The organism is Streptomyces sp. NPDC057950, from assembly GCF_042887295.1.
In the GTDB taxonomy this organism is placed as follows: Bacteria; Actinomycetota; Actinomycetes; order Streptomycetales; family Streptomycetaceae; genus Streptomyces; species Streptomyces kaempferi.
Window position 1 is genome coordinate 114,401 of the sequence record NZ_JBHVPP010000023.1, and the last position, 57,671, is coordinate 172,071.

Annotated in this window: 50 protein-coding genes (2 of these 50 running past the window's edge); 36 read left to right on the forward strand and 14 right to left on the reverse strand. The window is 71.9% G+C overall.

Annotated features, from left to right (window positions below; genetic code table 11):
- Both ACFVTC_RS32945 and ACFVTC_RS32950 read right to left on the reverse strand, forming a co-directional pair.
- Positions 1-250 carry the 5' portion of a hypothetical protein gene (locus ACFVTC_RS32945; RefSeq protein ID WP_390132118.1) on the reverse strand. It extends 926 nt beyond the left edge of the window, so the window shows 250 of its 1,176 coding nt (coding positions 1-250); the start codon lies at positions 248-250; its stop codon lies off the left edge, out of view.
- A gap of 211 nt (positions 251-461) precedes the next feature.
- Entirely contained in the window at positions 462-1,415 is a 954-nt protein-coding gene (locus ACFVTC_RS32950) for a 5'-nucleotidase (protein WP_390132184.1), read from the reverse strand.
- A 370-nt stretch (positions 1,416-1,785) separates the two neighbouring features.
- Here ACFVTC_RS32950 and ACFVTC_RS32955 point away from each other — a divergent pair, with 370 nt between their 5' ends.
- The 7 genes from ACFVTC_RS32955 (at position 1,786) to sigJ (ending at position 6,469) form a co-directional block, all read left to right on the forward strand.
- On the forward strand, positions 1,786-2,166 hold the full coding sequence (locus tag ACFVTC_RS32955; protein ID WP_390132119.1) for an LPXTG cell wall anchor domain-containing protein: 381 nt from the start codon (positions 1,786-1,788) through the stop codon (positions 2,164-2,166).
- Positions 2,163-2,789: a class F sortase gene (locus ACFVTC_RS32960; protein WP_390132120.1), complete on the forward strand. Its 627-nt coding sequence runs from the start codon at positions 2,163-2,165 to the stop codon at positions 2,787-2,789. The genes ACFVTC_RS32955 and ACFVTC_RS32960 overlap by 4 nt, the downstream gene beginning before the upstream one ends.
- Before the next feature lie 291 nt (positions 2,790-3,080).
- Positions 3,081-3,572 (forward strand): RNA polymerase sigma factor, encoded by a 492-nt coding sequence (locus ACFVTC_RS32965; protein ID WP_168530459.1) that lies wholly within the window; start codon positions 3,081-3,083, stop codon positions 3,570-3,572.
- Positions 3,556-4,077, forward strand: coding sequence for a hypothetical protein (locus ACFVTC_RS32970; RefSeq protein WP_390132121.1), 522 nt, complete (start codon positions 3,556-3,558; stop codon positions 4,075-4,077). The genes ACFVTC_RS32965 and ACFVTC_RS32970 overlap by 17 nt, the downstream gene beginning before the upstream one ends.
- A 95-nt stretch (positions 4,078-4,172) precedes the next feature.
- On the forward strand, positions 4,173-4,646 hold the full coding sequence (locus tag ACFVTC_RS32975; RefSeq protein WP_390132122.1) for a hypothetical protein: 474 nt from the start codon (positions 4,173-4,175) through the stop codon (positions 4,644-4,646).
- A 61-nt stretch (positions 4,647-4,707) separates the two neighbouring features.
- On the forward strand, positions 4,708-5,472 hold the full coding sequence (locus tag ACFVTC_RS32980) for an SDR family oxidoreductase (protein ID WP_390132123.1): 765 nt from the start codon (positions 4,708-4,710) through the stop codon (positions 5,470-5,472).
- A gap of 61 nt (positions 5,473-5,533) precedes the next feature.
- Positions 5,534-6,469, forward strand: a complete 936-nt coding sequence (gene sigJ / locus ACFVTC_RS32985; protein ID WP_390132186.1) for an RNA polymerase sigma factor SigJ — start codon at positions 5,534-5,536, stop codon at positions 6,467-6,469.
- A 24-nt stretch (positions 6,470-6,493) separates the two neighbouring features.
- Here the strand turns inward: sigJ and ACFVTC_RS32990 are convergent, their stop codons facing one another.
- Together ACFVTC_RS32990 and ACFVTC_RS32995 are read right to left on the reverse strand one after the other, a co-directional pair.
- A complete protein-coding gene (locus tag ACFVTC_RS32990; protein WP_390132124.1) occupies positions 6,494-7,192 on the reverse strand; it encodes a glycerophosphodiester phosphodiesterase in 699 nt (232 codons plus the stop codon).
- A 124-nt stretch (positions 7,193-7,316) separates the two neighbouring features.
- Positions 7,317-8,366: an adenosine deaminase gene (locus ACFVTC_RS32995; protein WP_390132125.1), complete on the reverse strand. Its 1,050-nt coding sequence runs from the start codon at positions 8,364-8,366 to the stop codon at positions 7,317-7,319.
- Positions 8,367-9,181: 815 nt separating this feature from the next.
- Here ACFVTC_RS32995 and ACFVTC_RS33000 point away from each other — a divergent pair.
- Positions 9,182-9,481 carry a DUF4190 domain-containing protein gene (locus tag ACFVTC_RS33000; RefSeq protein WP_390132126.1) on the forward strand — a complete coding sequence of 100 codons (300 nt, stop codon included), beginning with the start codon at positions 9,182-9,184 and terminating at the stop codon, positions 9,479-9,481.
- A gap of 46 nt (positions 9,482-9,527) precedes the next feature.
- On the opposite strand, the gene ACFVTC_RS33005 is transcribed toward ACFVTC_RS33000, so the two are convergent.
- Entirely contained in the window at positions 9,528-10,091 is a 564-nt protein-coding gene (locus ACFVTC_RS33005) for an NADAR family protein (protein ID WP_390132127.1), read from the reverse strand.
- Between the two features lie 207 nt (positions 10,092-10,298).
- Between ACFVTC_RS33005 and ACFVTC_RS33010 the strand changes: the two genes are divergently transcribed.
- From ACFVTC_RS33010 to ACFVTC_RS33045, 8 genes are all read left to right on the forward strand, one after another.
- Positions 10,299-11,819 (forward strand): gamma-aminobutyraldehyde dehydrogenase, encoded by a 1,521-nt coding sequence (locus ACFVTC_RS33010; protein ID WP_390132128.1) that lies wholly within the window; start codon positions 10,299-10,301, stop codon positions 11,817-11,819.
- 53 nt (positions 11,820-11,872) lie between these two features.
- Positions 11,873-13,120 (forward strand): PotD/PotF family extracellular solute-binding protein, encoded by a 1,248-nt coding sequence (locus ACFVTC_RS33015; protein WP_390132129.1) that lies wholly within the window; start codon positions 11,873-11,875, stop codon positions 13,118-13,120.
- Positions 13,117-14,280: an ABC transporter ATP-binding protein gene (locus ACFVTC_RS33020; RefSeq protein ID WP_390132130.1), complete on the forward strand. Its 1,164-nt coding sequence runs from the start codon at positions 13,117-13,119 to the stop codon at positions 14,278-14,280. The genes ACFVTC_RS33015 and ACFVTC_RS33020 overlap by 4 nt, the downstream gene beginning before the upstream one ends.
- Complete coding sequence (locus ACFVTC_RS33025; RefSeq protein WP_390132132.1) at positions 14,280-15,203, forward strand: ABC transporter permease; 924 nt, start codon at positions 14,280-14,282, stop codon at positions 15,201-15,203. Before ACFVTC_RS33020 ends, ACFVTC_RS33025 begins: the two co-directional genes overlap by 1 nt.
- On the forward strand, positions 15,204-16,004 hold the full coding sequence (locus tag ACFVTC_RS33030) for an ABC transporter permease (protein ID WP_390132133.1): 801 nt from the start codon (positions 15,204-15,206) through the stop codon (positions 16,002-16,004). It abuts the gene before it with no gap.
- Positions 16,005-16,033: 29 nt separating this feature from the next.
- Complete coding sequence (locus ACFVTC_RS33035; protein ID WP_390132134.1) at positions 16,034-17,452, forward strand: NAD(P)/FAD-dependent oxidoreductase; 1,419 nt, start codon at positions 16,034-16,036, stop codon at positions 17,450-17,452.
- A gap of 199 nt (positions 17,453-17,651) precedes the next feature.
- Positions 17,652-18,107, forward strand: coding sequence for a hypothetical protein (locus tag ACFVTC_RS33040; RefSeq protein WP_390132135.1), 456 nt, complete (start codon positions 17,652-17,654; stop codon positions 18,105-18,107).
- Between the two features lie 126 nt (positions 18,108-18,233).
- A complete protein-coding gene (locus ACFVTC_RS33045) occupies positions 18,234-20,063 on the forward strand; it encodes a chitinase (protein ID WP_390132136.1) in 1,830 nt (609 codons plus the stop codon).
- Here the strand turns inward: ACFVTC_RS33045 and ACFVTC_RS33050 are convergent.
- Entirely contained in the window at positions 20,002-20,895 is an 894-nt protein-coding gene (locus ACFVTC_RS33050) for a phosphatase PAP2 family protein (protein ID WP_390132137.1), read from the reverse strand. The two genes, ACFVTC_RS33045 and ACFVTC_RS33050, sit on opposite strands and share 62 nt — an antisense overlap.
- Positions 20,896-21,065: 170 nt before the next feature.
- On the reverse strand, positions 21,066-22,400 hold the full coding sequence (gabT, locus tag ACFVTC_RS33055; RefSeq protein ID WP_390132138.1) for a 4-aminobutyrate--2-oxoglutarate transaminase: 1,335 nt from the start codon (positions 22,398-22,400) through the stop codon (positions 21,066-21,068).
- 316 nt (positions 22,401-22,716) lie between these two features.
- On the opposite strand from gabT, the gene ACFVTC_RS33060 reads away from it, so the two are divergent.
- The 3 genes from ACFVTC_RS33060 to ACFVTC_RS33070 all read left to right on the forward strand — a co-directional run bounded on the left by ACFVTC_RS33060 (position 22,717) and on the right by ACFVTC_RS33070 (position 28,847).
- Positions 22,717-25,137 (forward strand): ATP/GTP-binding protein, encoded by a 2,421-nt coding sequence (locus tag ACFVTC_RS33060; protein WP_390132140.1) that lies wholly within the window; start codon positions 22,717-22,719, stop codon positions 25,135-25,137.
- A 176-nt stretch (positions 25,138-25,313) separates the two neighbouring features.
- Positions 25,314-26,972, forward strand: a complete 1,659-nt coding sequence (locus ACFVTC_RS33065; RefSeq protein WP_390132142.1) for a PucR family transcriptional regulator — start codon at positions 25,314-25,316, stop codon at positions 26,970-26,972.
- 429 nt (positions 26,973-27,401) lie between these two features.
- Positions 27,402-28,847 (forward strand): aldehyde dehydrogenase family protein, encoded by a 1,446-nt coding sequence (locus ACFVTC_RS33070; RefSeq protein ID WP_390132143.1) that lies wholly within the window; start codon positions 27,402-27,404, stop codon positions 28,845-28,847.
- A gap of 104 nt (positions 28,848-28,951) precedes the next feature.
- Here ACFVTC_RS33070 and ACFVTC_RS33075 read toward each other — a convergent pair whose 3' ends face one another.
- On the reverse strand, positions 28,952-29,125 hold the full coding sequence (locus ACFVTC_RS33075; RefSeq protein ID WP_168530472.1) for a hypothetical protein: 174 nt from the start codon (positions 29,123-29,125) through the stop codon (positions 28,952-28,954).
- 223 nt (positions 29,126-29,348) lie between these two features.
- On the opposite strand from ACFVTC_RS33075, the gene ACFVTC_RS33080 reads away from it, so the two are divergent.
- The gene (locus ACFVTC_RS33080) at positions 29,349-29,828 is read left to right on the forward strand and encodes a general stress protein (protein ID WP_168530474.1); all 480 of its coding nucleotides are present in this window, start codon (positions 29,349-29,351) and stop codon (positions 29,826-29,828) included.
- A gap of 162 nt (positions 29,829-29,990) precedes the next feature.
- Here the strand turns inward: ACFVTC_RS33080 and ACFVTC_RS33085 are convergent, their stop codons facing one another.
- Both ACFVTC_RS33085 and ACFVTC_RS33090 read right to left on the reverse strand, forming a co-directional pair.
- Complete coding sequence (locus ACFVTC_RS33085) at positions 29,991-30,473, reverse strand: hypothetical protein (protein ID WP_390132144.1); 483 nt, start codon at positions 30,471-30,473, stop codon at positions 29,991-29,993.
- A gap of 170 nt (positions 30,474-30,643) precedes the next feature.
- The gene (locus ACFVTC_RS33090) at positions 30,644-31,657 is read right to left on the reverse strand and encodes a LacI family DNA-binding transcriptional regulator (protein WP_390132145.1); all 1,014 of its coding nucleotides are present in this window, start codon (positions 31,655-31,657) and stop codon (positions 30,644-30,646) included.
- Between the two features lie 466 nt (positions 31,658-32,123).
- Between ACFVTC_RS33090 and ACFVTC_RS33095 the strand changes: the two genes are divergently transcribed.
- Positions 32,124-34,064, forward strand: a complete 1,941-nt coding sequence (locus ACFVTC_RS33095) for an acyl-CoA dehydrogenase family protein (RefSeq protein ID WP_390132146.1) — start codon at positions 32,124-32,126, stop codon at positions 34,062-34,064.
- Positions 34,065-34,167: 103 nt separating this feature from the next.
- Here ACFVTC_RS33095 and ACFVTC_RS33100 read toward each other — a convergent pair whose 3' ends face one another.
- Entirely contained in the window at positions 34,168-34,620 is a 453-nt protein-coding gene (locus ACFVTC_RS33100; protein ID WP_168530477.1) for a lamin tail domain-containing protein, read from the reverse strand.
- A gap of 189 nt (positions 34,621-34,809) precedes the next feature.
- On the opposite strand from ACFVTC_RS33100, the gene dxr reads away from it, so the two are divergent.
- The 6 genes from dxr to ACFVTC_RS33130 all read left to right on the forward strand — a co-directional run bounded on the left by dxr (position 34,810) and on the right by ACFVTC_RS33130 (position 42,595).
- Positions 34,810-36,066, forward strand: a complete 1,257-nt coding sequence (dxr, locus tag ACFVTC_RS33105; RefSeq protein WP_390132147.1) for a 1-deoxy-D-xylulose-5-phosphate reductoisomerase — start codon at positions 34,810-34,812, stop codon at positions 36,064-36,066.
- Positions 36,063-37,367, forward strand: a complete 1,305-nt coding sequence (locus ACFVTC_RS33110; RefSeq protein ID WP_390132148.1) for a M50 family metallopeptidase — start codon at positions 36,063-36,065, stop codon at positions 37,365-37,367. Before dxr ends, ACFVTC_RS33110 begins: the two co-directional genes overlap by 4 nt.
- Positions 37,368-37,805: 438 nt before the next feature.
- Positions 37,806-38,963 (forward strand): flavodoxin-dependent (E)-4-hydroxy-3-methylbut-2-enyl-diphosphate synthase, encoded by a 1,158-nt coding sequence (ispG, locus tag ACFVTC_RS33115; RefSeq protein WP_168530480.1) that lies wholly within the window; start codon positions 37,806-37,808, stop codon positions 38,961-38,963.
- A gap of 350 nt (positions 38,964-39,313) precedes the next feature.
- A complete protein-coding gene (locus tag ACFVTC_RS33120; protein WP_390132149.1) occupies positions 39,314-40,162 on the forward strand; it encodes a GNAT family N-acetyltransferase in 849 nt (282 codons plus the stop codon).
- 79 nt (positions 40,163-40,241) lie between these two features.
- Positions 40,242-40,811, forward strand: a complete 570-nt coding sequence (locus ACFVTC_RS33125) for a GNAT family N-acetyltransferase (protein WP_390132150.1) — start codon at positions 40,242-40,244, stop codon at positions 40,809-40,811.
- 92 nt (positions 40,812-40,903) lie between these two features.
- Entirely contained in the window at positions 40,904-42,595 is a 1,692-nt protein-coding gene (locus tag ACFVTC_RS33130; RefSeq protein WP_329290819.1) for a proline--tRNA ligase, read from the forward strand.
- 333 nt (positions 42,596-42,928) lie between these two features.
- Here ACFVTC_RS33130 and ACFVTC_RS33135 read toward each other — a convergent pair whose 3' ends face one another.
- The 3 genes from ACFVTC_RS33135 to ACFVTC_RS33145 form a co-directional block, all read right to left on the reverse strand.
- The gene (locus ACFVTC_RS33135) at positions 42,929-43,876 is read right to left on the reverse strand and encodes an aminoglycoside phosphotransferase family protein (RefSeq protein WP_390132151.1); all 948 of its coding nucleotides are present in this window, start codon (positions 43,874-43,876) and stop codon (positions 42,929-42,931) included.
- 40 nt (positions 43,877-43,916) lie between these two features.
- The gene (locus tag ACFVTC_RS33140; RefSeq protein WP_390132187.1) at positions 43,917-44,348 is read right to left on the reverse strand and encodes a ferritin-like domain-containing protein; all 432 of its coding nucleotides are present in this window, start codon (positions 44,346-44,348) and stop codon (positions 43,917-43,919) included.
- A gap of 104 nt (positions 44,349-44,452) precedes the next feature.
- Positions 44,453-45,082, reverse strand: a complete 630-nt coding sequence (locus ACFVTC_RS33145; protein ID WP_390132152.1) for a hypothetical protein — start codon at positions 45,080-45,082, stop codon at positions 44,453-44,455.
- 243 nt (positions 45,083-45,325) lie between these two features.
- On the opposite strand from ACFVTC_RS33145, the gene rimP reads away from it, so the two are divergent.
- The 9 genes from rimP to ACFVTC_RS33190 form a co-directional block, all read left to right on the forward strand.
- Complete coding sequence (rimP, locus tag ACFVTC_RS33150; RefSeq protein WP_390132153.1) at positions 45,326-45,868, forward strand: ribosome maturation factor RimP; 543 nt, start codon at positions 45,326-45,328, stop codon at positions 45,866-45,868.
- A gap of 2 nt (positions 45,869-45,870) precedes the next feature.
- Positions 45,871-46,917 (forward strand): transcription termination factor NusA, encoded by a 1,047-nt coding sequence (gene nusA / locus ACFVTC_RS33155; RefSeq protein WP_168530487.1) that lies wholly within the window; start codon positions 45,871-45,873, stop codon positions 46,915-46,917.
- Positions 46,918-47,019: 102 nt separating this feature from the next.
- A complete protein-coding gene (locus ACFVTC_RS33160) occupies positions 47,020-47,298 on the forward strand; it encodes a YlxR family protein (protein ID WP_168530488.1) in 279 nt (92 codons plus the stop codon).
- 147 nt (positions 47,299-47,445) lie between these two features.
- Positions 47,446-50,601 (forward strand): translation initiation factor IF-2, encoded by a 3,156-nt coding sequence (infB, locus tag ACFVTC_RS33165; RefSeq protein WP_390132154.1) that lies wholly within the window; start codon positions 47,446-47,448, stop codon positions 50,599-50,601.
- Positions 50,602-50,888: 287 nt separating this feature from the next.
- Entirely contained in the window at positions 50,889-51,182 is a 294-nt protein-coding gene (locus ACFVTC_RS33170) for a DUF503 domain-containing protein (protein WP_153288273.1), read from the forward strand.
- A 33-nt stretch (positions 51,183-51,215) separates the two neighbouring features.
- Positions 51,216-51,665 (forward strand): 30S ribosome-binding factor RbfA, encoded by a 450-nt coding sequence (rbfA, locus tag ACFVTC_RS33175; RefSeq protein ID WP_329290832.1) that lies wholly within the window; start codon positions 51,216-51,218, stop codon positions 51,663-51,665.
- Entirely contained in the window at positions 51,662-52,567 is a 906-nt protein-coding gene (gene truB / locus ACFVTC_RS33180; protein ID WP_390132155.1) for a tRNA pseudouridine(55) synthase TruB, read from the forward strand. Before rbfA ends, truB begins: the two co-directional genes overlap by 4 nt.
- A 344-nt stretch (positions 52,568-52,911) precedes the next feature.
- Entirely contained in the window at positions 52,912-57,267 is a 4,356-nt protein-coding gene (locus ACFVTC_RS33185; RefSeq protein ID WP_390132156.1) for a trypsin-like peptidase domain-containing protein, read from the forward strand.
- A 133-nt stretch (positions 57,268-57,400) separates the two neighbouring features.
- Positions 57,401-57,671: the start of a bifunctional riboflavin kinase/FAD synthetase gene (locus ACFVTC_RS33190; RefSeq protein WP_390132157.1), read on the forward strand. Its footprint extends 683 nt past the window's final position; 271 of the gene's 954 nt are visible here — the first part of the coding sequence; its start codon is at positions 57,401-57,403; its stop codon lies beyond the right edge, outside the window.

Genomic DNA, 57,671 nt, shown 5'->3' on the forward strand with positions numbered 1-57,671 from the left:
AGTGGGTCAGCACCCACAGTTCGAGCGTGACCAGGACCAGCGCCACCATGGCCAGGACCCGCGACTCGAACGGCAGGCCGGTCAGCCCGGACCGGTGGTGCTCCCACAACGAGGGGTTCGACAACTGCGTCAGCACGACGACGCCGAGGATCAGGCCCAGTGGCAGGGACTGCTGCCACGAAGCCCGATAGCGAACCCGGTCGACCATTCCCGACAATTCCGCTCCGCCGCCGCGGGCTTCCTCATTCACAGCTGTTCCACCCCTGCCGCATGAACAACGCGGGGCATCATGCCTGGGCAGGGAGTGTTCACGCAATGGTTCTCGACGGGCCCGGCCCGACAGGGCAACGGGAGGCCGGGGCGAGAACATGACCTTTGCCCGTAGCACCCGCGACGCCGCTCCCGCTCAGGCCGTCCGCTCGGGAGCGCGTCCGCCCGGTGCCGGGATCCGGGCGCACGCCCTATCCGGACGTCTCGGTGCTCTGCCCCTGGTTGACGACTCCGAAGGGAATGTGGACGCTCGGGGTCGTCTGGGAAGTTCCTTTGAGGTGGATCTCCTGGTCGTCGAAGAAGATATGGGGCCTCAGCACATCCATGATCGAACTCTTGTCGATGCCGCCGAGGAAGAAGGCGTCGTTGACCGTCACTCCCCATTTGTTCAGACTCAGCACGGCGCGCTCATGTGCCGGCGCGTTGCGTGCCGTGACGATGGAGACATGAACGCGGATCGTGTAGTCCTCGTTCTCCCGGCGGCGTTCCTGCTCTCTTCGCTGCAACTTGTTGATCTCGCGCAGGAAATCTCTCAGCGGGCCCGCGTCGTGAGGGGTCGCCACGTTCATGGTCTCGTGAGCGCGGAAACTCTCTATGCCGTCCTGCCGGAAGACGCGCTCCGATTCATCGCCGGCGAGGACGCCGTCGAAGTCGAAGGCGATCCGCAGGTCCCCGTCCTCCGGATCGTCGGCGACGGCGGAGCCGAGGACCCGGCCCGCGGGCAGCCCCGCGGCCACGGCCTCCCTGACGTCGTTCTCGTCCGCGGACAGGAACAACGACATGTGCAGAGCGCGTACGAACTTGTACGGCGCCCGGCCCTGCATGAATATGGCGCGGGTTATCGGCAGATCGTGCGTCTTTATGGACCGCATGACCCGAAGCCCTGTGTCGGGGTCGTTGCGGGACAGGATGATCACTTCGACCAGAGGGTCGTCCGCCGGGTTCAAGTCGTTCAGCGACAGGATGCGGCGAATGAACGAGAAGGCGACACCGGGTCGGAGGGTGTTGTCGAGATGGGCTCGCTGATAGATGCGATAACCTTCCTCGCCTTCCTTCCGGAACACCCCGTCGGACTCCGCGAGGTCGAAGAGCGCGCTCGAGGCTATTCCTATGACCAGCCGGTTTTCGAGGCTATAGGGGGGCATGGCGAATTCCCTTGCGTGCCGGAAGAATGCGCGGGGACGTTCTGTTGTGCTCATCGCGTCTGGCGGCCTGTCGTGCTCCCGGACCAGGCGCACCGGCACGGCAACCGAATCCCATGGCCACCCCTTTCCCGGAGCACAGTGTGGCACCGGTGGACGCTCCGGCGGCAGGTGCGGTGGGCCACGCCCCCCGGTCCGGGCGGTCTCGCCTCGACCGCGGCGCCGAGGCCGGACGCGGTCCGTCCGCACCCCGGCCCTCGGTGGCTTTGCCCGTTCTTTACAACCCGGTCCGTCGCTGTCTCGTCTCTCCGCTCGATCCACAACGCAGCCCCCCGGGTGACCGGGCGGGCGGTCCGAGGAAAGAGAGCGATTCATGCGCCGAACAGTCCTGAGCGCCGTGGCCCTCGCGTGCCTGGCCGTGCCGGTGAGCACGGTGTCCGCGTCCGCCGACGGGTCGAGCCCCAGCGCGCGCCCGAGCACCCGTCCCAGCGCCACCGCCGCCCCGGCCCCCAGCGCCGAACCCAGCCGCGCGACGGGCGGCAGCACGCGGGCTCCGAGTCCCGTACCGAGCCGCGCGTCGACCCCGGGCCAGGTCGCCGTCGTACCGAACGGCGCACCCGACACCGGTGTGGCGCCGGCGTCCACGGGGTCCGGATCGCAGAGCACGCTGATCGGCTCGGGCGCCGCCGCGGTGCTCGTCGGCGGAGGCGCGGCGGTCCTCCTCGTACGCCGTCGGCGGGCGACCGGGGCATGACCTCACCCTCCAGGCGCGCCTTCGCCACCGCGGCGCTGGCCTCGCTGCTCGTGAGCTGCGGCGGCCGGCCGGCGGACCGGACCACGACGACCCCGCACCGGGGAACCACGCGACCGCCCACGCCACCGCCTTCGCGGCACTCCGCGAACGCGGCGCGTGCCCTGCGGCGTTCGGTCCCGGTCAGGTTGCGGATCCCGGCCATCGAGGTCGACACCCCGCTCATCCGGCTGGGGCTGACCCCGGGCGGCGGTGTGCAGGTGCCCCCGGTCACGGCGCACGACCGGGCGGGCTGGTACCAGTTCTCGCCGACGCCGGGTCAGACCGGTCCGTCGGTGATCCTCGGTCATGTCACGGTCGGCGCCTACGGGGACGGGGTCTTCCGTCACCTCGCCCGGCTGCGCCGGGACGACCGTGTCGAGGCGCGCCTGGAGAACGGCACGACGGCGGTGTTCACGGTCGACTCCGTACGCACGGTGGCCAAGGCGGAGTTCCCGGCGGACGCGGTCTACGGTGACGTGGACCGTCCGGAGTTGCGGCTCATCACCTGCGGTGGCCCGCGCACCGGTGACGGATACCTCGACAACGTGATCGTCTTCGCGACGCTGAGCTCCGTGGGTCACTGACCCGGGGGCCCGGGGCCCGCCACGACCTGACGGAACCACCGGCCACCTGACGGAACCACCGGCGACCTGATGGAACCACCGGCGACCTGATGGAACCACCGGCGACCTGATGGAACCACCGGAACCACCGGCCACCTGTCGGGACCGGCCGTCACCGCCACGGCGGCCGTCACCGCCACGGCGGCCGAGGACACCGCCCCCGCCCCTCCGCCGCCAGGATCCCGGGCCGCTGGACCGTACTCCTACGGCCCGGGATCCTTCCCCACGAGTGACCCACGACCATGGAGAGCGTTGAAACGGTCCCGCGAGAAGGCCGCGTCCGAGCTGTTCGCCGCCCTCTATCCGCGCCTCGCCGGCTGGTGCCGCCGTCTCGTCGACGACGACGAGACGGCTCACGAGATCGCCTCGGAGGCGTTCACCCGGCTCTGGGCCCGCTGGACGTCCGTGGCGGAACCCCGCGGATTCCTCTACGTCACCGCGGCCAACCTCGTCCGGGACCACTGGCGCAAGCTCGAACGCGAACGCAGGGCCGTGCACCGCGCCACCGTGGAGGCCGCCGCGCGCCCACCGGTCGAACAGGCCGATCCCTCGGTACGCCTGCTCGTGCAGTCGCTGCCCGAACGACTGCGCGTCCCGATCCTGCTGCACTACTACGCTGACATGCCGATCCGAGAGGTGTCCGTGCTGACCGGGCGCAAGGAGGGAACCATCAAGGCCGATCTCCACGCGGCCCGAGAACTGCTCCGCGCCCATCTGAGGAGAAGCCTTGATCACACGCCCTGATGACGGTCCGGACTCCGAACCCGACGACCCCCTCGCGGTCATCCTGCGTCCCTCGTCCGACTACCTCGGCCCGCCCGCCGGCCGGTACGAGGCGATCCGCCGCGGAGCGGCCCGCCGCAGACTGCTGCGCGCCGCGGCCGGGGCCGGTCTGACCTGTGCCGCCGCCGCCCTCGTCGCGCTGCCCCTCCGCATGACGGCCCCCGACGCGCCCGTGTCCCCGATCGTCCCACTCGCCCCGCCGCCCGCGAGCAGTCCGGCGCCCCGGAGCACTCCGTCGGTCGCGCCCGACGTGTCGGCGCGGCCGAGCTCCGCTCCGCCCCGCCCCAGCGGGAGGACCCGGACCCGCGTCCCCAGCGCCCAGACCGGCCGGGCCACAGGCGGCCGCGCGCCGTCCACGACACCGCGCCCGACCCTCTCCTCGCCGTCAGCCATACCGACGCCGGGCTCCGACCGGATCGTGACCACCGAGGGCGGCATCCGGCGCGGGGCTCCGACCGGATCGTGACCACCGAGGGCGGCATCCGGCGGTAGGCCCACGGCCGCCCGTCCGGATCTCGCCGGCACGCCTCACATCGGCGGCCGCTGTCTCGTCATAGGGGCATGAACACGAGAATCCGGTACGCCGGGCTCGGCTTCCTCGCCGTGACCGGGCTGTACACAGGCGTCTGGGCCTACTTCTCCCCGAAGGGCTGGTACGCGAACTTTCCCGGCTTCGGGCTGAGCTGGCTGCCTCAGCTGGGCCCCTACAACGAACACCTCGCCAAGGACACCGGGGCCATGTTCCTCGCGCTGGCCGTGCTGACGGCCGTCACCCTGCGCCAGGCGCGCGACGACCGGCTCGTCCGGACGACGGGCGCGGTGTGGCTGGTCTTCGGCGCCCTGCACTTCGGCTATCACGTACAGCATCTCGACATGTACGGGACCCGCGACCAGGTGCTCAACGTCGTGACCCTCTCCGCGCTGCTGCTCGTGTCGGCCCTGCTGGTGCTGCCGGTCGCGCCGGTACGACGGGACGGCCCACCGACCGTACGACGGGACGGCCAACCGACCGTCCGAGGGGACGGCCCACGGTGACCCGGGGCGGCGCACGAGGACGTGGACGCGGAGGACCATGGGGACAGGTGGGAGGCAGGGCATGCGCGTAGCGGTGGCAGGCGGGACGGGGCTGGTCGGACGGTACGTGGTCGAGGAATTGGCCGCGGCGGGGCAGGAGCCGGTGGTGCTGGCCAGGTCGCGGGGCGTGGACCTCGTGACGGGCGCCGGACTCGACGCGGCCGTCGCGGGCGCGGACGCGGTCGTCGACGTGAGCAACGTGACCACCATGAGCGGGCGGAAGGCCGTCTCGTTCTTCGACAGCGTCGGCCGCAACCTCCTGGACGCCGGTGAGCGGGCCGGTGTACGGCACCACGTCGTGCTGTCGATCGTCGGCGCCGACCGGGTCGGCCTCGGCTACTACCAGGGCAAGCTGCGTCAGGAGGACGTGGTGAGGAACGGGCGGACCCCGTGGACGGTGCTGCGCGCCACCCAGTTCCACGAGTTCGCGGAGCAGACCCTCGACCGCGTCCCGAAGCCGTTCGCGGTGGTGCCCCGGATGCGGACGCAGCCGGTCGCGGCCCGTGAGGTGGCCCAGCACCTCGTGCGGCTCGTGACGGCACCGGCGCGGGGAATGGCCCCCGAGCTCGCCGGGCCGCGGGTCGAGGACCTCGTCGACATGGTGGGCCGGCTGCTGCGGGCCACGCGCCGGCGCCGGCTGGCGCTGCCGGTGGGGATGCCCGGCGCCACGGGCGCCGCCATGACGGGCGACGGTCTGCTCCCGGCCGGCCCCGGGCCCCGGGGCACCCGGACCTTCGACGCGTGGCTCGCCTCGTACGTCGCCCAGCACGTCGCCCAGGAAGGCTGACGACACCGTGTCCACACCACCTGGACCCGAGCGGGACCCCGACCCCACCGTCGGCTCCCTGATGGCCGAACGCCGGCGGCTGCTCAACCTCGGCTATCGCATGCTCGGTTCCGTGCAGGACGCCGAGGACGTCGTGCAGGAGACGTACGCCCGCTGGTACGCCCAGTCCGAGGAGGCGCAGCGGGAGATCGGTACACCGCTGGCGTGGCTGACGCGGGTCGCCTCCCGGATCTGCCTCGACCATCTCGCCTCGGCGCGGGTCCGCCGGGAGCGCTACACCGGGGAGTGGCTGCCCGAGCCCCTGCGGGACGGCACCGTGTGGACCAGCGCGGGGCGGGCGGGCGAGGACGATCCGGCCGACCGGATCGCTCTCGACGAATCGGTCGGCATGGGGGTGCTCGTGGTCCTGGACACGGTCACGCCCGCGGAACGCGTCGCCTTCGTCCTGCACGACGTCTTCGGCCTGCCGTTCACCGAGATCGCCGGGACGATGGGCCGAACCCCCGCGGCCTGCCGCCAGTTGGCCGCCTCGGCGCGCAGACGTCTCGCCCACCGGCGGTCCGGCGGTCGGCCGTCGCACGAACACCGGCAGGTCGTCTCCGCGTTCCGCGCGGCGTGCGAGACCGGTGACCTCGATGCCCTCGTCGCCCTCCTCGACCCCGCGGTCGAGTCGCGCAGCGACGGAGGCGGCAAGGTGCGCGCGGCCCTGCGCCCGGTCGTCGGCCGCGACAAGGTGGCGCGCCTCTTCCTCGGCCTCATGCGCAAGGAGCCCGGGATGGAGCTCGTCGAGGAGGACGTGAACGGCCTTCCCGGCGTGACGGTCCGCATCGCCGGCACCACCGTCGCCGTCGTGGCCGCCGACGTGCGCGACGGACAAATCACCGATCTGTGGCTGGTGATCAACCCGGACAAGCTGCACGCGTGGACCGATGCCGATGCCGATGCCGATGCCGATGGTGGCGGTGGCCGTGGCGGTGGGGGCGACGTACAGGCCTGAGCCGGTGCGGGGGCCGACGGCGGCTCAGCGCCGGTCGGCCCGGCCCTCGCGCAGCGCGCACAGGGTGTCGACGCGGTTCGTGGTGATCGAGTCGACGCCGATGCCGAGCAGCCGTCGCAGGGAGCGCCGGGTGTCCGGGGTCCACACCGAAAGCAGCCGGCCGTCGTGGTGGACCCGGGCGGCGAGGTCCCGGTCGACCAGTGTGAAGCGGTAGTTGAGCCAGCGCGGCCGTACGGCGTCGAGCAGGGCCGGGCGCGGCGGCGCGAGCGTCGTCCAGGTCAGCGCGATCTCCGCGGCGGGGTCGGCGGCGCGCACCGCCAGCATGGCCGGGGCGCCCGCGCAGTAGTACACCCGCTCCTCGGCGCCGCACGAGCGGACGACGTCGACGATCCGGCGCACGGCCCCGGCGTCGGGGCCGCCCGGCAGGTCGACCATGATCCGGCTGTCGCCGGTCGCCGCGAGGGCCGCCTCGAGTGTCGGCACCCCGCCGTCGGTGAGGCCGTGCGCCTCGTCCGCGGAGAGCGCCCGAAGCGGCCGGTCCACGTCCCACAGCCGCTTCAGCGTCTCGTCGTGCAGCAGCACGGGGACACCGTCGCGGGTGAGTCGTACGTCGATCTCCACCGCGTCCGCGCCCCGGTGGAGCGCGGAACGCAGTGAGTCGATCGTGTTCTCACGGACGCGATAGGGGTCGCCGCGATGGGCGACGGCGGTCACGGTGCGCATGGGCCCATTGTGCAATGAGCCCGTGACGTGGTGGGCCAGATCGTGCGACGGGTCCGACCGTGAAGTGGGTCCGACCGTGAAGTGGGCCCGTGGGTCCTCGACGGGTGTGTGGTGGGTCTGCGGGTCAGGGCGCGAGCCACGTCGAGGCGTAGGTGTCGATCTCCTCGGCGAGCCTGCTCTTCCCCGCCGGGTCGAGGAAGGACGCCTCCACGGCGTTCTTGGCGAGCGCGGCGAGACCGAGTTCGTCGAGGTCGAGGAGGCGCGCGGCGACCGCGTACTCGTTGTTGAGGTCGGTGCCGAACATCGGCGGGTCGTCGGAGTTGATGGTGACGAGGACCCCGGCCCTGGTGAACTCCTTGATGGGGTGCTCGTCGAGCGTGCGGACCGCGCGGGTGGCGATGTTGGAGGTCGGGCAGACCTCCAGGGCGATGCGGTGCTCGGCGAGGTGCGCGAGCAGCTTCGGGTCACGGGCGGAGCTGGTGCCGTGACCGATGCGCTCGGCGCGCAGGTCGTTGAGCGCGTCCCACACGGTTTCCGGCCCGGTCGTCTCACCGGCGTGCGGAACCGACCGCAGGCCGGCGGCGACGGCCCGGTCGAAGTACGGCTTGAACTGCGGCCGCGGTACGCCGATCTCGGGCCCGCCGAGGCCGAAGGAGACGAGCCCCTCGGGCCGCACCCGGTCCTCGGTCGCGAGCCGCACCGTCTCCTCGGCCGCCTCCAGGCCCGCTTCGCCGGGAATGTCGAAGCACCAGCGCAGAACGACCCCGAACTCGGCCTCGGCGGCCTTGCGGGCGTCCTCGATCGCCTCCATGAAGGCGAGTTCGTCGATGCCGCGGCGGGTGGAGGAGTAAGGAGTGATGGTCAGTTCGGCGTAGCGGACCTGCTGCCGGGCCATGTCCCGCGCGACCTCGTAGGTCAGCAGCCGGACGTCCTCGGGGGTGCGCACGAGGTCGACGACGGACAGGTACACCTCGATGAAGTGCGCGAAGTCCGTGAACGTGAAGTAGTCCGCGAGCGCCTCCGGGTCGGTCGGCACCCGGGAGTCGGGGTGACGGGCGGCGAGGGCGGAGACGATGCGCGGCGAGGCGGATCCGACGTGGTGCACATGCAGTTCGGCCTTGGGCAGTCCGGCGATGAAGGCGTGCAGATCGCGGGCGTCGCGGTGATCGGTCAAGGGGTCCCTCCCCGGGAACGGCGTCCCCGGAGCGGGGTCGGGGGACGCGGGTGATCGGCTGATCGATGACTCGGGGATCATCGTAGGCGGCGGCCCGCGCGGTGTGGGGCCGGGCCCGTAGCATGACGGAACGCACGACAGAGGGGGACCCATGTCCGACGAGGCGCAGGCGCCACAGGCCCCGCGGGACGCCGCCGGGACGCCGTGGGCGTCCCCGGACCACGGGGCCACGCCGCCTCGGCCGGCCGACGCGGCACCGGCCGCGGACCCCGAGGACGCGATACCCGCGGCGGGCGTCGCACCCGCTTTCCCCTCCGGGCCCCCGGTCCCGGCGTACGACGGCACGAAGGCCCCCCGCCCCGGCCGGGCCGCCCCGGCCGACCGGCCCCCCGCGGACGCGGCCCCCGCCGCCCTCGCGCAGGAGCCGAACCCCTGGGCCCCGCCCGCGGACCCGGCCCCGTCCCGCTTCGGCGGCGCTCCCGCGCACCCCGCGTCGCCCTCGGTGCACGAGCAGCCGACGATGGTCTCGTACCCCGGCGCGGCCGGCCCTCCCGCCGCGCCCTGGGACAACCCCTTCGCGCCTCCTGCCGGCCATACCCCGTACCCGCGCGCGAGCGCCGGGGAGCCGGTTCCGCCACCGCCCATCGGTCCCGAGGGCCCCGGCCAGGCCCCGTACGGCTACGGCTACGGCTACTCACCGTACGGTCCGCCCGGCGCCGGTCACCAGGGCGCTCCCGGCTACCCCGGTGTCCCCGGATATCCCGGCGCGACCGGCTACGGCTGGCCGGCGATGCCCCTCCCCCCCCAGCAACGGCATGGGCACCGCGGGGCTGGTGGTCGGCATCATCTCGGCCGTGGTGTTCTGCCTCTGGCCGGTGGCCTTCGTGCTCGGCGTCCTCGGTGTGATCTTCGGTGTGGTGGGCCGCCGCAGGGCCCGCCGGGGCGAGGCGACGAATCCGGGGCAGGCCCTGGCCGGGATCATCTGCGGAGCGGTCGGCATCGCCCTGAGCATCGGGATGATCGTGGTCTTCTTCTTCCTCCCGGACGACGGTGGCGACGACTCCCCGTTCACCGGCGACGACGGGTACTCCACCTCGCTCGTCGTGCCACGCTGAACCGGACTGCCGCGTCCGTCCCTGCCCAGCGGGTGGGCGGCGCCCGTCAGCCGCCCGTCCCCGCGAGCCGCTCGCGCGCCGCCATCAAGGCGAAGCCCAGCAGGTTCGGTCCCCGCCAGCGCTCGGGATCCGACGCGCGTTCGTCGTCCGCCGCGAGCCCGATGCCCCACACGCGGTCCATGGGGCTGGCCTCCACCAGCACCCGCTCACCCGTGCCCAGCAGGAACGCGCGCAGATCGGGATGCGCGGCGAACTTGTGGACGCTGCCCTCGACCACGACGGCGAACCGCTCGCGCTCCCACACGGAGTCGTCGAAGTCCCGCACGAGCCGGCCCGCCTTCTTGGCGAGGGCCGGGTTCGGCGCCTCCAGCGCGCGCCGCTCGGCCGCCGTGTCCCCGAAAAGCCGGGCCTTGCCCGCCATCATCCAGTGCTCGGCGGTCGCGTAGGAGACACCGTCGACCACGAACGGTGACGGCCACCACTGGCTCAGGCAGCCCGTGCCCATCCGGCCGTCCCGCCGCGGCCGGTGCCCCCAGAAGTGCAGGTACTTGACGCGTGTCCCCGAGTCGACCGCGCTGACCAGCGCTTCCCAAGAATCGATCTTCCCCATGCACGCGAGTCTGGCATCCACCACTGACACTCCGTCCTCCCTTTTCCGTGGGGACTCGACACCTGGTCGACAGATTCCGTCGCGTAACCAAAAGGCAACAACGGAATCACTTGTTGGAGTCCCTTTGCTCTGTCAGGATCGGCACTCAAATCGAGCTGGAGCCACGCCGACCCCGCGGCAAGGGGGCGGACGGCGGAGGAGAGCGACATGCACAATCCGGGCCATCGCTTCCAGGCGCAGGACCGTTTCGCCGACGGCGCGCAGTACATCGCGGGCCGGCCGGCCAAGGGCACCTCCGGTCGCACGCACGCGGTCGTAGACCCCGCCACCGGCGACGAGGTCTACACGTACGAACTGGCCGGCACCGCCGACGTGGACGCGGCCGTGGCCGCGGCCCGCGCCGCGTTCCCCGGCTGGGCCGGCGCCACCCCCGGCGAGCGTTCCGACTCCCTCCACCGATTCGCCGCCGTACTGGCCGACCGCGCCGAGGAGTTGGCGCGGGCCGAGTCCCTCCAGTGCGGCAAGCCGCTGAAACTCACCCGGGAGTTCGACGTCCCGGGCACCATCGACAACACCGCGTTCTTCGCGGGCGCGGCCCGGCATCTGCAGGGCCAGTCGGCGGGCGAGTACTCCGGCGACCACACCTCCTACGTACGCCGTGAACCCATCGGCGTCGTCGGCTCCATCGCGCCCTGGAACTACCCCCTCCAGATGGCCGCCTGGAAGATCCTCCCCGCCGTCGCCGCCGGCAACACGATCGTCCTCAAGCCGGCCGAACTCACCCCGCTGACCTCGCTCCTGTTCGCCGAGGCGGCCACGGAGGCGGGGATCCCGGACGGTGTGATCAACATCGTCACGGGAGCCGGCCGGGACGCGGGTGAACACCTCGTCGGCCACCCCGACGTCGCCATGACCTCCTTCACCGGGTCCACCGCCGTCGGCAAGCGCGTCGCCGAGATCGCCACCGCGACCGTCAAGCGGCTCCACCTGGAACTGGGCGGCAAGGCCCCCTTCCTGGTCTTCGACGACGCGGACCTGGAGGCGGCCGTGCACGGCGCGGTCGCCGGATCGCTCATCAACACCGGGCAGGACTGCACGGCCGCCACCCGCGCGTACGTGCAAAGGCCCCTCTACGAGGAGTTCGTCCGCCAGGCGGCCGACCTCATGGCGAGCGTCCGCCTCGGCGACCCGTTCGCCGCCGGCACCGACCTCGGCCCGCTCATCTCGCACGCGCAGCGCGACCGGGTGGCCGGATTCGTCGACCGGGCCCGCGGCTACGCGCGCGTGGTCACCGGCGGGGAGATCCCGCAGGAACTCAAGGCCGGCGCGTACTACCGGCCCACCCTCGTCGCCGACGCCCCCCAGGACAGCGAGATCGTGCAGTCCGAGATCTTCGGTCCCGTCCTGGTGGTGCTCCCCTTCGACAGCGACGACGAAGGGATCCGGCTCGCCAACGACACCCCGTACGGTCTCGCCGCCTCCGCGTGGAGCCGGGACGTGTACCGGGCCAATCGCGCGACCCGCGAGATCAAGGCGGGCTGCGTCTGGGTCAACGACCACATCCCGATCATCAGCGAGATGCCGCACGGCGGTTACAAGGCGTCCGGCTTCGGCAAAGACATGTCGGCGTACTCGTTCGAGGAGTACACCCAGATCAAGCACGTCATGTTCGACAACACCGCGGTGGCCAGGAAGGACTGGCACCGCACGATCTTCGGGGACCGCTAGCAGAACGGTCCGCCCCGTCCGTGGCCGAGACCTCCCGAAAGGGCAGCACGCGCATGAAGCAGTACGAGCCCGACCGCCTGACACCGGCCGAAGCGGCCGCCGTGCGGCGCAGCTTCCGCACCGGACGGGCCGCCATGACCCGCCGTTCCCTGCTGCGCGCCTCCGCGGGCGGCGCGCTCGTGGTGGGGGGACTCGGGGCGCTGAGCGCCTGCGGGATCCCCGCCGCGGGCAAGACACAGGGCGGCGTGTCCGCCGACGACCACTCGGCGAAGGAGAAGGTCGTCGACTTCTCCAACTGGCCCGAGTACATCGACACGGACGACAGCGGAAAGCACCGTCCCACGCTCGACGCCTTCGCCAAGCGGACCGGAATCCAGGTCAAGTACACCGAGGACATCAACGACAACGACGAGTTCTTCGGCAAGGTCCAGCCGCAGCTCGCCGCGGGCCAGGCCACCGGCCGGGACCTCGTCGTGCTCACCGACTGGCTGGCCGCCCGCATGATCCGGCTCGGCTACGTCCAGAAACTGGACCCGTCCCACCTGCCGCACGCCTTCGCCAACCTGTCGGACCAGTTCCGCGCCCCCGACTGGGACCCCGGGCGCGCCTACTCGTATCCGTGGCAGGGCATCTCGACCGTCATCGCGTACAACAAGAAGGCGCTCGACGGCGTCGAGGTGAAGTCGGTCTCCGACCTGCTCGACAACCCCAAGCTCAAGGGCCGGGTCGGCTTCCTGACCGAGATGCGCGACAGCGTCGGCATGACCATGCTCGACATGGGCAAGGACCCGGCGAAGTTCACGGACGACGACTACGACGCGGTGATCGCCCGCCTCCAGAAGGCCGTCGACAAGGGGCAGATCCGCCGCTTCACCGGCAACGACTACACGTCCGACCTCAGCAAGGGCGACTTCGCCGCGTGCGTCGCCTGGGCGGGCGACATCGTGCAGCTCCAGGCGGACAGCCCCGACGTCGGTTACGTGATCCCCGACAGCGGATACATGACGTCGACCGACAACATGCTCATCCCGAACAAGGCGCGTCACAAGACGAACGCGGAGCGGCTCATCGACTACTACTACGAGCTGGAGCCGGCCGCCGAACTCGCCGCCTACATCAACTACGTGAGCCCGGTCGCGGGAGTGCAGCCCTATCTCGCCAAGATCGACAAGTCGGCGGCGGACAACCCGCTGATCGTTCCCGACAAGGCCATGCAGGCCAAGTCCCATGCCTTCCGCTCACTGAGCTCGAAGGAAGAGACGGCCTACCAGCAGAAGTTCGCGAAGCTCACAGGGGCGTGACGACGATGAACACCACGGACAACAGCGGCGACGTCCGCCTCTCCGGAATCAGCAAGACCTACGGCTCCTTCACCGCCGTGCAACCGCTCGACCTGACCGTGCCGCAGGGCTCGTTCTTCGCCCTGCTCGGCGCTTCCGGCTGCGGCAAGACCACCACCCTGCGCATGATCGCGGGACTGGAGGAGCCCTCCTCCGGCACCGTGTTCCTCGGCGACCAGGAGGTCACCCACCTGCCGCCCTACAAGCGGCCGGTGAACACCGTCTTCCAGTCCTACGCCCTCTTCCCGCACCTCGACATCTTCGAGAACGTCGCCTTCGGCCTGCGCCGACGCGGCATCAAGTCGGTGAAGAAGCAGGTCGGCGACATGCTCGACCTCGTCCAGCTCGGCGAGCAGGCGCGCAAGAAGCCGCACCAGCTCTCCGGCGGCCAGCAGCAGCGCGTCGCGGTGGCCCGCGCGCTGATCAACCACCCCAAGGTGCTGCTCCTCGACGAGCCCCTCGGCGCACTCGACCTCAAGCTGCGCCGTCAGATGCAGCTGGAGCTCAAGCGCATCCAGACCGAGGTCGGCATCACCTTCGTGCACGTCACGCACGACCAGGAGGAGGCCATGACCATGGCCGACACGGTCGCCGTGATGAACGCGGGCCGCGTGGAGCAACTCGGCGCCCCCGCCGATCTCTACGAGAACCCGAACACCACCTTCGTCGCGAACTTCCTCGGCACCTCGAACCTCATCGAGGCCGAGGTCGACTCCCGCAACGGCGAGGACATCGTGCTGAAGGCGGGCGGCGGGAAGCTCGTGCTGCCCGAGGCCCGCTGCGCGGCGCCCACGACGACCGGCGGCAAGGTCCTGGTCGGTGTGCGCCCCGAGAAGATCTCGCTCACCCACGCCGACGACGCCGGCGAGATCCCGGCCGGCCGCAACCGCATCACCGGCAAGATCGCCGACTCCAGCTTCATCGGAGTCTCCACGCAGTACGTCATCGACAGCGCCGTCTGTCCCGAGTTCGAGGTCTACGCCCAGAACATCGACCGCGACCCCCGGCTCGCCCCCGGCGCCGACGTCGTCCTGCACTGGAGCCCGGCGCACACCTTCGGGCTGGACGCGGCGCAGGACATCGACGCGGGCGTGGAGAGCGTCGAGGAGGAGGCCGCCTGATGGCCACCGTCACCGAGGCGCCGCCCCGCGCGCCGCAGCCGGACAGCAAGCCGCCCCGCAGACGCGGCCGCCTCGTCCCGTACTGGCTGCTCCTGCCCGGCATCCTGTGGCTGCTGGTCTTCTTCGCGCTGCCGATGGTCTACCAGGCCTCCACGTCCGTGCAGACGGGCTCCCTGGAGGAGGGCTTCAAGGTCACCTGGCACTTCCAGACGTACTGGAACGCGCTGTCCGACTACTGGCCGCAGTTCCTGCGCTCGGTGCTCTACGCCGGCGCCGCCACGATCCTGTGCCTGCTGCTGGGGTACCCGCTGGCGTACCTGATCGCCTTCCGGGCGGGCCGCTGGCGCAACGTCGTGCTGGTCCTGGTCATCGCGCCGTTCTTCACCAGCTTCCTGATCCGCACACTCGCCTGGAAGACGATCCTCGCGGACGGCGGCCCGGTCGTCGGCGCCCTCAACACGCTGCACGTCCTGGACGTCACCAACTGGCTCGGGTTCACGGCGGGCGACCGGGTGCTGGCCACCCCGCTCGCGGTGGTCTGCGGTCTGACGTACAACTTCCTGCCGTTCATGATCCTGCCGCTCTACACCTCGCTGGAGCGCATCGACGGGCGGCTGCACGAGGCGGCGGGCGACCTGTACGCGAAGCCGTTCACCACCTTCCGCAAGGTCACCTTCCCGCTGTCGATGCCCGGAGTCGTCTCCGGCACGCTGCTCACCTTCATCCCGGCCAGCGGCGACTACGTCAACGCGGACCTGCTCGGCTCCACGGACACCCGCATGGTCGGCAACGTCATCCAGACGCAGTTCCTGCGGATCCTCGACTATCCGACGGCCGCGGCGCTCTCCTTCATCCTCATGGCCGCGATCCTCATCATGGTCACGCTCTACATCCGCAAGTCCGGGACGGAGGATCTGGTCTAAATGGCCTTCGTACGCTGGTTCAAGAGGAATCTCGTCGTCATCGCGGGACTGGTCACCCTCGGATATCTGCTGCTGCCGAACGTGATCGTCACGGTGTTCTCCTTCAACAAACCGAAGGGCCGCTTCAACTACGAGTGGCAGCAGTTCTCCACGGACGCCTGGCGCGATCCGTGCGGGGTCGCCGACATGTGCGGGTCGCTCTCCCTCAGCCTCCAGATCGCCGTCTGGGCGACCCTCGGGGCCACCGTCCTCGGCACGATGATCGCCTTCGCGCTGGTCCGCTACCGCTTCCGGGCGCGCGGCGCGGTGAACTCGCTGATCTTCCTGCCGATGGCGATGCCCGAGGTCGTGATGGCCGCCTCGCTGCTGACGCTCTTCCTCAACCTGGGTGCCCAGCTGGGCTTCTGGACGATCCTGATCGCCCACATCATGTTCTGCCTCAGCTTCGTCGTGACCGCCGTCAAGGCGCGCGTGATGTCGATGGACCCGCGCCTGGAGCAGGCGGCCCAGGACCTGTACGCGGGTCCGGTGCAGACCTTCCTGCGGGTCACCCTGCCCATCGCCGCCCCCGGGATCGCCGCGGGCGCGCTGCTCGCCTTCGCGCTCTCCTTCGACGATTTCATCATCACCAATTTCAACGCGGGCTCGACCGTCACCTTCCCCATGTTCGTCTGGGGTTCGGCGCAGCGTGGAACACCCGTTCAGATCAACGTCATCGGTACGGCCATGTTCATCGTCGCCGTACTGTTCGTCCTGGTCGGAATGGTCGTAGGCAATCGCCGCAACAGGCAGAAGGCATAAGCGCAATCAATCCGTGGGGAGTTGAAATCATGGCCCCGAGCGCCATGACCCGTTGGACCACGTCTCTTTCCGAGGCCCAGCCCGTTCCGTACTGGCTGGACGACCCCGGCCGGCCCCACCCCGAGCCCGCCCTCACCCGCGCCGAGAGCTGCGACCTGCTCGTCGTCGGCGGCGGCTACAGCGGACTGTGGACCGCGCTGCTCGCCAAGGAGCGCGACCCGGGGCGCGAGGTGGTGCTCCTGGAGGGCCGCGAGGCGGGCTGGGCCGCCTCGGGCCGCAACGGCGGATTCTGCGCCGCGTCGCTGACCCACGGCCTGGCCAACGGGCTCACGCGCTGGCCGGACGAGATCGGGAAGCTGGAGGAACTGGGCGCCCGCAACCTCGACGCGATCGAGGAGGCCGTCACCCGCTACGGTCTCGACTGCGACTTCGAGCGCACCGGCGAGATCGACGTCGCCACCGAGCCGCACCAGGCCGAGGAACTCCGGGAGTGGTACGAGGAACTCCGCGGCCGGGGTCTCGCGGACGGCGTGGAGTTCCTGGACGCCGCGGCGGTCCGGGACCAGATCGACTCGCCGACCTTCCTGGCCGGCCTGTACGACCGACGCGGCGTGGCCATGCTGCACCCCGCGAAGCTCGCCTGGGGTCTGAAGCGCGCCTGCCTCCGGCTCGGGGTGCGGGTGTACGAGCACACCCCCGCGCTCGAACTGAGGGCGCACGGCGCCGGCATGGCCGTGCGGACCCCCTACGGCTCCGTCCGGGCCCGGCGGGTGGCCCTCGCCACCAACATCTTCCCGAACCTGGTCAGGAGGGTGCGGTCGTACACCGTCCCGGTCTACGACTACGCGCTGATGACCGAGCCGCTGACCGCCGACCAGCTGGCCTCCGTGGGCTGGAAGAACCGCCAGGGGCTGGGGGACTCGGCGAACCAGTTCCACTACTTCCGGCTCTCGTCCGACAACCGGATCCTGTGGGGCGGCTACGACGCGATCTACCCGTACGGCGGCCGGATGCGCGCCGAGTACGACGACCGCCCGGAGACGTACGCGAAGCTCGCCGGCCACTTCTTCACCTGCTTCCCGCAGTTGGAGGGCGTCCGTTTCACCCACGCGTGGGGCGGCGCGATCGACACCTGCTCGCGGTTCTCGGCCTTCTTCGGCACCGCGCACCGGGGCCGGGTCGCGTACGCGGCCGGCTACACGGGGCTCGGGGTCGGCGCGACCCGGTTCGGCGCGGACGTGATGCTCGACCTGCTGGCGGGGGAGCGCACGGAGCGCACCGAGCTGGAGATGGTCCGCAGGAAGCCGCTGCCGTTCCCGCCCGAGCCGTTCGCCTGGACGGGCATCGCGCTCACCAAGTGGTCGCTGGCGCGGGCGGACGCGCACGGCGGGCGGCGCAATCTGTGGCTCAGGGCCATGGACAGGCTGGGGCTGGGCTTCGACAGCTGAGGTCCGGGCCGGTGACCACCGGCCCGCTGATCACCGGGGCGCTTCGGAGCGCCGTTGGTCCACAGGCGTGCGCCCAGCTCACCCACTGTGATCCGGTTCACCACCACCGGATGGCCGAACCCGCGTAATGCCCGGCCCGAACCTCCCTCTCCCTTCTGACGCGACCGGCGTCGACATGAGGAGAGAGGGAGGTACCGCCATGACAGGGGCCAAGACGGCGGTCGAATGGCTGGCATCCGTGGCACCGGATCCCGGGGCCTGCCGCTGGGAATGGGAGCGCAATCCGGCGGGGATCGCGCTGCTGCCGGCCGGCCGGCTCTGGGACGTACTGATCCTGCCGGGCCGGCTCGGCTACCCCACGCTCGACGTGCTCACCCGGGTCATCGACCAGCCGGGCCCGGTGCTCGTCGACTTCGGCGACTCCCGGATGGGCTTCTTCGTGCCGCCGGGCACCGCCGCGCGCTGGCTCGGCACGGGAGTGCGCACGGCGGGGCACGGCACCTGGATCGTGGTGCCGTACCCGGGACGGCTGACCGGCGGGGTCCGCTGGCTGGTCCCGCCGGACGGCACCGGAACGCTCACCGATCCGGCGCTGCTGGAACTCGCCATGCACGAGGCCGCCGCGGGTCTCGCCGGAAGCGAGGACCGACAGTGACGACGGGAACGGACCCGGCCGCCCGCGGAAGCCGCGCCGATCGGCAGAGGTCTTGACAACCGGATTGGTCTGGACCAAGTTGGGCGCGCTCCACCCTCCTGAATTCCCCCATGCCTGGAGGCAGTTGTGGAACGCACTGAACACAGGGGCCCCAACAGACCACTCCCGCTGCGCCGGAGGCTGCTCGCCGTCTGCACGGCCACCGTGCTGGCGCTGCCCGGCCTCGCCGCGCTCTCGCCGGCCGCCCACGCGGCCGACGCCGACCTGGTCAGGAACGGCGGCTTCGAGACCGGCCTCGACGGCTGGACCTGTACGGCGGGCGCGGTCGTGAGAACACCCGTGCGGAGCGGCGGTTCGGCGCTGCAGGCGACCCCGGCCGGCAGCGACAACGCGCAGTGCTCGCAGACGGTGACCGTCAGACCCGACTCCTCGTACACCCTCGCCGGATACGTCCGGGGCAGTTACGTCTACCTCGGAGCGAGCGGCACCGGCACCACCGACGTCTCCGCCTGGACCCAGTCCGCGCCCGACTGGCAGCGCTTGACCACCACCTTCCGCACCGGCCCGGCCACCACCCGGGTCACCATCTACACCCACGGCTGGTACGGCACCGGCGCGTACTACGCCGACGACGTCTCCCTCGTCGGCCCCGGCGCCGACGCGGGGCAGCCCCCGGCCGCGCCCACCGGCCTGACGGCCGGCACCGTCACGTCCTCGACGGTCGCCCTGTCCTGGTCGCCGGTGGCCGGTGCGACGGGCTACGTCCTCTACCGGGACGGGGCCAGGGTCCAGACGGCCACCGGGACGTCGGCCACCGCGGGCGGTCTCACGCCCTCGACGGCGTACGGCTTCCAGGTCGCCGCGACGAACGACGCGGGCGAGTCCGCGAGGTCGGCCACGGTGACGGCGACGACGTCCGCCGGCTCCGGCGGTTCGACCGGGCTTCCCCCGCACGCCCTCGTCGGCTACCTCCACGCGAGCTTCGCCAACGGCTCCGGCTACACCCGGATGGCCGACGTCCCCGACAGCTGGGACGTCATCGACCTGGCCTTCGGCGAACCGACCTCGGCCACGTCCGGCGACATCCGCTTCACCCGCTGCCCGGTCACCGAATGCCCCACGGTCGAGAGCGACGCCGACTTCAAGGCGGCGATCAAGGCCAAGCAGGCCGCCGGCAAGAAGGTGCTGATATCGATCGGCGGCCAGAACGGCCAGGTCCAGCTGACCACCGCGGCCGCCCGCGACACCTTCGTCTCCTCGGTCTCGAAGATCATCGACACCTACGGTCTCGACGGCCTGGACATCGACTTCGAGGGGCACTCGCTCTCGCTGGACACGAACGACACGAACTTCAGGAGCCCGACGACGCCGGTGATCGTGAACCTGATCTCCGCGCTGAAGACCCTGAAGGCCAAGTACGGCTCCGGGTTCGTCCTCACGATGGCGCCGGAGACCTTCTTCGTCCAGCTCGGCTACCAGTACTACGGCACGGGCAAGTGGGGCGGCCAGGACCCGCGGGCCGGCGCGTACCTCCCGGTGATCTACGCGCTGCGCGACGACCTCACGCTCCTGCACGTCCAGGACTACAACTCCGGCCCGATCATGGGCCTCGACAACCAGTACCACTCCATGGGCGGCGCCGACTTCCACATCGCCATGACCGACATGCTGCTGACCGGCTTCCCGGTCGCGGGGGACACCGGCAACGTCTTCCCGCCGCTGCGTCCCGACCAGGTCGCCATCGGCATGCCGGCCTCGGTGAACGCGGGCAACGGCTATGTGTCACCGGCGGAGGCGGACAAGGCGCTGGACTGTCTGACGAAGCGGACGAACTGCGGCTCGTACGCGACCCACGGCACCTGGCCCGGACTGCGCGGCCTGATGACGTGGTCGGTCAACTGGGACCGGTTCGCGGGCTGGGAGTTCCAGCGGAACTTCGACGGCTACTTCGGCTGAGGCTCCGGTCGAGGAACAGGGCCCACACCGTGAGCAGCACGGCGCCCAGGCACCAGCTCGCCAAAACGTCCAGCGGCCAGTGGTACCCGCGGCGGACCAGGCCGAAGGCGACGGCCAGGTTCAGGGCGAGGCAGAGCGCCGGCAGCCCGCGGCGGGCGCGGGCGGTACGGAGGCGGGGGAGGAGGAGCAGGGTGGCGCAGCCGTAGGCGACGACGGCCGTCGCGGTGTGACCCGAGGGGTAGAAGCCCGTGCCCGGGCCCATGACCGGTGGGCCCGGGCGGGCGACCAGTTCCTTCAGCGGCACGATCACCGCCGGGACGACCGCCATCAGCCCCGCGGCGACGGCCGAGGGCAGCCACCAGCGTTCGCGCCCGGCGGCGCGGGCGGACAGCGCCACGTATCCGAGGACGACGGCCAGCACCGGTACCGCGACGGGGACGCCGCCCAGGTCGGCGAGGAGTTCGGAGACGCGGTCCGGGTGCACGAGGGAGCGGCTGAGGCGCTCGTCCGCGCGGGCGAGGGGGCCGTGGGCCGCGACCTGCCAGGTGATCAGCGCGAAGAGGGCGGCCGGAAGGCCGAGCAGCCACAGGAGGCCGGGGAGGTGCGGGAGGAAGGTCGGCCACCCCGGAACAGGGGGGGTGGTTCCGGGGTGGCCGACCGGATCGGATCGTCGCGCGCCCCGGGGGGTTTGGGGCGGGCGACTGTCCGATCGGTGAGGAGATCCGGAGCCGGAAGCTCCGGGTGTGTGCGCGAGGGCACGACCAGGGTGAAGCTGGGGAAGCCTCGACCCTGTGTCGCCCACAGTCCCCTGTGGGCGGGGTGTTTCTCTCATCTGGGTAGAACCTACGGCAGGGGATGCGGCACCGACAGTCGCAAACGCGTCCTGTCATCCACCTCGCACACGTTCTTCACACGCTCTGCCCCCGGCCGCACCCGCCGCGGAACGAAGCGGAATCCGCCGTCGGCGGCCTGCCGGGTTCCGGTGCGGGTGCGGCGGTGACGTCAGACGCGGGAGAAGGCCTGCTCGATGATGTCGAGGCCCTCGTTGAGGAGGTCCTCGCCGATGACCAGCGGGGGCAGGAAGCGGAGGACGTTGCCGTAGGTGCCACAGGTCAGGACCAGCAGGCCCTCCTGGTGGCAGGCCCTGGCGAGCGCGGCGGTCGCTTCCGGGTTCGGCTCCTTGGTCGCGCGGTCCTTCACCAGCTCGATGGCGATCATGGCGCCGCGGCCACGGACGTCGCCGATGATGTCGAACTTCTCGGCCATGGCGCCCAGCCGGGCCTTCATGACCGACTCGATGTTCTTCGCCTTGGCGTTGAGGTCGAGCTCCTTCATGGTCTCGATCGCGCCGAGCGCGCCCGCGCAGGCCACCGGGTTGCCGCCGTAGGTGCCGCCCAGGCCGCCGGAGTGCGCGGCGTCCATGATCTCGGCGCGGCCGGTCACGGCGGCGAGCGGCAGACCGCCCGCGATGCCCTTGGCGGTGGTGATCAGGTCGGGGACGATGCCCTCGTCCTCGCACGCGAACCACTGGCCGGTGCGGCAGAAGCCGGACTGGATCTCGTCCGCGACGAAGACGATGCCGTTGTCCTTGGCGAACTGGCTGATGGCCGGCAGGAAGCCCTTCGCGGGCTCGATGAAGCCGCCCTCGCCGAGCACCGGCTCGATGATGATCGCGGCGACGTTGTCGGCCCCGATCTGCTTGTTGATCATGTCGATGGCCTGCGCGGACGCCTCGGCGCCGGCGTTCTGCGGGCCGGTCAGCCAGCGGTAGCCGTAGGCCACCGGCACCCGGTAGACCTCGGGCGCGAAGGGTCCGAAGCCGTGCTTGTACGGCATGTTCTTGGCAGTCAGCGCCATCGTGAGGTTCGTCCGGCCGTGGTAGCCGTGGTCGAAGACGACGACCGCCTGGCGCTTGGTGTAGGCGCGGGCGATCTTGACGGCGTTCTCGACGGCCTCGGCGCCCGAGTTGAACAGCGCGGACTTCTTGGCATGGTCGCCGGGCGTCAGCTCCGCCAGCGCCTCGGCGACGGCGACGTAGCCCTCGTACGGCGTGACCATGAAACAGGTGTGGGTGAAGTCCTGGAGCTGGGCGGAGGCCCGGCGTACGACGGCCTCGGCACTCGCGCCGACCGACGTCACGGCGATGCCGGAGCCGAAGTCGATCAGGCGGTTGCCGTCGACGTCCTCGATGATGCCGCCGCCGGCGCGCGTGGTGAAGACCGGGAGCACCGAGCCCACGCCGGCCGCGACCGCGGCGGTACGGCGGGCCTGCAGCTCCTGCGACTTCGGGCCGGGGATGGCGGTGACGACGCGGCGCTCCTGCGGAAGTGCGGTCATGAGGGGCTCCCTGATGATCTTGCGAACCGGACGGTCCCCGGCGGACGGGGCGCCGGGCGGGTGTTTTCGGACGCTTGACTTCTTTCTTCGCAGGCTAGGGCCGGTCCTGGGGGGTGGGCATGCTCCATGTGGGCGTTGTCGGAAGGACCGCTTGTCCGTGGTGGACATGTGGACATGGCGGCGGACATGGAGGAGTGCGGGCACGGTGGCCCGCCCCCGCGGCGGACCGGGCCGTGTAAACGGTGAACTCACCCCGTAGGACCACTAGATTGGCCTTGGAGCGACAAGCGGTCTGGCTGGTCAGGGGGCGCACACGATGGACTTCGACGGTACGCGCGACGCACGTGGCACGCATGCCGATCCCGTGCCTCGTCCGGCCGCACCCCCCGGCATTCCCGCCGTTCCCGGAGGCGCTCCGCCCAGGCCCCCGGGACCGCCGCCCATGCCGGGCCGGCCGCCGGTGCCCCGGCCCGCCGTGAGCGACTGGCTCAACGAGCCGCGCCCGGACGCCGCCCTCGGGATCTGGCGGTACGGATACGTCGCCCCCCGGGCGTCGAGGGACCGGAAGCGGCTCTCGTCCGTGACGATCGTCGGCCTCGCGATCCCCTTGGTGATCGGGCTCGTCGTCTGGTCCTTGTGGCGCCGGGGGCACATTCCCTATCAGCTGGTCGTGCTGAAGCTGTTCACGCCGGACGGCTGGTGGTGGGGCGGGACGACCTCCCCGAAATCATGGCAGGGCGAGGACGCCATCGTCCTCTACAACGGCCTGTTCTTCGGCGCGCTGATCTACGCGATGGGCCGTCTCGGAAGCTGGCGCGAGATCGCCCACCACTTCGTCGTCCGGCGCGCGCAGCCCGGCCGGGCCGTCATCGCGGCCGTGGCGGCTCTGGTGACCCTGACCCTCGTCTGGCCGGAAGCCTTTCCCGGCGTCGGGTGGGACCCCCTGCCGATCGTCGATCCGGTGCTGTCCCTCGTGGCGCTGATCGCCGGCGGTCACGAGGTGTTCCGGTCGGCGACGCTCACCTACGGCGTCTACACGGTGATCACCGTGCTGGTCCTGCTGCCCTTCGCCAAGCTGGGCGGATGGTGGCCGCTCGCCAGGGAACGGTTCGGCTCCCGGTCGGCTCCAGCGGCCGCACCGGCGCCCTCGGCCGAGCCCCCGGGAGCGTCCGGCGCTCCCGCCGAGTGGCCCGAGCTGAGGGCGACCGGACAGCACAAGGCGGCGGACCTCCTGTCCTCCGAGGTACTGAGCGAACGAATGAACGACGTGGACTGCGCCAGGATTCTGCGTGCCTGGACCTCGGCGAAGCGGGACGGACGGCTGGCCGTCTTCAGCGACACCGTGCTGCGCCGGGGCGCCGCGGCCTGGACCCACCCCTCCGGAGCCCGCGATCTGCCCTCCCGCGCCGCCCCGCACGACCTGCTCGCGGCCCAGGTGCGGCTCGGCCGGTGGGTCGCCCGGGAGCGCACTCCGCTCGCCTACTCCGGAGCGGGTGCCGCCCTCGACCCGGCGACACTCGGCACCTCGCTCCTCGCGGTCGGACCGGCGGGTTCCGGAAAGACCCGCCACCTCGTACGCCCTGTCGTCGAATCGCTCGGGCTGCAGGCCCTCACCGCGCGGTGCGCCGTCGTCGCGGTGGCGGCCGCCGGGACACCGGTCGGCCCGGACACGTCGTACGACGTCGTCGTGAAGCTCGGCGACCCCGAGTCGGTCCATGATCTGGACCTGTACGCCGACTGCGACGACTCCGACGAAGCGGCGGCACTTCTCGCCGAAGGCCTGGTCGGGAGCGTCGACGGCGTCGACGTCCGGCGCGCCGCCACCGCCCTCGCCCAACTGCTCGGCCCCTACCGCACCCTGCACGGCACCTTCCCGACGATTCCCGTGCTGCGCGAACTGCTCGAAGGAGTACCTGCGGTAGTGGAGCCGCTGCGGCAGGGACTGTCGGCCGGGGGGCACCCCGCGATGCTCCGTGAACTGGAGGCGCGGCTGCGGCAGAAGGGCGGCTCGAACGACCCCGGCCCCGTTCTGGCCGACCGTCTGGCGCTTCTGGACCGGCCCGTCTTCTCGGACTTCTTCGGCGCGGGCGGGAGCGCCCGGCCCTTCTCGCTCCGGGCGGTCGCCCATCACCCGCTCCGCGTTCGGATCGATCTCCCGGAGCGCGGGTACGAAGAGGCGTCCCAGCTGATCACCCGGCTGCTGCTCGCCCAGTTCGCCACCGTCGTCCGCGGCGGCGGTGAGCGCGGGCACTTCGCCTGCCTGGTGCTCGACGACGCGACCGGGGCGCTGACCGCTGGGACGGTACGCCGCATCCAGGGCTTCCGGGCGCAGAACGCGGGAGTGGTGCTCGCCCTGCGGACCATCGGGGACATCCCCGAGGCACTGCACGGGCCCCTGTACGGAGCGGTCGGCTGCCGTATGGCCTTCTCCGGCGTCACGACGTGGGACGGCGGCCGCTTCGCCGAGTCCTGGGGCACCGAGTGGGTGGAAGCACGCGATGTGGCCCAGCACACCGTCTTCGCCGATCAGCCCATGACCCGGGCCATCCACGCCCTGCGCAAGCTGGTGACCGGCAAGGCCGTGACCACGGACGCCGTCACCGTGCGTCAGGTCGAGCGGGAGCACTGGTCGGCGTCCGAACTGGCTCACGCGGTGCCGCCCGGCCACGCGGTGCTGTCGTTGACCAGCGTGAAGGGCGAACACGCCCCGCCCCTGCTGGTCGACCTGGGCGGCTGACCCGCACCACCGGGCGTGACGCACGGAGGGACCGGATGGACATACGCATACGGACCCGCTGACCAGGACGTAGGGACAGGAACTCACGCGACGACCGTACGGTGAGGCAGAATCGACACAGGCCGTTCATACACTCCGGCCAAAAGATCACAGAGATCACACCGACTGAAGGCCTCATGCCCCCCACGCTCGCCTCGCTCGTCCACCACTCCGCGCTCAAGCTGACCGTGCGGGCCGGCGAGGACCGACTGGACGTGCCCGTCCGCTGGGCGCATGTCAGCGAGCTCGCCGACCCCGTGCCGTACATGGAGGGCGGGGAGCTGCTGCTCATCACCGCGCTCACGCTGGACGCGGAGGACCCGGACGCCATGCGGCGGTACGTGAAGCGGCTCGCCGGAGCGGGGGTCGTCGGCCTGGGCTTCGCCGTCGGCGTCAACTACGAGGAGACCCCGAAGGCACTCGTCGACGCGGCCGAGGAGGAAGGGCTCCCGCTGCTGGAGGTGCCCCGGCGCACACCGTTCCTGGCGATCAGCAAGGCCGTGTCGGCCGCGATCGCCGCGGACCAGTACCGGGCCGTGACCGCAGGCTTCGCCGCCCAGCGCGAGCTGACCAAGCAGGCGCTGAGCGACGGCCCCCAGGGACTGCTCGCCGCGCTCGCCGGACAGGTGGACGGCTGGGCCGCGCTGTACGACGCCTCGGGCGCCGTCGTCGCCGCCGCGCCCGAGTGGGCCGGACGGCGGGCCGGACGGCTCACCCCGGACGTCGAGCGGCTGCGCGAACGCCCCGCGCCCGCGAGTTCGGTGGTGGGCGGCGAGGACCGCGTCGAACTGCACTCCCTCGGGACCGGACGCAGGCCCCGCGCCGCGCTCGCCGTCGGTACGGCCGCGGCCCTCGGCACCGCCGAGCGGTACGCCGTGCACTCGGCGATCGCGCTGCTGACCCTGACCACCGAACGGTCACGGCCGCTGCACGCGGCCGAGCAGCGGATCGGCGCGGCGGTGCTGCGCATGCTGCTCGCCGGCCAGCCGGAGCACGCCCGGACCGTGGCGGGGGACCTGTACGGGGAACTGCTCGACGCGCCGTTCCGGCTCATCCTCGCGGAGTCGGCGTCCGCCTCGGCGGCGCGGGCGCACGCCGACGGGCACGCCAGGGTCGCCGCGGCGAAGCCGTCCAAGGCCCAGGTCGCGGTACCGGACACGAACGGCGACCCGCTCGGCGGGCTCGCCGAGATCGTGGAGTCGGCCGCCGCCCGCTCCGGCGAGTCCGTGCTCGTCGTGCCCGACGGCGAGCGACTGGTCGTGCTCGCCGTGGACGGAGGCGCGGCGGTTGCCGCGTGCGGGGAGTACGCCCTCGCCCTGGACGCCGCGCGGACCGGGGGCCGGGAGCAGCCGGCGGCCGAGGAGGCCGAGCTGGTCGTCGGTCTGTCCGCCCCGGCCGGGCCGATCGCCGCGGCCGGGGCCTACAAGCAGGCCGAACAGGCGCTGTCCGTCGCCCGGCGGCGGGGCCGTTCCCTGGTCGAGCACGAGGAACTGGCCGCGGGGTCGGTGCTGCCGCTCCTCGCGGACGACGCGGTACGGGCGTTCGCCGACGGGTTGCTGCGGCCGCTGTACGAGCACGACGCGACCGGGCGGGGCGATCTGGTGGCCTCACTACGTGCCTGGCTGTCCCGGCACGGGCAGTGGGACGCGGCCGCCGCGGACCTCGGTGTGCACCGGCATACGCTGCGTTACCGGATGCGGAGGGTCGAGGAGATCCTCGGGAGGTCCCTCGACGATCCGGATGTACGGATGGAACTCTGGCTGGCCCTGAAGACGACGGCCGCCGCCGTCGAATAGGGGGTTCCGCCACCCGGCCGCCCCTACCTGGGGGCTCCGCCCCCAGACCCCCGTGCGGCCTGGACGGCCTCGTCCTCGGATGCCGGAGGGGCTGAAGGACTCACCCCCGGCCGGAACCATCAGCCCGCGCCCTCGTCTCCAGTGCGGGCGCGGGTCTCCAGCCCTTCCGGCGCTTGAGGACGAGCCCTCCGGGCGAAGCGGGGGTCCAGAGGGCGGCAGCCCCTTGGCGGGGTCTGGGGCGGAGCCCCAGGTACGGGATGGGTCGGGTAGGGGCGGCGGGGGCGAAACCCCCCTCGGTCACCGGGACAAAGCGGCGTACCCCGCCGGGCGACTGCTACGCCCCGGACAAACACCCCTCCGCCACCCCGGCCCTACCGTGGACCAAGAAAGCCAAGGACTCCTCAACCTCGGAAGGGCCCGGAACTCGACATGACTTCCACCACCGCCTTCTGGCTCGCCGGCCGCCAGGCCACCGGCGAGACCGCCTTCGACGTGACCTCGCCGTGGGACGGCCGGCTCGTCGCCCAGGTCAGCGTCCCGACCGAGGCCCAGGTCGAGGAGGCCGTCGCCGCCGCGTACGCCGTACTCGACGAGTTCGCCGCCACCCCCGCCCACGTCCGCGCCGCCGCCCTCGACCACGTGAGCCGCCGCCTCGTCGAGCGCACCGAGGAGATCGCGCAGCTCATCTCCGCCGAGAACGGCAAGCCGATCAAGTGGGCCCGCGGCGAGGTCGGCCGCGCGGTCTCGGTGTTCCGTTTCGCCGCGGAGGAAGCCCGCAGGTTCAACGGCGGAGAGGCGCAGCGCCTGGACACCGACCTCGGCGGCCAGGGCCGCCTCGCCCTGACCCGCCGCTTCCCGAAGGGCGTCGTCCTCGGCATCGCGCCGTTCAACTTCCCCCTCAACCTGTGCGCCCACAAGATCGCCCCGGCCATCGCGGCCGGCGCGCCGATCATCCTGAAGCCGGCTCCCGCCACGCCGCTGTCGGGCCTGATCATCGGTGACCTGCTCGCCGAGACGGACCTGCCCGCCGGTTCGTGGAGCATCCTGCCGGTCTCCAACGACCGCATGCCCGCCCTCGTCCAGGACGAGCGCCTGCCCGTGATCTCCTTCACCGGTTCCGAGAAGGTCGGTTACGCGATCATGGACTCGGTGCCCCGCAAGCACTGCACCCTGGAACTGGGCGGCAACGGCGCGGCCGTCGTGCTCGCCGACTGGGCGAGCGACGAGGACCTGGACTGGGCCGCGACCCGGATCGCCACCTTCTCGAACTACCAGGGCGGCCAGTCCTGCATCTCCGTGCAGCGGGTGATCGCGGACGCGTCCGTGTACGACCGGCTGCTGCCGCGCATCGTCGCCGCCGTCGAGGCCCAGGTGACCGGTGACCCGTCGGACGACAAGACCGACGTCGGCCCGCTGGTCAGCGAGGACGCGGCCAAGCGTGTCGAGTCGTGGGTCGACGAGGCGGTCCGGGCGGGTGCCGCGTTGCTCACCGGCGGCGAGCGCGACGGTGCCTCCTACGCGCCGACGGTTCTCGCCGACGTGCCGGACGACGTCACCGTCTCCTGCGAGGAGGTCTTCGGGCCGGTCCTCACCGTGCGCAAGGTGGACGGCGAGGCAGCCGCCTTCGCCGCCGTCAACGACTCCAAGTACGGCCTGCAGGCGGGTGTGTTCACCCATGACCTGCAGAGTGCGTTCCGCGCGCACCGGGCGCTGGAGGTCGGCGGTGTCGTGGTCGGCGACGTGCCGTCCTACCGCGCCGACCAGATGCCGTACGGCGGGGTGAAGCAGTCCGGCGTCGGGCGCGAGGGCGTGAAGTTCGCGATGGACGACTACACCTACGAGCGCGTCCTCGTGCTGACGGGCCTCGCGCTCTGAGCGCTGCCCGAACGATCGCCGACGGCCGGAGCCCACCTGTGCGGGGGCTCCGGCCGTCGGCGCGTCCGGAGGGCCGGGTCGCGGGCGCCCGGTCCGGATCCTGGTCAGGCCGCCTTTGCCACGTCGTCGCGGGAGAGGGCCGACCACAGCGAGAGCAGTTCCTGGTACTCCTCGGCGCGCGCGGAGCTCGCCGGCTCGGTCATCAAGTGACGGATACGGTCGTTGACCTGGTCAAGGGCGTGCGGCACCTGGCCGTCAGGCCCGGGGGAGTACGACATACCCACACCGTACGGCGGGGGTATGACAACGGGGGGCTTGCCGGCTCGTGTCCGAGGCGATGATCGTCCCTCGCCCCGCTCGCCGGGCACGGGTACGCCGAGAAGCGGCCCCCCTCGACGCGGTCGACGCGGTGACCTACGCCGGCCGGCCCGCTCCGCCTTGCGGGGGTGACCGCCTCACAGCAGGCTGTTCGACGGGGACGGTGAGAAAGGGAGCCCTGTGATGATCCAGCAATCGCCCACGGCGCCGCTCGACCGGCCGGTGGTCGGCTCGTATCCGACCTACGAGGGCGCGCAGCGTGCGGTCGACTTCCTCTCCGACAGCAAGTTCCCGGTGGAGCACACCGCGATCATCGGCTCCGACCTGCGGATGGTGGAGACGGTCCTCGGCCGGCTCACCCGGGGCCGGGCGGCCCTGGCCGGCGCGGGCTCGGGTGCCTGGTTCGGGCTGCTCGTCGGCCTGCTCCTGTCGCTGTTCGCCGCGGGCAACCATCACGTCCTGGTGCTGATGATCAGCGGCCTGTTCTACGGCGCGATCTTCGGTGCGCTCTTCGGCTTCGCCGGCCACGCGTTCACCGGAGGCCGCCGCGACTTCGCGTCCCGCAGCCAGATCGTCGCCTCCCGCTACGACGTGGTCGCGCAGGCGGAGGTCGCGGAAGAGGCGAAGAACCTGCTCGTCAAACTCGGCTGGCGCGAAGGCTGAGGCCACCGAGACGACGTAGGCTACTGAAGCGACTGAAGCGACTGAAGCGACTGAAGCGACTGAAGCGACTGAAGCGACTGAAGCGACTGAAGCGACTGAAGCGACTGAAGCGACTGAGAAGGCCGAGAAGGCCGAGAAGCACGGGCGGTCGGGCGCCGGGCGTCACACGGCCGGCCTCCTCCTGTCCCGGCGCTCCGTGTCGAGGGCGGCGGTGCCGGCCAGCGCCACCGCGGCCGCCGCGAGGCAGAAGAAGGCCGGGTTGACGTACCTGGGGACGTGGCCGGTGGCGTACCGTCCGCCGTCCCCCGTCTCGCAGACGAACCGCACGGGCAGATAGCTCACCGTGTAACCGGTGATGCCGGGGTCCCGCGCCCACTCCTGCCAGCCGGGCGTACGGCACGGCCGGATCGGCGCCGAGTCGGTGCCGCCGTCCTCCGCGGCCAGGACCGCTCCGGCGACATGGAGCAGGCCCCACACATACACGGCGGCCGCGGCGGCACCCAGGAGGGCGGCCGGCCCGCGCAGCCACCCTCCGCCGCCGGCGCGCTCCGCGTCCGGGCGGCCGAGCCTGCCGAAGCCGTACCCGGCTAGGGCGACGCAGGCGACCAGCCCGCCCGGAAGCAGTAACAGGAGCAGAGGAACCATCCGCCGACTTCAGCAGGGCCGGAACGGCCCCGCTGTGGTGGAGGCCACAGTTCCGGGCAACGGAAACGTCACGTGCCGCGCGGCTGTTCCGCCGCGGGCAGCCGGAGGCCCGTCCTGCGCGGACATCCGCGGGGACACCCGTGGGCAGCCGGCAGGGGCCGGGCGGCCCGTCAGGCGGACGCGGGGGCCGGGCCCGTGCTCGCGCGGACCGTCAACTCGGGTGCGATGAGCGCGACTTCGACGGTGCCGCGCCCCTCCAGCTTGGCGATCACCATCTCGACGGCGTGCCGGCCCATCTCCTGGGCGGGGATGGCGACCGACGTCAGCCGCACCGACGCCTGTGTGGCGACCTGGTCCGGGCAGATCGCGATCACCGACACGTCCTCGGGGACGGCACGCCGCTGCCGGCGCAGCAGGGCGAGCAGCGGCTCGACCGCGGACTCGTTCTGCACGACGAAGCCCGTGGTGCCGGGGCGCTCGTCGAAGACCCGGGCCAGTGTCAGGGACATCGCGTCGAAGCCGCCCTCGCAGGGACGGTGCAACACCCGTAGGCCCAACTCGCGGGCGCGGGACCGGAGTCCGTCGAGCGTGCGCTCGGCGAAGCCCGTGTGCCGCTCGTAGACGGCGGGTGCCTCGCCGATGACGGCGATGTCCCGGTGGCCCAGCACCGCCAGGTGCTCGGCGCACAGCGCGCCCGTCGCCCCGAAGTCGAGATCGACGCAGGTCAGTCCCGAGGTGTCGGCGGGCAGCCCGATCAGCACGGACGGCTGGTCCGTCCGGCGCAGCAACGGCAGCCGCTCGTCGTCGAGTTCGACGTCCATCAGGATCATCGCGTCGGCGAGCCCGCTGCCGGTGACCCGGCGTACGGCGTCGGGCCCCTCCTCGCCGGTGAGCAGCAGCACGTCGTACCCGAAGGTGCGGGCGTGGGTCGCCACCGCGATGGCGATCTCCATCATCACGGGTACGTACATGTCGGTGCGGAGCGGAACCATCAGCGCGATGATGTTGGACCGGCTGCTCGCCAGGGCTCGGGCACCCGCGTTCGGGTGGTAGCCGAGTTCCCGGATGCTCAGCTCGACCCGCTGCCGGGTCGCCGCGGAGATGGACCGCTTGCCGCTGAGGACGTAGCTCACCGTGCTCGCCGAGACTCCGGCGTGCTGGGCGACCTCGGCGAGGGTGACCATCCGGCTCTCCAAGCTTCGTGAAGCGCTTCGACAGTTCGCGTCTCACCCACCGGCAGGACCGAGTGAGGGCGGCTCGACATTAGCCCGATGGCGAGAGCGTGTCCAGAGACGCCGAGCGGTGTTGAAGCGCTTCGACACCGCTCCTCGCCGGACGCGTCGTGGGGGCCCGTGCCTTCCTCCGTCGCGCCCTTTCGGCGAGAAGGTGACCGTGGAGGAGTGTCACGCGAACGGTCCACTGATGCGACACCCGGCACGGCGGTGCCGGTCGGGATGACGCAATGTGGAACATGTCGGGCGACACCGGATGGAAAGCCGCGTACGCGGCGGACGTCGGCCGCTCCCCGCACGGTCGGGGGACGGTCCGAACGCTGCGCGAGGACTGGTGGGGTCGCCCGCAATCAGGTACATACGATCGAGTAGCACCGGTCAGTAACGAAGACCCCCAGTGATCCCTATTCGCGGCGAGGTGAGCTTCTTGTCCGCAACACCCCACCGGCCCACAGTCACCGAACGTGAGGCCCGTCAGGTCGCCGAGGCGGCGCGGGAACAGGACTGGCGCAAGCCCAGCTTCGCCAAGGAACTGTTCCTCGGGCGCTTCCGGCTCGACCTGATCCACCCGCACCCCCTGCCGCCCGACGAGGCGGTCCAGCGCGGCGAGGAGTTCCTCGCCAAGCTGCGCGACTTCTGCGAGACGAAGATCGACTCCGCCCGTATCGAGCGCGAGGCGCGGATCCCCGACGAGGTCGTCGACGGGCTCAAGGAGCTCGGCGCCCTCGGCATGAAGATCGACACCAAGTACGGCGGCCTCGGCCTCACCCAGGTGTACTACAACAAGGCACTCGCCCTGGTCGGCTCCGCGAGCCCGGCGATCGGCGCGCTGCTCTCCGCGCACCAGTCGATCGGCGTACCCCAGCCGCTGAAGATCTTCGGCACCAAGGAGCAGAAGGACACCTTCCTGCCCCGCTGCGCCCGTACCGACATCTCGGCCTTCCTGCTCACCGAGCCGGACGTCGGCTCCGACCCGGCGCGGCTGGCGACGTCCGCCGTGCCGGACGGCGACGACTACGTCCTCGACGGCGTGAAGCTCTGGACGACCAACGGTGTCGTCGCCGATCTGCTCGTCGTCATGGCGCGCGTGCCGAAGTCCGAGGGCCACAAGGGCGGCATCACCGCGTTCGTGGTGGAGGCCGGTTCCGACGGCATCACCGTCGAGCACCGCAACGCCTTCATGGGCCTGCGCGGTCTGGAGAACGGTGTCACCCGCTTCCACCAGGTACGCGTCCCCGCCGCGAACCGGATCGGCCCGGAGGGCGCGGGTCTGAAGATCGCGCTGACCACGCTCAACACGGGCCGGCTCTCGCTCCCCGCCATGTGCGTCGGAGCGGGGAAGTGGTGTCTCAAGATCGCCCGCGAGTGGTCCGCCGCGCGCGAGCAGTGGGGCAAGCCGGTCGCCTTCCACGAGGCGGTCGGAGCGAAGATCTCCTTCATCGCGGCGACGACGTTCGCCCTGGAGGCGGTCGTCGACCTGTCCTCGCAGATGGCCGACGAGGACCGCAACGACATCCGTATCGAGGCCGCCCTCGCCAAGCTGTACGGCTCCGAGATGGCCTGTCTGATGGCCGACGAACTGGTCCAGATCCGCGGCGGCCGCGGCTTCGAGACCGCCGCGTCCCTCAAGGCCCGCGGCGAACGGGCGGTCCCGGCCGAGCAGATCCTGCGGGACCTGCGCATCAACCGCATCTTCGAGGGCTCGACGGAGATCATGCACCTGCTGATCGCCCGCGAGGCCGTGGACGCCCACCTCTCGGTGGCCGGTGACCTCATCGACCCCGACAAGTCCCTCTCGGACAAGGCGAGGGCGGGCGCCAACGCCGGCGTCTTCTACGCCAAGTGGCTCCCGAAGCTGGTCGCCGGCCCCGGTCAGCTCCCGCGCTCGTACGGCGAGTTCCAGCACGGCGTCGATCTCTCGCCGCATCTGCGCTACGTCGAACGCAGCTCCCGCAAGCTGGCCCGCTCCACCTTCTACGCCATGTCCCGCTGGCAGGGACGGATGGAGACCAAGCAGGGCTTCCTGGGCCGGATCGTCGACATCGGCGCCGAGCTCTTCGCGATGAGCGCCGCCTGCGTGCGGGCCGAACTCCTGCGCACCGAAGGGGAGCACGGCCGTGAGGCGTACCAACTCGCCGACGCCTTCTGCAGGCAGTCCCGCATCCGCGTCGACGAACTCTTCGGGCGGCTGTGGACCAACACCGACGAGCTCGACCGCAGGGTCGTCAAGGGTGTGATGTCGGGCACCTACACCTGGCTGGAGGAGGGGGTCGTCGACCCGTCCGGCGACGGACCGTGGATCGCCGACGCGACGCCCGGTCCCGCCCAGCGGGAGAACGTGCGCCGGCCCATCCGCTGACCCGGGTGCCGGCAGGGACACGCGGTGGCCGGCGCCGTCGGGCGCGCCGGCCACGCCCCCCGCCCCGCCGTCCGATGCCCCCGGGCGGCGGGGCGCCCGGGGATCAGCAGTACTTGTCGCTGGGATCCCGCGTCGTCCACGAGCACGAGTCGACCTTGGAGCCGCTCGCCTTCGTGAGCGTGGCCGTGTCACTGGTGTTGTTCCAGACGTACGCGCGGCGGTGCTGGTACTTGTCCGCCGTGGTGTCCGTACCGCTGCCGGTGTGCACCTTCATGGTCCTGCCCGCCCCGATCTTCACGTTGGGGAAGGTGTACCGGTGGTTGGACACGTCCTTCAGGACCCAGCCCTTGAGCGAGACCGCCGCGGAACCGGTGTTCCTGAGCTGCACCCACTCGCCGTTGAGACTCGCGTTGGAGCGGTTGTCGGAGCCCGGACTGTCGAACCAGACGTGATGGATGGTCACACCGCCGGCGGCCTGCGCCGGAGTGCTGAGAAGAAACGTGCCTGTCAGTGCCACGGCGCCCGCGAGCGCGGGCAGGGCAGCGCGTATCCGCATGAGAACCCCCCAGGGTGTCGTTCCCCGGCCGGTCGTCCACCGGCCAGTGGTGAAGTGCTATCACGTGATCTTCACGCGAGATTCACAAAGGATGATTTCGCGTCCTCCGGTACGCCGGGGTGCTAAGGAGGGCGGGCGGAAGGGGGGAGCCCTGTCCTGCGCGGCCCGCGTTGCGGCCACAATGGGGGGATGAGCGACAGTCCAGCCCCCCTCGCTGATCCGCATCTTGTCTTCGACCCCGTGGACGGAGTCCGGGATGTCGTGATCCTCGGCTCCACCGGGTCGATCGGGACCCAGGCCATCGACCTCGTGCTGCGCAACCCCGACCGCTTCCGCGTCACCGGGCTCTCCGCCGCCGGCGGCAGGGTCGGACTGCTCGCCGAGCAGGCCCGTCGACTGCGGGTGCGCACGGTCGCCGTCGCGCGCGAGGACGCCGTACCCGCGCTGCGGGAGGCACTGGCCGCGCAGTACGCCGCCGGTGAGCCGCTTCCCGAGATCCTCGCGGGAGCCGACGCCGCCACCCACCTCGCCGGATCCGACGGTCACACCGTCCTCAACGGCATCACCGGCTCCATCGGCCTCGCCCCGACCCTCGCCGCCCTGGAGGCGGGCCGCACCCTCGCGCTCGCCAACAAGGAGTCGCTCATCGTCGGCGGCCCGCTGGTCAAGGCGCTGGCCAAGCCGGGACAGATCATTCCCGTCGACTCCGAGCACGCGGCCCTGTTCCAGGCCCTGGCGGCCGGCACCCGCGCGGACGTCCGCAAACTGGTCGTGACCGCCTCCGGAGGACCCTTCCGGGGCCGTACGAAGGCGGAGCTGGCGAACGTCACACCCGCCGACGCCCTGGCCCACCCGACCTGGGCCATGGGACCGGTCATCACGATCAACTCCGCGACCCTGGTCAACAAGGGGCTGGAAGTCATCGAGGCGCACCTCCTCTACGACATTCCCTTCGATCGCATTGAGGTGGTCGTGCACCCGCAGTCGTATGTCCACTCGATGGTTGAGTACACGGACGGATCGACACTGGCCCAGGCGACGCCCCCCGACATGCGGGGGCCGATCGCCATCGGTCTCGGCTGGCCGGAGCGCGTCCCCGACGCGGCCCCGGCCTGCGACTGGACCAAGGCGTCGAGCTGGGAGTTCTTCCCGCTCGACAACGAGGCGTTCCCCTCGGTCGGACTCGCCCGGCACGTGGGCCGGCTCGCGGGCACGGCGCCGGCGGTGTTCAATGCCGCCAACGAGGAGTGCGTCGACGCGTTCCTGAACGGCACACTGCCGTTCAATGGGATCATGGAGACCGTCACACGGGTGGTCGAGGAACACGGAACACCCCGATCGGGAACTTCCCTGACGGTGGCGGACGTCCTCGAAGCGGAGACCTGGGCGCGTGCCCGGGCCCGTGAACTGACGGCACAGACGACAACCGCGGAGGCTCGTGCATGACGACCCTGATGATGATCCTCGGCATAGTCGTCTTCGTGGTCGGCCTGCTCATCTCGATCGCCTGGCACGAGCTGGGGCATCTGTCGACCGCCAAGCTCTTCGGCATCCGGGTGCCGCAGTACATGGTCGGCTTCGGGCCGACCATCTGGTCGCGGAAGAAGGGCGACACCGAGTACGGGGTGAAGGCGGTCCCGCTCGGTGGCTACATCCGCATGATCGGGATGTTCCCGCCGGGACCCGACGGCCGGATCGAGGCACGCTCGACCTCCCCCTTCCGGGGCATGATCGAGGACGCCCGGTCCGCCGCCTTCGAAGAGCTCAAGCCCGGTGACGAGACCCGCCTCTTCTACACGCGCAAGCCGTGGAAGCGCGTGATCGTGATGTTCGCGGGCCCGTTCATGAACCTGATCCTGGCCGTCGCGATCTTCCTCGGCGTGATGATGACGTTCGGCGTGCAGACCCAGACCACCACGGTCGGCAAGGTCTCGGACTGTGTCATCCAGCAGAGCGAGAACCGCTCCAAGTGCGCGGCGAGCGACGAGGCCGCGCCCGCCAAGGCGGCCGGGCTCAGGGGCGGCGACAAGATCGTCGCGTTCGACGGCAGGGCGGTCGGCGACTGGTCGGCCCTGCAGTCCGACATCCGCTCCAACCCCGGCAGGGACGTCACCATCACGGTCGACCGCAAGGGACAGCGGCTCGACCTCAAGGCCCACCTGATCAAGAACCAGGTCAGCAAGACCGACGGCAACGGCGGCTACGTCGAGGGCAAGTACGTGTACGCCGGCTTCCTCGGCTTCACCCCCGCCTCCGGCATCGTCCAGCAGTCGTTCGGACAGTCCGTGAACCGCATGGGCGACATGATGCAGAACGGCGTCGAGTCGCTGGTCTCGCTGCCCGGCAAGATCCCCGACCTGTGGAACGCGGCCTTCGGCGACGGCCCGCGCAAGGCGGACTCCCCGATGGGCGTGGTCGGAGCGGCCCGGATCGGCGGTGACGTCTTCACCCTCGACATCCCGGCCTCCCAGCAGGTCGCGATGATGCTGCTGCTGGTCGCGGGCTTCAACCTCTCCCTCTTCCTGTTCAACATGCTCCCGCTGCTCCCGCTCGACGGCGGGCACATCGCGGGCGCGCTGTGGGAGTCGCTGCGGCGGAACGCGGCGAAGGTGCTCAAGCGGCCCGACCCGGGTCCGTTCGACGTCGCGAAGCTGATGCCGGTGGCCTACGTGGTGGCCGGGATCTTCGTCTGCTTCACGCTTCTCGTCCTGATCGCGGACGTGGTCAACCCGGTCCGCATCAGCTGACGGAGCACCCGTCCGGGCAGCCCGGCCGCCTGTGCCCCGCCCTTCACCCGTGTACCTCACACGGACGAAGGGCGGGGCTTCCTCGCTTCTTCACGTGTGCGGTTCTCGTACGACGCGTTTCGGTGACCGCGCGAAAGTGCGGGTCGGACAGCGGGTGTGGGGGAGAGCGGCGTCTTTCAGCGAACCGTGACGGCACTGCGGATCCGCACCGTACCGGATGCCGAACGGGTCGCCCGAGGGCACGGCGATCGGCCGGACAGGCTTCCATCCGGACAGGCTGCCCAGGGGGAACCGTCTCCATGTCGGGCCGATCGCCCTACAACGTCATCGAGTGGACCGCAGGACGTCATGTGCCTCCGTACACCTCCGTGCCGTAATCTCGGAGCCTGGAGCCCACGATTCCGGGACCTTGATCCACAACTTGGGGTTGCACAGCAGATGACTGCGATTTCTCTCGGCATGCCGTCCGTTCCGACCAAGCTCGCCGAGCGCCGCAAGAGCCGGCAGATCCAGGTCGGAACCGTGGCCGTGGGTGGAGACGCACCCGTCTCGGTGCAGTCGATGACGACGACGCGTACGTCGGACATCGGCGCGACGCTGCAGCAGATCGCCGAGCTGACGGCGTCCGGCTGCCAGATCGTCCGGGTCGCCTGCCCGACCCAGGACGACGCGGACGCCCTCGCGACCATCGCCCGCAAGTCGCAGATCCCGGTGATCGCGGACATCCACTTCCAGCCGAAGTACGTCTTCGCGGCGATCAACGCCGGCTGTGCCGCGGTGCGCGTCAACCCCGGCAACATCAAGCAGTTCGACGACCAGGTCAAGGAGATCGCCCGAGCCGCGAAGGACACCGGCACCCCGATCCGGATCGGCGTCAACGCGGGCTCGCTCGACCGGCGCCTGCTCCAGAAGTACGGCAAGGCGACGCCGGAGGCGCTCGTCGAGTCGGCGCTGTGGGAGGCGTCCCTCTTCGAGGAGCACGACTTCCGGGACATCAAGATCTCGGTCAAGCACAACGACCCGGTCGTCATGGTCAACGCCTACCGGCAGCTGGCCGCCGCCTGCGACTACCCCCTCCACCTGGGTGTGACGGAGGCGGGCCCCGCCTTCCAGGGCACGATCAAGTCGGCGGTCGCCTTCGGCGCGCTGCTGTCCGAGGGCATCGGCGACACGATCCGGGTCTCCCTCTCGGCCCCGCCCGTCGAGGAGATCAAGGTCGGCCTCCAGATCCTGGAGTCCCTCAACCTCAAGCAGCGCGGCCTGGAGATCGTCTCCTGCCCGTCCTGCGGCCGCGCCCAGGTCGACGTGTACAAGCTGGCCGAGGAGGTCACCGCCGGTCTGACCGGCATGGAGGTCCCCCTGCGCGTCGCCGTCATGGGCTGCGTGGTGAACGGACCGGGCGAGGCCCGCGAGGCCGACCTCGGCGTCGCCTCCGGCAACGGCAAGGGGCAGATCTTCGTCAAGGGCGAGGTCATCAAGACCGTGCCCGAGTCGAAGATCGTGGAGACCCTCATCGAGGAAGCGATGAAGCTCGCCGAGCAGATGGAGGCCGACGGGGTCGCCTCCGGCGAGCCTTCGGTGGCCGTGGCGGGCTGACGCCCGCCGTCCCCGGGGCCTCGCCCCGCCTCCCCGCCCGAGGCGTCCCCTCCGCCGCGGGCAGTGGGGACAGGTCGCGCGGTCCCCAGCGCCCCTGACGGGGCGTGTCCGGCCCGGCGGGTCGAACGGAGCCCGGGGCCGTTCACCCCGCTCCCGAAGCCACCGACTCCCCGCCCCCCTCCAGGGGCGCGGGGAACCGCGCGCTCAGCCCCCACCCACCCGCGGTCGAGCACTCCCTGAGTCCGAGACCCCCCGCGGCCGAAGGTCCGCCCCCGTACAAGGGGCGGCGCCCCACAACCTCGCCAGGTACAGTGCGGAGATCAGTAGACCCCAGGGTGAGGCCCCCGTACGTGTTGACCCAGACCACCACCAGGGTCCTCGAACCGAGTGACCTGGACGCCGCGCTCGCCGTGCTCGGCCGTGAGCCGGTCGCCAACGCCTTCGTCGCATCCCGGGTGCAGATCGCCGGCCTCGACCCGTGGCGGCTCGGCGGCGAGATGTGGGGCTGGTACGAGGACGGCATGTTGCAGTCCCTCTGCTACGCCGGCGCCAACCTGGTCCCGATCTGCGCGACCCCCCGAGCCGTCCGGGGCTTCGCCGACCGTGCCCGCCGGGCCGGCCGCCGCTGCTCCTCGATCGTCGGCCCCGTCGAGGCCACCGCCCAGCTGTGGCGGCTGCTCGAACCTAGCTGGGGCCCCGCCCGCGAGGTCCGCCGTCACCAGCCCCTCATGGTCACCGACCGCCTGCCCGCCGACATCGCCCCGGACCCCTACCTCCGCCGCATCCGCAAGGACGAGATGGAGACGATCATGCCGGCGTGCGTGGCCATGTTCACCGAGGAGGTCGGCGTCTCGCCGCTCGCCGGCGACGGCGGCCTCCTCTACCAGGCGCGGGTGGCCGAACTCGTCGGCACCGGACGCTCGTTCGCCCGACTCGACCACAACGGCAAGGTCGTCTTCAAGGCCGAGATCGGCGCCGCCACCACCCAGGCCTGTCAGATCCAGGGCGTCTGGGTCGCCCCCGAGTACCGGGGCCAGGGATTCGCGGCCCCCGGCATGGCGGCCGTCCTGCGCTACGCCCTCGCGGACGTCGCACCCCTCGTCAGCCTCTACGTCAACGATTTCAACACGGCCGCCCGCGCGACCTACCGACGCGTGGGCTTCCAGGAGGTCGGGGCGTTCATGAGCGTCCTGTTCTAGCCACACCGCCGGCCGCACCCGCGGCCACCGCGCCGGAGAGCCGCTCTGCGCCCCGTACGTGCCCTGTAGTCTCCCCGGCATGCTGCGCTTTCCCGGTCAGGGGCCCCGCACCCCCGACGACGTGGTCATCGGCCCGCTGGATCTCGCCGCGCGCGTCGACGAGGCGCTCGCCGTCCAGGCGCTCGCCTTCGGGCTGGGCCCCGACGAGATCGCCGTCCGCCGGCAGATCGTGCTGCGCCACCTCACCTGTCCGGGCGCCCGCGCCCTCGGGGCCACCACCGTCGACGGACGGCTCGTCGGATTCGTCTACGGCATGCCCAACGACCGTGGGCACTGGTGGTCGACCGTCGTCGAGCCCTATCTGCGGGCGCGGGGCAACGACACCTGGCTCGACGACTCCTTCGTCATCACCGAGCTGCACGTCCACCCGCGCTACCAGAACCGCGGCGCGGGCCGCGCCCTGATCACCGGCATCACGGACAGCGCGGCCCAACCCCGCTCGATCCTCTCGGCCATCGACACGGACAGTCCCGCCCGCGGCCTGTACCACTCGCTGGGCTACGAGGACCTGGCACGGCAGGTCCTCTTCCCGAGCGCGCCGAAACCGTACGCCGTGATGGGCGCACCACTGCCGCTGCGGCGCCCCTGACGGGCGACCCCGGGGCGAAACGGATTTCCGGGGACGGCGGCCCCCCGGCTAACCTCCTTGCCATCACCCTCACGCAGCAGGAGTCGAGAACCATGGCCCAGGTCCAGCGCATGTCCCGTTTGATGGTCAAGACACTGCGTGACGACCCGGCCGACGCCGAGACGCTCAGCCACAAGCTGCTCGTCCGCGCCGGCTATGTGCGCCGCAACGCCGCCGGCATCTGGACCTGGCTGCCGCTCGGCAAGAAGGTCCTCGACAACATCTCCCGGGTCGTGCGCGAGGAGATGGACGCCATCGGCGCCCAGGAGGTCCTGCTCCCGGCCCTCCTCCCCAAGGAGCCCTACGAGGCCTCGGCCCGCTGGGAGGAGTACGGCGACCTGCTGTTCCGCCTCCAGGACCGCAAGGGCGGCGAGTACCTGCTCGGCCCCACCCACGAGGAGATCTTCACCCTGGTGGTGAAGGACCAGGTCGCGTCGTACAAGGACCTGCCGGTCATGCTGTACCAGATCCAGACCAAGTACCGGGACGAGGCCCGCCCGCGCTCCGGCGTGCTGCGCGGCCGCGAGTTCCAGATGAAGGACTCGTACTCCTTCGACACCACGGACGAGGGCCTGGCCGAGTCCTACGCGCTGCACCGCGCCGCGTACCAGAAGATCTTCGCCCGGCTGGGCCTCGACTACCGCATCGTCTCGGCGGTCTCGGGTGCCATGGGCGGCTCCGCCTCCGAGGAGTTCCTCGCTCCCGCCGCGGCCGGCGAGGACACCTTCGTGGACTGCCCGGCCTGCGACTACGCCGCCAACACGGAGGCCGTGACCTTCAAGCTCACGCCCGTCTCCGAGGAGCACGGCCCGGTCGAGGAGCTGGACACCCCCGACACCCCGACCATCGAGACGCTCGCCCGGCACCTCGGCGTCCCGGCCTCCGCCACCCTCAAGAACCTGCTGGTCAAGGTCGACGGCGAGATCGTCGCCGTCGGCGTCCCGGGCGACCGCGAGGTCGACCTCGGCAAGCTGGGTGAGCACCTCGCGCCCGCCGTCGTGGAACTGGTGACGGCGGAGGACTTCGAAGGCCGCGACGACCTCGTACGGGGTTACGTGGGTCCGCAGGGTCTGGAGAAGGTCCGCTACATCGCCGACCCGCGGGTGGCGCCGGGCACGGCGTGGGTCACGGGCGCCAACAAGGCCGACACGCACGCGAAGAACGTCGTCGCGGGCCGTGACTTCGAGGTCGACGACTACCTCGACGTCGTCGTCGTCGAGGAGGGCGACCCCTGCCCGTCCTGCGGCGCCGGCCTCAAGCTGGACCGCGCCATCGAGATCGGCCACATCTTCCAGCTCGGCCGCAAGTACGCCGACACCTTCCAGCTCGACGTCCTCGGCCAGCAGGGCAAGCCGGTCCGCGTGACCATGGGCTCCTACGGCATCGGAGTCTCGCGCGCGGTGGCGGCGCTCGCCGAGCAGTCGGCGGACGAGCAGGGTCTGTGCTGGCCCAAGGAGATCGCCCCCGCCGACGTCCACGTCGTCGCCGCGGGCAAGGCGCTGCAGACCGAGCTGGCCCTCGACGTCTCCGAGAAGCTGGGCGCCGCGGGCGTGCGGGTCCTGGTGGACGAACGCGCCGGTGTCTCCCCGGGCGTGAAGTTCACGGACGCCGAACTCATCGGCGTACCGCAGATCCTCGTCGCCGGGCGCCGTTCGGCCGAGGGCGTCCTGGAACTCAAGGACCGCCGCACCGGCGAGCGCGAGGAACTGACCGTCGACGAGGCGATCGCGCGCCTGACGGCCTGACGGCCTGACGGCCTGACGGCCTGACGGCCTGACGGCCTGACGGCCTGACGGTTTGACGGAGGCAGGGCGGCAGACGTCGGCAGGACGGACGGCCGTGGGCCGGGGTGCCACGCCCCGGCCCATGCCGCAAGCCAGTGCCGGAGGTCCGTCGGGGAAGTCGGTCGGAGAAGTCCGTCCCGGAAGCCGCCGCCCGGAGTGTTCTTCCCGGGCGGCGCGGATGCTCGGCGGCGTCTTCCTCCCGCGACTCGCCGACCGGAGGACGGGGCAGCACCGCGCCATCCGGCGAGGGGCGGCCGGGCCGGGTGATCGGAACAGGCCGCGTGGCCCGCCGGCTCAGAGCCAGCCGGCGAACTCCAGCAGCAGTTCGGCGTCCTGTTCGCGCCCCACCCGCCGCGCCCGCACGCCGGACTCGACCGCCCGGAACAGGGTCCAGCCGCGCAGCCGCTCCTGGTCCACCTCCAGCGACTCGGCGAGCCGCTTCACCCGCCGCCGGGTGATCGAGGCCCCCGAGGGCGAGGCGATCAGGTCCTCCACCCGGTCACGGACCAGCCGGGCCAGATCGAACGCGCACTCACCGATCACCGGGTCCGGGCCCACGGCCAGCCAGGGCATGCGCTCACCCGCGAGCACCTTGCTCTGCCGGAAGGTGCCGTGCAGCAGCCGCTCCTCGGGCGGGCCCGCGATCAGCTCCTCACGGGCCGCGAGCGCCGCGTCGACCAGCTCCCGGACCTCGGCGTCGGTGTCCGCCGCGGCCCGCATCGCCTCGGCCTGCCGGCCGGTCCGCTCGGCCACCGTCTCGAAGACGTGCGCCCGCGCGGCGGGCGGCTCGACCCACAGCCGCCGCAGCGTGCCGGCCGCCTCCAGCAACGCCTTCGCCTCCGGCAGCGAACGCACGGACAGATCGGGCCGCAGCCGCTCCAGCAGCAGCACTCCGTGGACGTCGCCCACCGCGCCGGGAAGAGGCAGGAGCTGCACCGCGCCCCGGCCGCCCCAGTGGGCGAGCGCGGCCCGCTCGCTCTCCGGACGCGCCCGCTCCGGCGCCAGCTTCAGTACCGCGGGCGTCCCGTCGGCTTGCCGCACCAGCACGACCAGGCTGCTGCGCCCGCCCGGTGCCTGCACCCGCTCCACGGTCAACTCACGTAGGCCGACCGCCTGTTGAAGAGACCCGGCCAGCTGGTCCAGCCACTTCCCCGACCCGTCGTCCCCCTTGATCTCGTCAAACCCGCCCCGCTGCGCCTCGCCGAGCGCCCGCACCAGGCGCTGCGGCGGTTCGAAAGCCATGCGGGAGTCCATGCGGGAGGGGTTCCTTCCGAGAGTCGCGTCAGGTGTGGGAGGGTGCCGCCGCGAACGAGGCGGTCGTCCGCTCGGCGAGACCAGGGAAGGCTACGCTCTCCCCGCGCCAGCGCACTCCCCGCACCGCCGCCTCCCGCAGCGCCTCGGCCGCCGAGCGCCGCCGGTCGCCCGAGGAGGCGCGCACCAGGTCGGAGTAGATCCCGGCCACACGGTCCTCCAGCTCGGCGGCGAACCGTACGGCCGTGCCGGTGTCCTTGACGGCGAAGGGCAGCGCGTACGCCGCCGCCGCGGGCACGGGCTGTCCGCCCAGGTCCCTTATGGCGCGCGCCAGTTCGTCGCGGCGCGCACGGTGCGCGTCGTACGCCGCGCGTGCCTCGCCCCGGCGGGACTCACCGATCCTGCCGCCGACGACCCCGTATCCGTACACCACCGCGTGCTCGGCGGCCAGCGCTGCCTGCAGGGCCGTGAGCTCCGCCGCCGCGGCCTTCCGCCCGGCGTTCTCGGCCGTCCCCGCTTCGGGGGTCCTCTCGGCCTTCCCGGCCGGTTCCGTCGCTCCCGTCGAGCTCACTTCGCCTCCTTGGTCAGCAAAAACGCGTGGGCCGCCCCGGCCGCCGCCACCGAGGCCAGCAGTCTGGCCAACTCTCCCGGCACGTCCAGCAGGGCCTTCGTTCGCCGGTCCACCAGGGCGAGTTCGGCGGCCGCGAGGTCGGCGAGGGCGTCCTTCTCGCGGACCGGCACGGCGGGCGAGGAAGTCGCGGAAGCCGGATCCGAAGGGGAGCCGGAGGCCGAGAGCGACGCGGAGGCAGAGCCCGAAGGGGACGCGGACGACGAGGCGGACGACGAGGCGGACGAAGAGGCGGACGACGAGGCGGACGGTGAGGCCGAGGGCCGACGCCCGGGGCCGCCGAGCGCCTGCGCGTGCCGTACGACCTCGGTGCGCAGCGGGTCCAGCCGCTTCGCCAGCGGCGGATGGGCGGCGATCACGGCGGCGTAGCGCGCCGCGAGCGTCTCGCTGTCGCGGGCGGCACGCGCGCGTGCGGCGTCCGCGGCCGAGGGGCTCCGGACCGCGGTACCGGGGGACGACGACTCGCGAGCGGAACAGCCCACGAGCACGGCGGCGCCCGCGGCGGTGCTCGTGAGCAGGCTCCTTCGGCGCGGACCCGACGGAGTGCGGGGCGGCGGGGTGAACGACACGGCAGACGTCCTCGGAAGGCTCGTACGAACGGGAGGGCGGCGCGCCCGTGATCACGGTACCCGCGCCGGGACCCGGCGCTCGCCAGCGGCTCTCCCGTGCCTGCGCCGGACCGGTTCGCGGGCGGCCGAGGGACCTTCCCGTGCCCGCCCCCGGTGGACGGCAACACCCCCTGCGACCGGATACCCTTTGACCCAGACACGCGACCAACCCACAACAGCACACGCGGCCGAGGAGTCACCCGGATGAGCACCACCCAGAGCGAGAGGCTGCGAGAACTTCTGGAACCGCTCGTCAGCTCCCAGGGACTCGACCTCGAAGAGATCGAGGTGGACTCGGTCGGACGCAAGCGCGTGCTGCGTGTGGTCGTCGACTCGGACGCCGGTGCGGACCTGGACCAGATCGCCGATGTGAGCCGCGCGCTCTCGGCGAAGCTCGACGAGAGCGACGCGATGGGCGAGGGCGAGTACACCCTCGAGGTCGGAACCCCCGGTGCCGAGCGCGAGCTCAAGGAGCACCGTCACTACGTACGCGCCACGGACCGGCTGGTGAAGTTCCAGCTGGGCGACGGCGCCGAGCTGGTCGCCCGCATCCTGAACGCCGACGACGACGGCCTCGACGTGGAGGTGCCGGGTGTGAAGGGGCGCAGGCCCACCACCAGGCGGCTCGCCCTCGCGGACATCGCCAAGGCGCGTGTCCAGGTCGAGTTCAACCGTAAGAACGCGAACGACAAGCCCGAAGAAACCGAAGAAGCCGAAGAAACCGAAGAGAACGCAGAGGAGGCGTAGCCGTGGACATCGACATGAGTGCCCTGCGGGGTTTGGTACGGGAGAAGGAGATCTCCTTCGACCTGCTGGTCGAGGCGATCGAGTCGGCCCTCCTCATCGCCTACCACCGCACCGAGGGAAGCCGCCGCCACGCGCGCGTGAAGCTCGACCGGGAGACCGGTCATGTGACCGTGTGGGCGAAGGAGGACCCCGAGGACCTGGAGGAGGGGCAGGAGGTACGCGAGTTCGACGACACCCCGTCGGGGTTCGGCCGGATCGCCGCGACCACCGCCAAACAGGTGATCCTGCAGCGTCTGCGGGACGCGGAGGACGACGCGACGCTCGGCGAGTACGCCGGACGCGAGGGCGACATCGTGACGGGCGTGGTCCAGCAGGGACGCGACCCGAAGAACGTGCTCGTCGACATCGGCAAGCTGGAGGCCATCCTGCCCGTGCAGGAGCAGGTCCCCGGCGAGACGTACCAGCACGGTCTGCGACTGCGCTCGTACGTCGTCCGGGTGGCGAAGGGCGTGCGCGGTCCGTCCGTGACGCTGTCCCGCACGCACCCCGCCCTGGTGAAGAAGCTCTTCGCGCTGGAGGTGCCGGAGATCGCCGACGGGTCCGTCGAGATCTCCGCCATCGCCCGTGAGGCCGGCCACCGCACGAAGATCGCCGTCCGCTCGACCCGGTCGGGCCTGAACGCCAAGGGTGCCTGCATCGGTCCCATGGGCGGCCGGGTGCGCAACGTCATGGCCGAGCTGAACGGCGAGAAGATCGATATCGTCGACTGGTCGGACGACCCGGCGGAGATGGTGGCGAACGCGCTGTCACCGGCCCGGGTCTCCAAGGTCGAGGTCGTCGACCTCGCGGCCCGCTCCGCGCGGGTGACGGTCCCCGACTACCAGCTGTCACTGGCGATCGGCAAGGAGGGCCAGAACGCCCGCCTCGCGGCCCGCCTCACCGGCTGGCGGATCGACATCCGCCCGGACACCGAGCAGTCCTCCGACGAGCCCGCCGAGCGGCGCGGGGACCGGAGCGGGGACCGGCGCGGGGACCGGAGCGGGGAATAGATCCAAGCCGCGAGTGGCTTGGATCACGACAGTTGTCTGCGCAGCAAGTGTTCGATTCTTGCCCCAAAGGGGTGAGGTCGGTGCGGAGAGGTAGACTTAAGAGTGTCTGGCCGGACGCGAGCCCGCGCATGCCCTGAACGCACCTGTGTGGGGTGCCGGGAACGAGCGGCCAAGACTGATCTGCTGCGGGTCGTGGCGATCGAGGGTGAATGCGTCCCCGATCATCGCGGTACGCTGCCCGGCCGGGGCGCGTACGTACACCCCGCCCCGGTCTGTCTGGACCTGGCGGTACGCCGCCGGGCGTTCCCACGGGCGCTGCGTGCCCAGGGAGTGCTCGACACAGCGGCGTTGCGCCTCTGCGTCGAGCAGGCAACACCGTAAGACGTGTCGTGCGGAACCCCCGTACGGCCCTGGTACCCCGCGAGTTGGAAGTAGGTCGAGATTGCGATGAGCACTCGATGAGCACGCGATGAGTACGCCCATGAAGTAGCGACGGTCCGGACGCAACCCGGACCTAAAAGGAGCGAAGTGGCTAAGGTCCGGGTATACGAACTCGCCAAGGAGTTCGGGGTTGAGAGCAAGGTCGTCATGGCCAAGCTCCAGGAGCTCGGTGAATTCGTCCGTTCGGCGTCGTCGACGATCGAGGCGCCCGTAGTACGCAAACTGACCGACGCCCTCCAGCAGGGCAACGGTGGCGGCAAGCCCGCCGCACGCAAGGCTGCCCCGGCGAGGCCGGCAGCCCCCTCTCCCGCGCAGGCCGCCCGTCCGGCTGCCCCGCGCCCGCCGGCCCCGAAGCCGGCTGTTTCCGAGCGGCCCGCCGCCGCGCCGGTCACCCCGGCCGCGTCGGGTCCGCGTCCGACTCCGGGTCCCAAGCCCGCTCCGAAGCCCGCTCCCGCGGCTCCGGCGCCGGCCGTTCCCGAGTTCACCGCGCCGCCGTCGGCCCCGTCGGCTCCCTCGGCTCCGGCCGCGGGTCCCCGTCCGGGTTCCGCCCCGCGTCCCGGTGGCCAGTCCCCGCGTCCCGGTGCCCGTCCCGCCGGTGGTCCCGGCCAGGGTGGCCAGGGCCGCGGTGACCGTCCCGAGCGTGGCGACCGTCCCGACCGCGGCGACCGTCAGGGCGCCCCGCGTCCCGGTGGCCAGTCCGCGCGTCCCGGTGCCCGTCCGGCCGGTCCCCGTCCGGGCAACAACCCCTTCACCTCGGGTGGCTCCACCGGAATGGCGCGCCCGCAGGCGCCCCGTCCGGGTGGCGCGCCCCGACCCGGTGGCGCCGGTGCTCCCGGTGGTCCGCGTCCGCAGGGCGCGGGCGGCCAGGACCGCGGTCCCCGTCCCCAGGGCGGTCCCGGCGGCGCTCCGCGTCCGCAGGGCGGTCCGGGCGGTGCCCGTCCGACCCCGGGCGGCATGCCCCGTCCGCAGGGTGGCGCTCCGCGTCCCGGCGGTGGCCCCGGTGGCAACCGTCCGAACCCCGGCATGATGCCGCAGCGTCCTGCTGCGGGCAGCCCGCGTCCCGGCGGCGGCCCCGGTGGCCGTGGTCCCGGTGGCGGCGGCGGTCGTCCCGGTGGTCCCGGTGGCGGCGGCGGTCGTCCGGGCGGCGGCGGCTTCGCCGGTCGTCCCGGTGGCGGCGGTGGCGGTTTCGCCGGTCGTCCGGCGGGTCCCGGTGGCGGTGGCGGCGGTTTCGCCGGCCGTCCGGGTGGTCCCGGCGGTGGCGGCGGCGGTCGTCCCGGCTTCGGTGGTCGTCCGGGTGGTCCCGGTGGCCGTGGTGGCACACAGGGTGCGTTCGGCCGTCCCGGCGGTCCGGCGCGTCGTGGTCGCAAGTCGAAGCGGCAGAGGCGCCAGGAGTACGAGGCCATGCAGGCCCCGTCGGTCGGCGGCGTGATGCTGCCTCGCGGCAACGGACAGTCCGTCCGCCTGTCGCGCGGTGCGTCCCTCACCGACTTCGCCGAGAAGATCGGCGCCAACCCGGCGTCGCTCGTCGGCGTGATGATGAACCTCGGCGAGATGGTCACTGCCACGCAGTCCGTCTCCGACGAGACGCTGAAGCTCCTCGCGGACGAGATGAACTTCGTCCTCGAGATCGTCAGCCCCGAGGAGGAGGACCGCGAGCTGCTCGAGTCCTTCGACATCGAGTTCGGTGAGGACGAGGGCGACGAGGACGACCTCGTGGTCCGTCCGCCGGTCGTGACCGTCATGGGTCACGTCGACCACGGTAAGACCCGCCTTCTCGACACCATCCGCAAGACGAACGTCGTCGCGGGCGAGGCCGGCGGTATCACGCAGCACATCGGTGCGTACCAGGTCGCGACCGAGGTCAACGGTGAAGAGCGCAGGATCACCTTCATCGACACCCCCGGTCACGAGGCGTTCACCGCCATGCGTGCCCGTGGTGCCAAGTCGACCGACATCGCGATCCTCGTGGTGGCGGCCAACGACGGCGTGATGCCCCAGACGATCGAGGCGCTGAACCACGCCAAGGCGGCCGACGTGCCGATCGTGGTCGCGGTCAACAAGATCGACGTCGAGGGCGCGGACCCGACCAAGGTGCGCGGTCAGCTCACCGAGTTCGGTCTGGTGGCCGAGGAGTACGGCGGCGACACGATGTTCGTCGACATCTCCGCCAAGCAGGGTCTGAACATCGACCAGCTGCTGGAGGCCGTGGTCCTGACCGCGGACGCCTCGCTCGACCTGCGGGCCAACCCGGAGCAGGACGCGCAGGGCATCGCGATCGAGTCCCACCTCGACCGCGGCCGCGGTGCCGTTTCGACGGTCCTGGTCCAGCGCGGCACGCTGCGCATCGGCGACACCATGGTGGTCGGCGACGCGTACGGCCGTGTCCGGGCGATGCTCGACGACAACGGCAACAACGTCGAGGAAGCGGGTCCGTCGACCCCCGTCCTGGTCCTGGGTCTCACCAACGTCCCGGGCGCCGGCGACAACTTCCTCGTCGTCGACGAGGACCGCACGGCGCGTCAGATCGCCGAGAAGCGGGCGGCGCGTGAGCGCAACGCCAACTTCGCCCGCCGGGGTGTCCGGTTCTCCCTGGAGAACCTGGACGAGGCCCTCAAGGCCGGTCTGGTGCAGGAACTCAACCTCATCATCAAGGGCGACGCGTCCGGTTCGGTGGAGGCTCTCGAGTCCTCGCTGCTCCAGCTCGACGTCGGCGACGAGGTCGACATCCGTGTCCTGCACCGCGGTGTGGGTGCGGTCACCGAGTCCGACATCAACCTGGCGACCGGCTCCGACGCCATCGTCATCGGCTTCAACGTCCGCGCAGCGGGCCGCGCGGCGCAGATGGCGGAGCGCGAGGGCGTCGACGTCCGGTACTACTCGGTGATCTACCAGGCCATCGAGGAGATCGAGGCGGCCCTGAAGGGCATGCTCAAGCCGGAGTACGAGGAGGTCGAGCTCGGCACGGCGGAGATCCGCGAGGTCTTCAAGTCGTCCAAGCTGGGCAACATCGCCGGTGTCCTGGTCCGCTCGGGCGAGGTCAAGCGCAACACCAAGGCGCGCCTCATCCGCGACGGCAAGGTCATCGCGGAGAGCCTCAACATCTCCGGGCTGCGTCGCTTCAAGGACGACGTCACCGAGATCCGCGAAGGCTTCGAGGGTGGTATCAACCTCGGAAACTTCAACGACATCAAGGTCGACGACGTCATCGCGACGTACGAGATGCGCGAGAAGCCGCGGTCGTAAGGCAGTGGCTCGAGCTGGCCGGCGGTGAGGGATCACCGTCGGCCGGCTTGCCGTTTGAACGATCGCGCAGTTCCCCGCGCCCCTGTCCCGGGGCGCGGGGAACTGCGCGACAGGCCCCCACCGGCCCGCGGTCGAAGAACGGCCCACGGGGCCCGGGGCGGAACCCCGGAGGATGCGGGGGCGAAAAACCCCGGCGAGCATCCCACCCGTTCGTTGTACGGTTCTGATGTCCCTGCCAAGTGACTGGCAGGCCGTCTATCCCGTACCGGCGGGACATCCGGTTACACATGTATGTGGGGACGCTGTCCTTCGATCTGCTCCTCGGCGATGTCCACTCGCTCAAGGAGAAGCGCTCTCTCGTCCGCCCGATCGTCGCCGAACTCCGGCGGAAGTACGCGGTCAGCGTGGCGGAGACGGGCAACCAGGACCTTCACCGCAGGGCCGAGATCGGCCTCGCGGTGGTCTCCGGAGACACCGAGCACCTCACCGACGTACTGGACCGGTGCGAACGGTTCGTCGCTGCACGGCCGGAGGTGGAACTGCTCTCGGTACGGCGCAGGCTCCACACAGACGAAGACTGACGAAACAAGCAAGGCGAAGAAGGAGACGGACCAGTGGCCGACAACGCGCGTGCCAAGAGGCTGGCGGACCTCATCCGAGAGGTCGTGGCCAAGAAGCTGCAGCGCGGGATCAAGGACCCGCGGCTCGGCACCCACGTCACCATCACGGACACCCGGGTCACCGGGGACCTCCGGGAGGCGACCGTCTTCTACACGGTGTACGGGGACGACGAGGAGCGCGCGGCCGCGGCCGCGGGCCTGGAGAGCGCCAAGGGCGTGCTCCGCTCCGCGGTCGGCGCGGCGGCGGGCGTGAAGTTCACCCCGACCCTGACCTTCGTCGCGGACGCCCTGCCGGACACCGCCAAGACCATCGAGGACCTGCTCGACAAGGCACGGGCCTCCGACGCCAAGGTGCGTGAGGTCTCGGCGGGAGCCGCCTTCGCCGGTGAAGCCGACCCGTACAAGAAGCCGGGCGACGAGGACGAGGACGACGCCGCCGAATGACCCAGAAGCTCCGGACGCCCGACGGGCTTGTCATCGTGGACAAGCCGTCGGGCTTCACCTCGCACGACGTGGTCGCCAAGATGCGGGGCATCGCGAAGACCCGCCGCGTCGGCCACGCCGGCACCCTCGACCCCATGGCGACGGGCGTGCTCGTCCTCGGCGTCGAGAAGGCGACCAAGCTCCTCGGGCACCTCGCGCTCACCGAGAAGGAGTACCTCGGGACGATCCGGCTCGGCCAGAACACGCTGACGGACGACGCCGAGGGCGACCTCACCTCCTCCACCGACGCCTCCCGGGTGACCCGGGAAGCCGTCGACGCCGGGATCGCCAAGCTCAGCGGCGCCATCATGCAGGTGCCGTCCAAGGTCAGCGCCATCAAGATCGACGGCGTGCGCTCGTACAAGCGGGCACGTGAGGGCGAGGACTTCGAGATCCCGGCCCGCCCGGTGACGATCTCGTCGTTCACGGTGTACGACATCCGGGACGCCGTGGCCGAGGACGGCACGCCCGTCCTGGACCTGGTCGTCTCCGTGGTCTGCTCGTCCGGGACGTACATCCGGGCACTCGCCCGCGACCTCGGCGCGGACCTGGGCGTCGGCGGCCATCTCACCGCCCTGCGCCGTACCCGCGTCGGCCCGTACAAGCTGGACTGCGCGCGCACCCTCGACCAGCTCCAGGAGGAGCTGACCGTGATGCCGATCGCGGAGGCCGCCACGGCCGCGTTCCCGCGCTGGGACGTGGACGACAGACGGGCGCGACTGCTGCTCAACGGCGTGCGCCTGGAGATCCCCGAGGAGTACGCCGGGGCGGGCGCCGTGGCCGTCTTCGATCCGGCGGGGCAGTTCCTGGCGCTGGTGGAGGAGCAGAAGGGGAAGGCCAAGAGCCTCGCCGTGTTCGGCTGAGGCCCCCGCGGCATCCTTCGAGGCCCCCGAATCCCCACGGCCCGCGAGATCCTGCGGGCCGTGCGGGGCGCGTGCTCGCGGGCCGTGCGGGGCGCGCGTGCTTGCGGCAGGGACCACTCGCCCGTGGAGCGGCGGTCACGGGGCTTCGCGCCCGCCGCTCCATGGTCCCCCCTCGGATCCCCCACCCAGAGGTGTATCCATCCGTCCTGCCCTATTCACCCCATCGGGCAGGCGCTCGGAGTGAACCGAGGGAGCGGAAGGGGGCGCGTTCACCACGCGATCTGTCCCGCTGATCACCTCGCGCCTACGGTCGGAGGAACGGAGCGCGGCGGGGAGGTTCGAACATGGCGGGACGGGGCCCGCGGACCGGGGACGAGCAGCGACCGGCCGCCATCGACCGCGCGCGGGACGACGGCCTGGTACGCATCTGCGACCTGGCGGGACGCCCGCGCGGCACGGGCTTCGTCGCCGACCACCACGGCACGGTGATCACCAGCCACGAGGCCGTGGACGGCCTGGCACGCCTCGTGCTGCACGCCTCCGGCGACCGCAGCTGCGTGGTGGGCGCCGACGCCGTGACCGCCCTGCCCGCCGCCGATCTGGCACTCGTCCGCACCGAGGGCCTCGACCTCCACCCGCTCCCCGTCACCGTGCGGGACAGGGTCGGCACCGGCACGTACGTCCGGATCGCCGCGGGAGGCTGGCGCGAGGCGCGGGTGCTCGGCACCACCGCCGTGACGTACACGGCCACCGACCGTTTCCACCCGCTCGGCGAGGCGCTGGAGCTGGCGATCGGCACGGCGGGCGCGGACGCCCTGCGGCTCGGCGGCGGGGCGGCCGGAGGCCCGGTCCTCGACGTGTCGACCGGGGCGGTGATCGGCGTCGTAGGCACCGCGCTGCACGGGGAGCACCCGACCGCGCGGTTCGCCGTACCCCTGCGCACACCCGGCGTGCGGGGACCACTCGCCACGCTGCTGGCCCGCAACGCCGCGACCGTGCCCGCGTACGGCGCCGATCTCAATCCGGCCGGGGTGCTGGAGCTCACGGCGACCTCGGTCGGCTCCGACGGACCGGGTGCGGGGCCCGCGTCCGGCACCGGCGAGGAATCGTGCACCGTCGTCGAACGGACCGCTCTCGTCCGGGAGTTCGAGAACTTCGTGCGCGGCCCGGCCACCGTTCTCGGACTGGTCGGCCCACCCGGCAGCGGCCGTACGACGGAGCTGGCGGCCCTCGCCACCCGCCGCACCGGCGGCGCCGAACCGGCCCCCACGCTCTGGTTGCGGGGAGCCGACCTGTTCGCCACGGACACCTCCGTCGCCGACGCGGCGGCACGGGCACTCGAGCGGGCGGGACGGATCGTGGCCTCCTCGCGGGAGGAGGCGCCCGGGGACTCGGAGGTGCTGCCCCCCGGCGGGTACGGCGGTGAGCTGGGCGACATCGGCCCGGAGCGTCTCGCCTCGCTGTCCCGGGACGCCGGCCGTCCGCTGCTGCTTCTCCTCGACGGCCCCGAGGAGATGCCGTCAGCCCTCGCCCACCGGCTGCCCGACTGGACGGCGGGTACGGCCGAGTGGCTGAGGGAGACCGGGGCGCGGCTCGTCGTCGCCTGCCGTCCGGAGCACTGGGAGCAGACGGGGGCGCACTTCCCGGCGGAACTCCTGCACCGGACCGCCGGGGCCGAGGCGGAGCCGCCGCTGCCGCCGTGCGTCCGGCTGGGTGATCTCACGGAGGAGGAGGCGCGGCGGATCCGGGCGCGGACCGGTATCCCCGAGGGCGCGCTGGGGGCCGCCGACGCACGGCACCCGCTGACCCTGCGCCTGCTGGCCGAGGTGCGCGCCGTGCTGCCGGACGCCCCCGCCGGGCGGCTCGACCGGCACGACGTCCTCGGCGCCCATCTGGACCTGATGTGCCTGCGCGTCGCGGTTCGGCTCGCGGCGGCGAACGGGGTGCGCGGCAGCGCCGTACGCCGTCTCGCCGCGCAGGTCTCCGGCCGGGTGCACGAGGCCGCGCGGCGCTGTCTCGGGCCGGGGCAGGGCCAGTTGGACCGCGAGTCCTTCGAAGCCGTCTTCCCTTGGGGGCCCGCTCCGGGGCGCCGTTCCGGCCGGACCACCGGCTGGGCCTCCGCCGTCCTCACCGAGCGCCTCCTGGTCCCCGCGGGCAACGGCTACCGCTTCGCCCACGAAGAACTCGCCGACTGGATCCAGGGCACCCATCTCGACCTGGACGCGGCCCTGCACGCCCTGGTCCACCGGAGCCGTGACACGGCCCCGGCCGCCGGAACCCCGGGGCCGTCCCCGTCCACGACGGAAGCCGAGCGGGTACCCGCCCAGCGGACACCGCCGTCGGGCGGGGCGGCACCGGGGGCCGCGCCGGGGCCGGGGACCGGGACAGGTGTGCCGCGCCGCCGCCGGTCGCGTGGCTCCCGGCCCGCCGTCCGCACCGGCCCGCGCCTCATTCCTGTCCCCCGACACCGCATCGGGCCGGTCGTCGAGGCACTGCTGCTCCTGGCCCGTCAACAGGACGCGGCGGCGCTGACCCCTCGACTCGAAGAACTGGTCCACGCCCTGGACGCCCTCCTGCCGGACGCGCCCGCGCCGCCGGAGGACGCTGTCTGGTGGGCCACGCGACTCTTCGGCGACGTCGTGCTGCGGCTGCCCGACGCGACCCCGTACACGGGGGTCCTGGAGCTGCTTGCCGAGCGGATCGTGCGGTGGCGGGCGGAGGGCCGGGGTGTTCCGGCCGAGTTCGGGCCGTCCTTCTGGGAGGCGCTGCCGCTGCCGCGGACGGAGCGGCTCGACCTGCTCAGGAGCTTGGTCGTCGCGGACGAGGCGCCGCGTCAGGCTGGCCCGGACGACACGACCGCGAACGCCGGCGCCGCGGCCGACGTGGGTCGGGATGACGTGGGTCGGGTCGACGTGGGTCGGGTCGACGTGGGTCGGGATGACGTGGCTCGGGTCGATGTGGGTCGAGACGACATGGCTGGGGACGACATGGCCCGGGTCGACATGACGCGGGTCGACATGACTCGGGATGACATGGTGCGGGACGACACGGTCCGCGTCGGCAGGGGTCCGATCGACATGGCTCCGGCCGACATGGTGCGGCGCGGCACGGCTTCGGTCGACGCGGCCCCCGTGGGCATGGTGCCGGCGGACACGGGCCACGGTGGCACGGTGGCGCGGGGCGCGGCCGCCATGGGCATGATGCCGGGCGAAACGGTCGGCGTCGGGACGGCACGCAACGGCGCGGCCCTCGACTCCGCCCCGTCGGTGGACCCGGCGCGGTACGCCGACGCGACCGCGAGTGCGGTACCGGGCAGTGCGGCGTCCACCGGTGGAGGACGGGAGCGCGCGGTCAGGGACGGCGCCCGCCTCCTCGACGAGGCCCCGGTCGACCGGGGCCCCACTGCCCACCGGACGCCCGTAGGCACCCGCACGCCGGAAGGCACCGTCTCTCCGGAAGCCCCCCGTACGCCGGAAGACACCCGCGCCCCCCGCTACCTGGACGCCGTGGCCCGGCTCCTCGCCGCCGACCCCACCGGCGTGGCACCTCACCTCATCACCTGGTTCGACGACGACCGACCGCTGCCCGCGACGCCCCACGCCACCGTGGCCACCGCGGCCCAGGCGCTGCTCTACGCGCACCGGCGGCGCGCCCTGGACGACCTGGCGGAGGCACTGGTGGACAGCGCGCACCGCCGGGCCGACGAGCTGCTCGCCGCGCTCGCCGAGGAGGAGCCGTCGGCGGTCTGCCGCGCCGTCGACCGGTGGGCGCACGACACACGGCCGGCCCGGCGGGTGGCGGCGGTGGCGTACGGACTGCGCGCCGCGCCGCACGTACGCACCGAGGCCGACCGCGCCCTGCTGCGCTACGCGGCGCTCGCCCTGCTGGCCCGTCCCGCCGACTGCACACTGCACGGCGGAGCGCTCGGCCTGCTCGTACGGGATCCGCGGAGCCGGGCCGCGTATCTGCCGCAGGCGCTGGAGCGGTTCGCGGCGGGCGACGCGCAGCTGCCCGCCCGCGCCCTGGTCCCCGCCCTCGCCACCCACCCCGACCCGGTGATCGCCGCGTTCCGGGCCCGGCTGCGGCAGCCCGGCGCGGACCCGGCCGAGGCGCTGCGCACGCTCGCCGACGTCACCACGCCCGCGCTCGCCCACCGCGTCGCCGCGCTCGTACGGGAGATGGTGGAGCTGCGCCCGGAGGCCGCCACGCACATGGCCGCGTATGTCGACCGTCGTCTCGCCCACGGGTCCGTCGCGCGCACGGCGCTCTTCCCGCTGGTCACGGGGCTGCTGGTCGGCTGCCCGACCCCGGTGCGGTCGGCCCTCGCGACCGTGCTGGCCGCGCCGGGCAGCCGTGGTTCCCAGGAGCTGCGGCGCGAGCTGCTCGATCTGCTGCTCGCGCACGAGCGCGACCCGGCCGTCCTCGGCACCCTCCTGCGGGCCGCCGCGGAGGGCCTGGGCCGCCGGGGCGAGGAACCCACCCGGGAGCTGGTGCACCGCACGGGCCGGTTGCTGGTGCGCACCCCCGCCGGGGCCACCTGCTTCGACCGCGGCCTCGTCGAGCTGGCCAGGCAGACGCCTGGATTCGCCGCGGTGGTGGCCCGCTGGCTGGCCGGCGCCCCCGAGGAGTGGGCCGGAGTGGTCGGCCCGAGCACCCGCCGCATGATCGAGAATCTGGCCGGTGTGCGGGTCCCCGCCTGAGTCAGGCCACGGTCAGGTTCTCGTGCTCCGCGTCACAGCTCGATGCCGATGCGAACCGGGAGCACGCGGCATGGCACCCTTAGAGCTGCGAATGAGGCAATCACGGACACGGGTTCGACAAGGAGCGGTCACAGTGCAGCGCTGGCGTGGCTTGGAGGACATCCCCCAGGACTGGGGGCGCAGCGTCGTCACCATCGGTTCCTATGACGGGGTGCACCGGGGGCACCAGCTGATCATCAGCCATGCGGTGGACCGGGCCCGGGAGCTGGGTGTTCCCTCCGTCGTGGTCACTTTCGACCCCCACCCGAGCGAGGTCGTCCGGCCGGGCAGCCACCCGCCGCTGCTCGCCCCGCACCACCGCCGCGCCGAGCTGATGGCCGGACTGGGCGTCGACGCGCTGCTGA

Coding starts and splice junctions, on each gene's coding strand:
- ispG (WP_168530480.1), top strand. CDS start 37,806: ATGACTGCGATTTCTCTCGGCATGCCGTCCGTTCCGACCAAGCTCGCC.
- ACFVTC_RS33135 (WP_390132151.1), bottom strand. CDS start 43,876: ATGGCTTTCGAACCGCCGCAGCGCCTGGTGCGGGCGCTCGGCGAGGCG.
- ACFVTC_RS33125 (WP_390132150.1), top strand. CDS start 40,242: ATGCTGCGCTTTCCCGGTCAGGGGCCCCGCACCCCCGACGACGTGGTC.
- rimP (WP_390132153.1), top strand. CDS start 45,326: ATGAGCACCACCCAGAGCGAGAGGCTGCGAGAACTTCTGGAACCGCTC.
- ACFVTC_RS33010 (WP_390132128.1), top strand. CDS start 10,299: ATGCACAATCCGGGCCATCGCTTCCAGGCGCAGGACCGTTTCGCCGAC.
- ACFVTC_RS33185 (WP_390132156.1), top strand. CDS start 52,912: ATGGCGGGACGGGGCCCGCGGACCGGGGACGAGCAGCGACCGGCCGCC.
- ACFVTC_RS33170 (WP_153288273.1), top strand. CDS start 50,889: ATGTATGTGGGGACGCTGTCCTTCGATCTGCTCCTCGGCGATGTCCAC.
- ACFVTC_RS32990 (WP_390132124.1), bottom strand. CDS start 7,192: ATGCGCACCGTGACCGCCGTCGCCCATCGCGGCGACCCCTATCGCGTC.
- ACFVTC_RS33065 (WP_390132142.1), top strand. CDS start 25,314: ATGCCCCCCACGCTCGCCTCGCTCGTCCACCACTCCGCGCTCAAGCTG.
- ACFVTC_RS33000 (WP_390132126.1), top strand. CDS start 9,182: ATGGGCACCGCGGGGCTGGTGGTCGGCATCATCTCGGCCGTGGTGTTC.
- ACFVTC_RS33090 (WP_390132145.1), bottom strand. CDS start 31,657: ATGGTCACCCTCGCCGAGGTCGCCCAGCACGCCGGAGTCTCGGCGAGC.
- ACFVTC_RS33015 (WP_390132129.1), top strand. CDS start 11,873: ATGAAGCAGTACGAGCCCGACCGCCTGACACCGGCCGAAGCGGCCGCC.
- ACFVTC_RS32955 (WP_390132119.1), top strand. CDS start 1,786: ATGCGCCGAACAGTCCTGAGCGCCGTGGCCCTCGCGTGCCTGGCCGTG.
- ACFVTC_RS33030 (WP_390132133.1), top strand. CDS start 15,204: ATGGCCTTCGTACGCTGGTTCAAGAGGAATCTCGTCGTCATCGCGGGA.
- dxr (WP_390132147.1), top strand. CDS start 34,810: ATGAGCGACAGTCCAGCCCCCCTCGCTGATCCGCATCTTGTCTTCGAC.
- ACFVTC_RS33085 (WP_390132144.1), bottom strand. CDS start 30,473: ATGGTTCCTCTGCTCCTGTTACTGCTTCCGGGCGGGCTGGTCGCCTGC.
- ACFVTC_RS33080 (WP_168530474.1), top strand. CDS start 29,349: ATGATCCAGCAATCGCCCACGGCGCCGCTCGACCGGCCGGTGGTCGGC.
- ACFVTC_RS33040 (WP_390132135.1), top strand. CDS start 17,652: ATGACAGGGGCCAAGACGGCGGTCGAATGGCTGGCATCCGTGGCACCG.
- ACFVTC_RS33035 (WP_390132134.1), top strand. CDS start 16,034: ATGGCCCCGAGCGCCATGACCCGTTGGACCACGTCTCTTTCCGAGGCC.
- ACFVTC_RS32960 (WP_390132120.1), top strand. CDS start 2,163: ATGACCTCACCCTCCAGGCGCGCCTTCGCCACCGCGGCGCTGGCCTCG.
- ACFVTC_RS33070 (WP_390132143.1), top strand. CDS start 27,402: ATGACTTCCACCACCGCCTTCTGGCTCGCCGGCCGCCAGGCCACCGGC.
- ACFVTC_RS33100 (WP_168530477.1), bottom strand. CDS start 34,620: ATGCGGATACGCGCTGCCCTGCCCGCGCTCGCGGGCGCCGTGGCACTG.
- sigJ (WP_390132186.1), top strand. CDS start 5,534: ATGGCCGAACGCCGGCGGCTGCTCAACCTCGGCTATCGCATGCTCGGT.
- ACFVTC_RS33005 (WP_390132127.1), bottom strand. CDS start 10,091: ATGGGGAAGATCGATTCTTGGGAAGCGCTGGTCAGCGCGGTCGACTCG.
- ACFVTC_RS33075 (WP_168530472.1), bottom strand. CDS start 29,125: ATGTCGTACTCCCCCGGGCCTGACGGCCAGGTGCCGCACGCCCTTGAC.
- ACFVTC_RS33130 (WP_329290819.1), top strand. CDS start 40,904: ATGGCCCAGGTCCAGCGCATGTCCCGTTTGATGGTCAAGACACTGCGT.
- ACFVTC_RS33050 (WP_390132137.1), bottom strand. CDS start 20,895: ATGAGAGAAACACCCCGCCCACAGGGGACTGTGGGCGACACAGGGTCG.
- ACFVTC_RS32975 (WP_390132122.1), top strand. CDS start 4,173: ATGAACACGAGAATCCGGTACGCCGGGCTCGGCTTCCTCGCCGTGACC.
- ACFVTC_RS33025 (WP_390132132.1), top strand. CDS start 14,280: ATGGCCACCGTCACCGAGGCGCCGCCCCGCGCGCCGCAGCCGGACAGC.
- ACFVTC_RS33110 (WP_390132148.1), top strand. CDS start 36,063: ATGACGACCCTGATGATGATCCTCGGCATAGTCGTCTTCGTGGTCGGC.
- ACFVTC_RS32950 (WP_390132184.1), bottom strand. CDS start 1,415: ATGCCCCCCTATAGCCTCGAAAACCGGCTGGTCATAGGAATAGCCTCG.
- ACFVTC_RS33060 (WP_390132140.1), top strand. CDS start 22,717: ATGGACTTCGACGGTACGCGCGACGCACGTGGCACGCATGCCGATCCC.
- ACFVTC_RS32980 (WP_390132123.1), top strand. CDS start 4,708: ATGCGCGTAGCGGTGGCAGGCGGGACGGGGCTGGTCGGACGGTACGTG.
- gabT (WP_390132138.1), bottom strand. CDS start 22,400: ATGACCGCACTTCCGCAGGAGCGCCGCGTCGTCACCGCCATCCCCGGC.
- truB (WP_390132155.1), top strand. CDS start 51,662: ATGACCCAGAAGCTCCGGACGCCCGACGGGCTTGTCATCGTGGACAAG.